Source organism: Paenibacillus sp. UMB7766-LJ446, from assembly GCF_030226665.1.
Taxonomy (GTDB): domain Bacteria; phylum Bacillota; class Bacilli; order Paenibacillales; family Paenibacillaceae; genus Paenibacillus; species Paenibacillus vandeheii.
Map to the genome: position 1 here is coordinate 576,715 of NZ_JASOYM010000004.1, position 57,671 is coordinate 634,385.

The 57,671-nt window shown below is 44.5% G+C and carries 50 protein-coding genes, 1 pseudogene and 1 riboswitch (2 of these 52 only partly in view); of the genes and pseudogenes, 39 read left to right on the forward strand and 12 right to left on the reverse strand.

All coding sequences use genetic code 11. The annotated features are described in order from the left end of the window. The 3 genes and pseudogenes from QP794_RS13540 to QP794_RS13550 all read left to right on the forward strand — a co-directional run. Positions 1-2,256, forward strand: partial view of an S-layer homology domain-containing protein gene (locus QP794_RS13540; protein ID WP_285077255.1) — the 3' portion only. The gene continues 1,257 nt to the left of window position 1, outside the view; the window shows 2,256 of its 3,513 coding nt (coding positions 1,258-3,513); the start codon falls outside the window, past its left edge; its stop codon occupies positions 2,254-2,256. A 190-nt stretch (positions 2,257-2,446) separates the two neighbouring features. Then, positions 2,447-3,519, forward strand: a pseudogene (locus tag QP794_RS13545) (helix-turn-helix domain-containing protein). A gap of 154 nt (positions 3,520-3,673) precedes the next feature. Next, the gene (locus tag QP794_RS13550; protein ID WP_285077257.1) at positions 3,674-4,468 is read left to right on the forward strand and encodes an SDR family NAD(P)-dependent oxidoreductase; all 795 of its coding nucleotides are present in this window, start codon (positions 3,674-3,676) and stop codon (positions 4,466-4,468) included. A gap of 91 nt (positions 4,469-4,559) precedes the next feature. Here QP794_RS13550 and QP794_RS13555 read toward each other — a convergent pair whose 3' ends face one another. Further along, a complete protein-coding gene (locus QP794_RS13555) occupies positions 4,560-5,456 on the reverse strand; it encodes a LysR family transcriptional regulator (RefSeq protein ID WP_285077259.1) in 897 nt (298 codons plus the stop codon). A 141-nt stretch (positions 5,457-5,597) separates the two neighbouring features. Here QP794_RS13555 and QP794_RS13560 point away from each other — a divergent pair, with 141 nt between their 5' ends. Then, positions 5,598-6,749: an epoxide hydrolase family protein gene (locus QP794_RS13560; protein WP_285077261.1), complete on the forward strand. Its 1,152-nt coding sequence runs from the start codon at positions 5,598-5,600 to the stop codon at positions 6,747-6,749. Between the two features lie 110 nt (positions 6,750-6,859). Here QP794_RS13560 and QP794_RS13565 read toward each other — a convergent pair whose 3' ends face one another. Continuing rightward, on the reverse strand, positions 6,860-7,516 hold the full coding sequence (locus QP794_RS13565; RefSeq protein ID WP_285077263.1) for a helix-turn-helix transcriptional regulator: 657 nt from the start codon (positions 7,514-7,516) through the stop codon (positions 6,860-6,862). A 271-nt stretch (positions 7,517-7,787) separates the two neighbouring features. Between QP794_RS13565 and QP794_RS13570 the strand changes: the two genes are divergently transcribed. The 7 genes from QP794_RS13570 to QP794_RS13600 all read left to right on the forward strand — a co-directional run bounded on the left by QP794_RS13570 (position 7,788) and on the right by QP794_RS13600 (position 14,341). Further along, entirely contained in the window at positions 7,788-8,126 is a 339-nt protein-coding gene (locus QP794_RS13570; protein WP_024631724.1) for a hypothetical protein, read from the forward strand. A gap of 45 nt (positions 8,127-8,171) precedes the next feature. Next, positions 8,172-8,528, forward strand: a complete 357-nt coding sequence (locus tag QP794_RS13575; protein ID WP_024631723.1) for a HesB/IscA family protein — start codon at positions 8,172-8,174, stop codon at positions 8,526-8,528. Positions 8,529-8,642: 114 nt separating this feature from the next. Then, positions 8,643-9,533 (forward strand): UDP-N-acetylmuramate dehydrogenase, encoded by an 891-nt coding sequence (gene murB, locus QP794_RS13580; RefSeq protein ID WP_285077267.1) that lies wholly within the window; start codon positions 8,643-8,645, stop codon positions 9,531-9,533. A gap of 44 nt (positions 9,534-9,577) precedes the next feature. Further along, positions 9,578-10,126, forward strand: coding sequence for an NADPH-dependent FMN reductase (locus QP794_RS13585; protein ID WP_285077269.1), 549 nt, complete (start codon positions 9,578-9,580; stop codon positions 10,124-10,126). Positions 10,127-10,302: 176 nt separating this feature from the next. Next, positions 10,303-11,709 (forward strand): outer membrane protein assembly factor BamB family protein, encoded by a 1,407-nt coding sequence (locus QP794_RS13590; RefSeq protein WP_285077271.1) that lies wholly within the window; start codon positions 10,303-10,305, stop codon positions 11,707-11,709. Positions 11,710-11,912: 203 nt separating this feature from the next. Then, positions 11,913-13,136, forward strand: coding sequence for an RNA polymerase sigma factor (locus QP794_RS13595; protein WP_285077273.1), 1,224 nt, complete (start codon positions 11,913-11,915; stop codon positions 13,134-13,136). A gap of 182 nt (positions 13,137-13,318) precedes the next feature. Beyond that, positions 13,319-14,341: a phosphotransferase enzyme family protein gene (locus QP794_RS13600; RefSeq protein WP_285077275.1), complete on the forward strand. Its 1,023-nt coding sequence runs from the start codon at positions 13,319-13,321 to the stop codon at positions 14,339-14,341. A gap of 144 nt (positions 14,342-14,485) precedes the next feature. Here the strand turns inward: QP794_RS13600 and QP794_RS13605 are convergent, their stop codons facing one another. Together QP794_RS13605 and QP794_RS13610 are read right to left on the reverse strand one after the other, a co-directional pair. Then, positions 14,486-15,112 (reverse strand): HXXEE domain-containing protein, encoded by a 627-nt coding sequence (locus QP794_RS13605; RefSeq protein WP_285077277.1) that lies wholly within the window; start codon positions 15,110-15,112, stop codon positions 14,486-14,488. Between the two features lie 24 nt (positions 15,113-15,136). Continuing rightward, positions 15,137-15,718 (reverse strand): TetR/AcrR family transcriptional regulator, encoded by a 582-nt coding sequence (locus tag QP794_RS13610; protein ID WP_285077279.1) that lies wholly within the window; start codon positions 15,716-15,718, stop codon positions 15,137-15,139. 245 nt (positions 15,719-15,963) lie between these two features. On the opposite strand from QP794_RS13610, the gene QP794_RS13615 reads away from it, so the two are divergent. Further along, positions 15,964-16,878: a poly(ethylene terephthalate) hydrolase family protein gene (locus QP794_RS13615; protein ID WP_285077281.1), complete on the forward strand. Its 915-nt coding sequence runs from the start codon at positions 15,964-15,966 to the stop codon at positions 16,876-16,878. Between the two features lie 191 nt (positions 16,879-17,069). Here QP794_RS13615 and QP794_RS13620 read toward each other — a convergent pair whose 3' ends face one another. After that, positions 17,070-18,185 carry a GntR family transcriptional regulator gene (locus QP794_RS13620; RefSeq protein ID WP_285077284.1) on the reverse strand — a complete coding sequence of 372 codons (1,116 nt, stop codon included), beginning with the start codon at positions 18,183-18,185 and terminating at the stop codon, positions 17,070-17,072. Positions 18,186-18,591: 406 nt separating this feature from the next. On the opposite strand from QP794_RS13620, the gene QP794_RS13625 reads away from it, so the two are divergent. The 15 genes from QP794_RS13625 to QP794_RS13695 all read left to right on the forward strand — a co-directional run bounded on the left by QP794_RS13625 (position 18,592) and on the right by QP794_RS13695 (position 42,220). Next, on the forward strand, positions 18,592-19,971 hold the full coding sequence (locus tag QP794_RS13625; RefSeq protein ID WP_285077286.1) for an ABC transporter substrate-binding protein: 1,380 nt from the start codon (positions 18,592-18,594) through the stop codon (positions 19,969-19,971). Positions 19,972-20,043: 72 nt separating this feature from the next. Then, entirely contained in the window at positions 20,044-20,937 is an 894-nt protein-coding gene (locus QP794_RS13630; protein WP_024631712.1) for a carbohydrate ABC transporter permease, read from the forward strand. 12 nt (positions 20,938-20,949) lie between these two features. Next, positions 20,950-21,768: a carbohydrate ABC transporter permease gene (locus tag QP794_RS13635; protein ID WP_024631711.1), complete on the forward strand. Its 819-nt coding sequence runs from the start codon at positions 20,950-20,952 to the stop codon at positions 21,766-21,768. A 64-nt stretch (positions 21,769-21,832) separates the two neighbouring features. After that, positions 21,833-24,592 carry an alpha-mannosidase gene (locus QP794_RS13640; RefSeq protein ID WP_285077291.1) on the forward strand — a complete coding sequence of 920 codons (2,760 nt, stop codon included), beginning with the start codon at positions 21,833-21,835 and terminating at the stop codon, positions 24,590-24,592. Positions 24,593-24,715: 123 nt separating this feature from the next. Further along, on the forward strand, positions 24,716-30,271 hold the full coding sequence (locus QP794_RS13645) for a glycosyl hydrolase family 28-related protein (RefSeq protein ID WP_285077292.1): 5,556 nt from the start codon (positions 24,716-24,718) through the stop codon (positions 30,269-30,271). A gap of 42 nt (positions 30,272-30,313) precedes the next feature. Further along, complete coding sequence (locus QP794_RS13650) at positions 30,314-31,537, forward strand: enolase C-terminal domain-like protein (protein ID WP_285077294.1); 1,224 nt, start codon at positions 30,314-30,316, stop codon at positions 31,535-31,537. Positions 31,538-31,571: 34 nt separating this feature from the next. Next, positions 31,572-32,414 carry an NAD-dependent epimerase/dehydratase family protein gene (locus QP794_RS13655; protein WP_285077296.1) on the forward strand — a complete coding sequence of 281 codons (843 nt, stop codon included), beginning with the start codon at positions 31,572-31,574 and terminating at the stop codon, positions 32,412-32,414. Between the two features lie 45 nt (positions 32,415-32,459). Continuing rightward, positions 32,460-34,139, forward strand: a complete 1,680-nt coding sequence (locus tag QP794_RS13660) for a carbohydrate-binding protein (protein ID WP_285077298.1) — start codon at positions 32,460-32,462, stop codon at positions 34,137-34,139. A gap of 52 nt (positions 34,140-34,191) precedes the next feature. Continuing rightward, positions 34,192-35,520 carry a family 43 glycosylhydrolase gene (locus QP794_RS13665; protein ID WP_285077300.1) on the forward strand — a complete coding sequence of 443 codons (1,329 nt, stop codon included), beginning with the start codon at positions 34,192-34,194 and terminating at the stop codon, positions 35,518-35,520. 336 nt (positions 35,521-35,856) lie between these two features. Further along, positions 35,857-38,325: a family 43 glycosylhydrolase gene (locus tag QP794_RS13670; RefSeq protein ID WP_285077302.1), complete on the forward strand. Its 2,469-nt coding sequence runs from the start codon at positions 35,857-35,859 to the stop codon at positions 38,323-38,325. Between the two features lie 181 nt (positions 38,326-38,506). Next, on the forward strand, positions 38,507-39,424 hold the full coding sequence (locus tag QP794_RS13675; protein ID WP_285077303.1) for a deoxyribonuclease IV: 918 nt from the start codon (positions 38,507-38,509) through the stop codon (positions 39,422-39,424). A gap of 101 nt (positions 39,425-39,525) precedes the next feature. Further along, positions 39,526-39,870: a YojF family protein gene (locus QP794_RS13680; RefSeq protein WP_024631702.1), complete on the forward strand. Its 345-nt coding sequence runs from the start codon at positions 39,526-39,528 to the stop codon at positions 39,868-39,870. 23 nt (positions 39,871-39,893) lie between these two features. Then, positions 39,894-40,568, forward strand: coding sequence for a bacillithiol biosynthesis deacetylase BshB2 (gene bshB2, locus QP794_RS13685; RefSeq protein WP_029881110.1), 675 nt, complete (start codon positions 39,894-39,896; stop codon positions 40,566-40,568). A 239-nt stretch (positions 40,569-40,807) separates the two neighbouring features. Further along, entirely contained in the window at positions 40,808-41,485 is a 678-nt protein-coding gene (locus tag QP794_RS13690) for a hypothetical protein (protein ID WP_285077308.1), read from the forward strand. A gap of 33 nt (positions 41,486-41,518) precedes the next feature. After that, complete coding sequence (locus QP794_RS13695; protein WP_285077310.1) at positions 41,519-42,220, forward strand: hypothetical protein; 702 nt, start codon at positions 41,519-41,521, stop codon at positions 42,218-42,220. 84 nt (positions 42,221-42,304) lie between these two features. Here QP794_RS13695 and QP794_RS13700 read toward each other — a convergent pair whose 3' ends face one another. From QP794_RS13700 to QP794_RS13710, 3 genes are all read right to left on the reverse strand, one after another. Beyond that, a complete protein-coding gene (locus tag QP794_RS13700) occupies positions 42,305-43,117 on the reverse strand; it encodes an undecaprenyl-diphosphate phosphatase (RefSeq protein WP_285077312.1) in 813 nt (270 codons plus the stop codon). Positions 43,118-43,133: 16 nt separating this feature from the next. After that, positions 43,134-43,931 carry a DUF817 domain-containing protein gene (locus QP794_RS13705; RefSeq protein WP_483311906.1) on the reverse strand — a complete coding sequence of 266 codons (798 nt, stop codon included), beginning with the start codon at positions 43,929-43,931 and terminating at the stop codon, positions 43,134-43,136. Positions 43,932-44,068: 137 nt separating this feature from the next. Further along, positions 44,069-44,920 carry a bifunctional 5,10-methylenetetrahydrofolate dehydrogenase/5,10-methenyltetrahydrofolate cyclohydrolase gene (locus QP794_RS13710; RefSeq protein ID WP_285077315.1) on the reverse strand — a complete coding sequence of 284 codons (852 nt, stop codon included), beginning with the start codon at positions 44,918-44,920 and terminating at the stop codon, positions 44,069-44,071. Positions 44,921-44,971: 51 nt separating this feature from the next. Then, a riboswitch (ZMP/ZTP riboswitch) is annotated at positions 44,972-45,052 on the reverse strand. Positions 45,053-45,275: 223 nt separating this feature from the next. Between QP794_RS13710 and QP794_RS13715 the strand changes: the two genes are divergently transcribed. The 3 genes from QP794_RS13715 to QP794_RS13725 are packed head-to-tail and all read left to right on the forward strand — an operon-like array spanning position 45,276 to position 46,857. Then, complete coding sequence (locus QP794_RS13715; RefSeq protein WP_285077318.1) at positions 45,276-45,758, forward strand: MarR family transcriptional regulator; 483 nt, start codon at positions 45,276-45,278, stop codon at positions 45,756-45,758. An 11-nt stretch (positions 45,759-45,769) separates the two neighbouring features. Further along, entirely contained in the window at positions 45,770-46,354 is a 585-nt protein-coding gene (locus tag QP794_RS13720) for a nitroreductase family protein (protein ID WP_285077321.1), read from the forward strand. Between the two features lie 17 nt (positions 46,355-46,371). Next, positions 46,372-46,857, forward strand: a complete 486-nt coding sequence (locus tag QP794_RS13725) for a nitroreductase family protein (RefSeq protein WP_285077323.1) — start codon at positions 46,372-46,374, stop codon at positions 46,855-46,857. A 148-nt stretch (positions 46,858-47,005) separates the two neighbouring features. On the opposite strand, the gene QP794_RS13730 is transcribed toward QP794_RS13725, so the two are convergent. After that, positions 47,006-47,668 (reverse strand): MBL fold metallo-hydrolase, encoded by a 663-nt coding sequence (locus tag QP794_RS13730; protein WP_285077324.1) that lies wholly within the window; start codon positions 47,666-47,668, stop codon positions 47,006-47,008. 188 nt (positions 47,669-47,856) lie between these two features. On the opposite strand from QP794_RS13730, the gene QP794_RS13735 reads away from it, so the two are divergent. From QP794_RS13735 to QP794_RS13760, 6 genes are all read left to right on the forward strand, one after another. After that, on the forward strand, positions 47,857-48,147 hold the full coding sequence (locus tag QP794_RS13735) for a sigma factor (protein WP_285077327.1): 291 nt from the start codon (positions 47,857-47,859) through the stop codon (positions 48,145-48,147). Positions 48,148-48,194: 47 nt separating this feature from the next. Beyond that, complete coding sequence (locus tag QP794_RS13740) at positions 48,195-48,386, forward strand: RNA polymerase sigma factor (RefSeq protein ID WP_285077329.1); 192 nt, start codon at positions 48,195-48,197, stop codon at positions 48,384-48,386. Continuing rightward, positions 48,373-49,845 carry a DUF4179 domain-containing protein gene (locus QP794_RS13745; protein WP_285077331.1) on the forward strand — a complete coding sequence of 491 codons (1,473 nt, stop codon included), beginning with the start codon at positions 48,373-48,375 and terminating at the stop codon, positions 49,843-49,845. The genes QP794_RS13740 and QP794_RS13745 overlap by 14 nt, the downstream gene beginning before the upstream one ends. Positions 49,846-50,154: 309 nt before the next feature. Continuing rightward, positions 50,155-50,790, forward strand: coding sequence for a glycoside hydrolase family 11 protein (locus tag QP794_RS13750; protein ID WP_285077333.1), 636 nt, complete (start codon positions 50,155-50,157; stop codon positions 50,788-50,790). Between the two features lie 198 nt (positions 50,791-50,988). Further along, on the forward strand, positions 50,989-51,828 hold the full coding sequence (locus QP794_RS13755) for a formylglycine-generating enzyme family protein (RefSeq protein WP_285077335.1): 840 nt from the start codon (positions 50,989-50,991) through the stop codon (positions 51,826-51,828). Positions 51,829-52,109: 281 nt separating this feature from the next. Further along, positions 52,110-53,537 carry a hypothetical protein gene (locus QP794_RS13760; protein ID WP_285077337.1) on the forward strand — a complete coding sequence of 476 codons (1,428 nt, stop codon included), beginning with the start codon at positions 52,110-52,112 and terminating at the stop codon, positions 53,535-53,537. 143 nt (positions 53,538-53,680) lie between these two features. On the opposite strand, the gene QP794_RS13765 is transcribed toward QP794_RS13760, so the two are convergent. Further along, entirely contained in the window at positions 53,681-54,064 is a 384-nt protein-coding gene (locus tag QP794_RS13765; RefSeq protein ID WP_285077339.1) for a winged helix-turn-helix transcriptional regulator, read from the reverse strand. After that, complete coding sequence (locus tag QP794_RS13770) at positions 54,057-54,419, reverse strand: winged helix-turn-helix transcriptional regulator (protein ID WP_285077341.1); 363 nt, start codon at positions 54,417-54,419, stop codon at positions 54,057-54,059. The genes QP794_RS13765 and QP794_RS13770 overlap by 8 nt, the downstream gene beginning before the upstream one ends. Positions 54,420-54,524: 105 nt before the next feature. Here QP794_RS13770 and QP794_RS13775 point away from each other — a divergent pair, with 105 nt between their 5' ends. Together QP794_RS13775 and QP794_RS13780 are read left to right on the forward strand one after the other, a co-directional pair. Further along, entirely contained in the window at positions 54,525-55,439 is a 915-nt protein-coding gene (locus QP794_RS13775) for an arginase family protein (protein ID WP_285077343.1), read from the forward strand. A gap of 118 nt (positions 55,440-55,557) precedes the next feature. Beyond that, positions 55,558-56,013 carry a hypothetical protein gene (locus QP794_RS13780; RefSeq protein WP_350338866.1) on the forward strand — a complete coding sequence of 152 codons (456 nt, stop codon included), beginning with the start codon at positions 55,558-55,560 and terminating at the stop codon, positions 56,011-56,013. A 146-nt stretch (positions 56,014-56,159) separates the two neighbouring features. Here the strand turns inward: QP794_RS13780 and QP794_RS13785 are convergent, their stop codons facing one another. Beyond that, on the reverse strand, positions 56,160-57,203 hold the full coding sequence (locus QP794_RS13785; RefSeq protein WP_285077345.1) for an SIS domain-containing protein: 1,044 nt from the start codon (positions 57,201-57,203) through the stop codon (positions 56,160-56,162). Positions 57,204-57,529: 326 nt separating this feature from the next. On the opposite strand from QP794_RS13785, the gene fba reads away from it, so the two are divergent. After that, on the forward strand, positions 57,530-57,671 hold the start of the coding sequence (gene fba / locus QP794_RS13790) for a class II fructose-1,6-bisphosphate aldolase (protein ID WP_094936618.1). The gene runs 725 nt beyond the window's last position; only the first 142 of its 867 coding nucleotides appear in the window; it begins with the start codon at positions 57,530-57,532; the stop codon falls past the right edge of the window.

Here is a 57,671-nt window from a genome sequence, read left to right on the forward strand (position 1 = left end):
GCACGGCAATATGGCGACACTACAAGTTTGGCCAGAGGTCATGTGCAGAACTTTGTCTCCTTGACCATTAATGGAGGCAAGCTGTCCGCCATAACATATGAGATTGACCAAAATAAATATAATGCAGAGCCATTTATCGTGGATACTTTCGGAATTATCAAGGAATCGGATACGGTACCTGTTCCTGAGAAAGTCAGCAAAGTAACGGTAACGTTCCATGGAGATCCGACCAATAGCAAGGGCTTTACGTGGTATACCTCTGATCAAGTGACAGAGAGCAACCTTCAAGTTGTGGAGAAAACAGCTGCAGCACCTGATTTTACACAAGCCAAATCGGTTCTAGGGCGCTCTGCCCAGCCTGCGAATGCTCCATCGGAGTTGATGCACAAATCGGAAGTGACCGGACTCAAAGCGAATACGACCTATTATTACCGGGTAGGGGATGCTTCCCGGCAAGTATGGAGCGAGACAGGAACCTTCCGCACGGCACCGGAAAAAGGCAAATTTACCTTCATCGATCTGGCCGATACACAAGCCAAGGAAGAAGATGAAGCCATCCTTTCCTCCGAGACACTGGCTAAAGCGCTCGCCACAGTACCGGATGCACAGTTCGTCGTACACAACGGTGACATCGTGGATAATGGTATCAAAGAGGAACAGTGGAATTGGCTGCTTGGGCATTCGCAGGAAAGCCTGTTGAACACAACCATCGTTCCATCCGCAGGAAACCATGAAGACAAGAACTATGCGTTTATTGATCATTTTAATATCCAGTCACCAGAGAATTCAGCAACGGAGACAGGAGCGTACTATTCATATGATTACAGCAATGCACATTTTGTTGTGTTGAATTCGAATGAGGATTCGGACGAGTATGACAACTTCTCAGTAGAGCAGGTCGAGTGGATGAAGAAAGATGTCCAGGCTGCCAAGAAAAATGGAGCCCAATGGATTATTGTGAACATTCACAAGGGTCCATACACGACCTCAAATCACGCAACGGATTCCGACATCATGGGAGCAAACGGTGTACGTACCAAGATTGCACCGATCATGGCGGAGCTGGGCATTGATTTTGTTCTCCAGGGACATGATCATATCTATGCCCGCACAAAACCGATCGATCAGAATGGAAAAGCACGTCAGCCAGAGATCATCACGGAGATGCAAAATGGAGAGAAAATCGAGTACTCTGTGAATCCGAATGGCTCAATCTATCTGATTCCGGCAACAGCGGGTCCAAAAGTGTATTACAAAAATCCGAGCCCAAGTCTCGGTGATGCCTATTATAGTCTCTTCGAACTGGCAGAGGAGAATCATGCAGCCAAATATGGCCCGGATCCGAACGACAACCGCCGTCCAATGCGCAGTCAGGTCCAGAATTTTGTGGGCATTACGATTGACGGCAGTAAACTGACAGCTATCACGTATGAAATTGACCAAAATCTAAACGGAGCAACCCCGTTCATTATTGATCAGTTCGGTATCGTGAAGAAAACGGAGACTACAAATCCTGGGACTGATCCATCCAATCCGGGAACATCCAATCCGGGTTCTGGCTCAGGCTCCGGTAACGGATCAGGCAGCGGTAATGGCTCCTCAGGCACCGGCGGCGACACAGGAACCGGTAACGGTTCTAACAACGGTACCGGCAACGGAACTGATTCTGGCAATGAGCCGGGTACTGGATCAGGCAATAACGGGAACGCAGGGACTACGCCAACGATAAAAGATACAGCCGGGCACTGGGCAAAATCTGCAATTGATAAAGCCTTGGCGGCTGGATTTGTAAATGGCTACGGCGATCAGACCTTCCGTCCGAATCAAAAAGTCACACGGGCCGAGTTCATAACGATGCTGGGTCGTGCCCTGAATATGAATACCGTAAGCGAGAGCATTCAATATACGGATGATAACAAGATTCCTTCATGGGCGAAGTCATATATTACAGCAGCGGCATCTGCTGGCATTATCAATGGTTACGCTAATGGTTCGTTCGGTCCTGGCAAGACGCTGAGCCGTGCGGAGATGGTGACCATGATTGCACGCGCTGGCGGGATCCCAACGGATTCCAATGCGAAGCTGGATTTCAAAGATGCAAAGGATGTTCCGGCATGGGCAGTATCCCATGTAGCTTCTGCCGTGGAGGCAGGTCTGGTAGGCGGTATTGGTGGCAATCGATTTGCCCCAATGCAGACAGCCACCCGGGGTGAGGCCGTTACGCTTATTATCGGTCTTCTTGAACAAACAAAATAATGCCAAAATAATGCCTCCTAGAAACCAATGTGGAACTTTCCGCATTGGTTTCTTGCTTATTTAGAAGACTTGGAGATAATAATGAAGACGTTGCAAAAGAATCAGAGTCCCTGTACAGTGGATGGATCGTTAATTGAACTTGTAAATCTGATTTCGAACTCAACAATAGTTAAGATAAGGAAGGACATAAATGAAATCTCAAACCTCTGCGCGCATCAAACTCCCGGCGGGATTTTGGACAGGTTTACATCAATTAGGGATTGTCGCCCACGATGTGGCTCGGAAAGCACAACTGCCGCTCACCATCATAACTGAACCAAGCGTCACCACCGCTCAATATTTTGCAATCTGGCAGGCTTATTCCGATCTGGTGGGTGACACTGCCGAAGGGATCATCAAGCTTGCGACTATCTTTGAAACGTCGAAATATCCGCCGAGCGTTTTAGCGACTTATCATGCTCGTGACTACCGGGACGCATTAAAGCGAATGGCTCGCTACAAGCAGCTTTGTCCTCCTGAAAGCCTTCGTATTATAGAGGAAGGAGAGGACTGTTCCATTGAACTGAATTGGTTGTCTGGTGAGCAAACAGGTCCACCTTTATTGGTTGGCGTCACACTGGCATTTCTTCTGGAACTTGGACGCCGGGGAACAGGTCAACCCTTAACAGCGCGGCTTGTTGAATTTTCGCTCCCTATGGGTGATGTAAAGGCCCTGGAGGATTATTTCGGTTGCCCGATTCGGATGGGTGCAGCATGTAATCGGCTTACGCTGGATCGTAAAGATTTGGACCGGCCTTTTCTTTCATATAACGAGGAATATTGGAGATCCTTACTCCCATTCTGGACCGATCGCTGGATGAACAGCAGGGCAGTCGCTCTATTTCCGAGATGGTCAAATGGATTATGAAACGCAGTCTCACAGGTGGTCGCCCCGACATTCAGATTGTAGCCAAGGAATTGGGTATGAGCGATCGTACCTTGCAGCGTCGGCTAACTGATGAAAACACAAGCTTCAAACATCTGTTGACGCAAGCCAGACATGAGCAGGCACGTGCTTACTTGGCGGACCCCACACTGGATATTAAAGAAGTAGCTTTCCTGATTGGATATGAAGACCAGAACTCGTTCTACCGAGCCTTTCGTTCATGGGAAGGGGATACGCCTACGAATTGGCGTACGGAATATTTGGGAACGAATTCCCTATCCGAAGGATCATCAGAATCATCAACGCTTCATGAATTGAATGAAATGAATGCTTTTTAACATTTGGCGTGTTATGCAAGAACTTTGGCGGAATACGCTAGTTACTGAACCATGCGGACCCTGTAATATAAACCTATCCGGAGCACAAGACTGTTTTTTAAATAACTACGAATCAGCTTGCCGCTACAAGTAAAAATAAAAGGAGTAGAGTGATATGGATATGGGCTTACACGGTAAAAAAGCATTGGTTACAGGATCGACGAAGGGGATAGGAAAAGCCATTGCGATTGAACTTGCCAAAGAAGGAGTAGATGTACTCATTAATGGACGAAATGATGAGGACGTAGAGCGCACGGTCAATGAAATCAAATCCGATTACCCGACTACCTCGCCCCAAAAGGCTACAGCTGATCTGGTAGATAAGGGGCAAAGAGAAGCATTATTTGAGAAATACCCCCAGATTGACATTTTAGTGAACAATATGGGGATCTATGAAATCATGTCATATGATGACGTAGATGATGAGGTATGGGAAAAATACTTCCGTACGAATGTGCTCGCAGCAAACGGATTATCCAAATTTTATCTCCCTAAAATGGTGAACAATGATTTTGGTCGCATTATCTTTATCGCGAGCGAAGAAGCGGTCATGCCTTCAGGACAAATGCCGCAGTATTGCATGACCAAATCTATGCTATTATCCTTGTCCAAAAGCTTGTCCAAGTTAACCATAGGAACAGAAGTGACCGTCAATACGATCATGCCCGGACCGACCCTCTCTGAAAATGTGCAACAAATTATTGAGAGCATCTACCTTGATGAATCGATGACTTTTTCAGAAAAAGAGAAGGATTTTATGAAGAAAAACCTTCCACAATCCGAAATACAGCGATTTATCAAACCTGTGGAGATAGGGAGATTGGCCGCGTTTGTGTGCAGTCCTTATGCATCCGCATTCAAAGGCTCTCCAATTCGCATGGATGGTGGAATGGTGCCAACCATTTTCTAGTATTACTTTCTGAACGCAAAGAACCTTGAGATTTATCTCAGGGTTCTTTTTTTGGTTTTTTTCATTGTATATGTTAATCATCTTAATGAATTCATTCCAAGTCGTTATCCGTTGAGGGGATCGACTTAATTACAAGCTCAGCAAAAGCTTTAACGGCAGGAGATAACCATTTTTTCTTTTTAATCAACATGTGGGAGTAAATGGGGTCAAACGTTTCGGAATGATTAACAATGTGAAGCTTTCCCCGTTCCACATCTTCTTTAACTGTAATGTAAGGCAAAAATGAAAAGCCAAGCCCGCTCATAACGGTTTGTTTGATGGCCTCAATACTCCATAACTGTGTGGTTTGAAAAGGAGGAATATCATGCTTTACAAGATATCTTTCAAACATCGTCCGATAACTGCAGCCTTCTTCGTTGGTGATAAAAATGGTTCGGTTGTTCTCCAGTTTATAATCATCAAAATGTTCCGGGCCATCTTTGCTGCATACCAGGACCATTTTTTCCTCAACCAGCTCGTAATGAATGCATTTTTCCGGGTGCAGCTCCGGATACACCATCAAAGCCACATCCACACGTCCGCTTATTAAGTCAACCTGGTTTTGCTCACAAGTACCGTTGGTAAGGATGAATCTGACTTGAGGATACTTCGACGAATATTCCCTTATGATGGGACTTAGTCTGGAAATGGTTATAGACTCTGGAGCAGCTACCCTTAATACACCTTTAACTTCCTGGTTGCTTTGTATGCTCTTAATTTGATCATGGGTTGCCAGCAAATCTTCTGCCAGCGGAATTAACTCCCTCCCAAGAGGAGTAAGCTTCAAATGTCTTTTTTCGTATGTGAAAAGCTCCCCGCCAATCTCTTCTTCCAGGGACTGTATATGAGTAGTGATAGTGGATTGCGTATAGCCCAATTGGGATGCAGCCCCGGTATAGCTTCCAATCTCAACAATCGTCTGAAATGTTACAAGATGTCTGATTTCCATCCGAGTTCTCCTTAAATTTTTTAGACATGTATCGATAAAATTGATAATGATTGTAATGATTTCAATTTTATTAATGGATTAAATCATCATACAATAGAGTCCATCACATCGTAAATGACTTTACTTGGGGGTATACCAGGAATGAAAACATTCAGAATCGCTATTCCAGAACAGCAATTGCATGATCTATCTAATAGGCTGAAACAGGTTCGATGGCCTACTCGGTTCAATGAAGAACCATGGGCTTTGGGGACAGATGCTTCCTTTTTGAAACGTTTAGTGGATTACTGGGGGTCGGAGTATAACTGGCGTGAACAGGAGGCGTGGTTGAATCGTTTCCCGCAATTTATTGAACACGTGGATGGGTTGGATATTCACTTTGTGCATGTTCGGGGCGAAGGAGTTTCATCCCGGCCGCTGCTGCTGACTCATGGCTGGCCAGGATCATTCGTAGAATTGTTAGAACTGATTCCTTATCTGACAACCCCATCATTATATGGTGGACAGCCTGAAGATGCATTTGATGTCATTATTCCTTCTTTGCCGGGGTTTGCATTTTCGAGTAAACCCACTCAGCGTGGAGTAGGGTCAAAATATGTAGCCACACTTTGGGCAGAACTGATGGTTCGTTTGGGTTATGACAGGTATTTTGTTCAGGGTGGGGATATCGGAGCAGGAGTCTCGACGTGGTTAGCGTTCTTGTACCCTGAACGGGTGAAAGGACTTCATCTCAATTATATTCCTGGAAGCTACAAGCCACCACTCACGCAGAATACACCTGAAATGAGCAAAGAAGAGCGCTCATACCTTGACACTGTAGCGGAGTGGTTAGAACGAGAAGGGGCTTATAGCTCCCTTCATCGAACGAAGCCGGAAACCTTGGCTTTTGCGTTAAGCGATTCCCCGACTGGTCTTGCCAGCTGGATGGTGGAGAAGTTTCAGAGTTGGAGTGATTGCAAGGGAGATATCGAAAGTTCTTTTTCACTTGATCATATCCTCACCAACATCTCGATATACTGGTTTACCAATACGATTGCTTCTTCCATTCGCATATATACGGAAGGGGCCCATATGCCACTGCATTTCGCAGAAGGTCAGCATATTACGGTGCCAACAGGAGTGTCCCTATTTCCCAAGGAGCTGCCCACGCCTCCCCGAAGCTGGGTAGAACGCGTATATAAGGTTACGTACTGGGAGAAAGCGAATAAAGGAGGTCATTTCGCTGCGATGGAGCATCCAAAATTATTTGCCGAACATCTCTATCATTTTTTTCGTTCCACTGATATTGGATAGATTGCTTTCCTGAGGTTAATGGAACAGAACATACACATTTAAAAAGTCGCCTGTTGGCGGCTTTTTTTTTATAATTATGAAATTTTATAGTATGAAGGATTTTTCTGTCACTACATATTTTCTCTTACGGTATATATACAGTTTCTTCCGCCTGCCATAATATACTCTCCCCGTTCAATATGAACATGATCTCCAAGCACCGTTTTAAATAAATGTAATTCGTTCTTACATAACCCGGTACATACGTTGGCGGCTTCACAGATGGGACAATGCTTCTCTATAAATAAGAGGCTACCATCACCTTGATCCCTGACCTCAGCCATATAACCTTCATTTGTTCGGATTTCAGCCAGTTTCTCCAGTCTTTCCTTCACGCCAGTTACATCCCCGATGTACTGAAGATATTGGTCTTGCATGTTCTTATTCCGAACACTCAGCAGTTTGTCCAGCCCTTCATTTCCGAAAGCTTCTTTCATGGAATTGATCAGACTGACGGATAACTCTGAATATCCACTAGGAAAAAAGCGATCAGCCGCGGGGGTTAGTCTCCATAGCTTGGTTGGTCGACCCATGGGACGAGCCTCTTCTTCGAAAGTAACCAATCCTTCTTCTTTCAGTGCATTTAAGTGCTGCCTGATAGCCATTCCAGATAACGCAAATTGGGAGGAGAGTGCCACAACATCCATTCCACCTTGCTGCTTAAGCAGGTTAATGATTGCTTTTCGGGTACTGGTTGAGGCAGCCTTTTTCGTTTGGTCCTGGCTCATGGTGAACCTCCTTTTTAAGCAACAGAATCTGCATGATTTCATACATTTTAAACAAAAATATTGACAAAGTCAAAGGCGAGCTGTAGCTTATACTTTATAAATAAAAATGTTTACTAAGTATCCGGTATCCTATACATCATGTATGAACTTACACCCAACGGAGCCGCTCTAGCCGCTCTCATACCCTGTTTGATGGGCTGGTGTACTAAAAACATGAATTTAGGAAGAGAAATATCCTGCGATTGCGATCATTTATCCGGAGGTTTTCTGAATGAACCATGTGTTAGTCTTGTCAAACACGCATCACATCGTTAAAAGTTTAAGTTTGTTGATTCGAACCGAGCCCTCCTTGCATGTCCTGGACGCTACGCGTGATGTGGTCTGTGACATTAACCATCTTCCGGATAATACTGTGATCATCGTAGATATGAATTTGGAGAATATTGAGCCGTTTATAGAACAATTTTCCGGGAAATATAGGATCGTTTTATATAGCGGATCTCTTGAAATCATGGATATTCCTAACCATCTGCAAGCAGCAGAATATCGATGTTTTAATGCTTATACGAGTCCAGAAGAAATCATTAGAATTTTAATGGGCAGCGTTTGAACAACACCGGTCTAACCCAAAATACGTTTCAAGGAGGTATAAACGATGATTCAGGTCAGTGAAACAGCATCCGAAAAGATCGTTGAAATTCTGGCAAGTGCGGATAGCCGAAATTCTTTTCTTCGAGTAGGGGTGGATGAAGGGGGCTGCAGTGGTCTGTCCTATACCCTTATCGTAGATGAACAGCAAGCAGAAGGGGATATTTTATTAGATAAAGGTGTATTTCGTATATTGGTCCACTCAAATACGGTTCAATATATTGAAGGACTTGAGATTGATTACGAAGAAAGCGGGATGTTGGGGGGATTCACCATGAATAATCCTAATGCAAAAGTGTCATGTGGCTGCGGAGCCAGTTTCAGAATGGCGAATTACCGTGGTGAGGTTAAAAAATGTGATTAAATGATATGATGTTCGGAATAATTCCAAGTAAAATCTCATATTAAACATACAATGAAGGAGTTTTCTGTTCGCCGATTGTGCAATCATGTCTTTTCAACTCAGGGAGAGAATGTCATGGATATTTTTGAGAATCACATACCTTTGGAAAAATTGAAATTGAATGAGCCATTAAAAGACCATACCTATATAAGACTTGGTGGTAAAGCAGACATACTTATTCATCCTACTACGAAAGAAGAAATTATTAACATAGTTAACATTGCAAAAGTACATCAAATACCTCTGACTGTCATTGGCAAAGGGTCAAACGTCATTATTAAAGATCAGGGGCTGCGTGGAATCACGCTCTCTCTGAGCCAATTCGATCAAATTGAGGTCTATGGTGACAAGATTGTCGCGCAAAGTGGTTCCAATATTATGGACGTCTCACGGATCGCTTTGGATAACAGTCTAACGGGTCTGGAGTTTGCATGTGGAATACCAGGGAGCACTGGTGGTGCTTTATATATGAATGCGGGAGCTTATGGCGGTCAGATGGAAGAGGTCGTCGAGCAAGCGCTTGTTGTTACTAAACATGGAGAACTGGTTAACATGGCCCGAGATGATATGCAGCTTGGTTATCGAAACAGTATCTTCCGAACAGATCAATACATCATACTTGAAGTCGAATTTAATCTCAAAAAAGGCAATAAGGATGTTATCTCCAGTGTCATGCAGGATTTAACGTTTAAACGGGAATCCAAACAACCGCTTGAGTACCCTTCTTGCGGAAGTGTTTTCAAACGTCCAGAGGGATATTATGTCGGGAAACTTATTCAAGAATGTAATCTACAAGGTACTCGCATTGGGGGAGCTGAAATTTCGAAGAAACATGCGGGTTTTATCATTAATGCAGATCACGCCACTGCTGAGGATTATTTGGAATTAATTAGATTAATTAAAAAAAGAGTACACGATCAATTTAATATTGAATTGGAGACGGAAGTCATTATTTTGGGAGAGTAAACAGGAAATTTAACAGATGACTACGACTTATTGGAGGTTATGTTGTGAAATTAATAGGATTGTCCGGGTCGTTGATTGGATCAAAGACACCAGTGGGTGTGGATACGGTACTCCAATTCGTGAAAAATAATCATCCAGAAATTGAAGTGGAACTCATAGATTTAAGAGATTATAAAGGGATCGAATTTTGCGATGGCCGCAAATTGGAGGATTATAATGAAGACACCCAGTCGGTGGTTCAAAAATTGATTGATGCCGACTTTTACGTAATCGGCACACCGATATATCAATCCTCTCTGACAGGTGTACTAAAGAATGTATTCGACCTGTTGCCAGTGCAGAGCATTTACAATAAAGTGATGGGTTTTATAGCAACCGGGGGCACCTATCAGCATTATTTGGTTGTGGAAAATCAATTAAAGCCCATTGCCGGCTTTTTCCGCTCCTATGTCGCCCCAAGCTATGTTTATTTGAATAGTGATCATTTTGATACTCAGAATAACATTAAAGATACGGAAGCACTAAGTCGGCTGGAAAAATTGGCTGAAGAACTGGTCTTCATGCAGACTCAATTAAAAGTGTCTTCCCACTGAACAAGGAGTCGCCAATTGGGCGGCTTTTTTGTTTTGAAATCAATTTGAGTCGTTTAACAAGAGTGTAACTATTAAGCAATTCAATGCGTTATATTCATAATGATTATAGGCGATAGCTCTCTAGAAATACACATCTAAAGGTAACTAATGTAGAAACCATTACAATGGAGGGTATTATGCTCAAAACGAAAAAGAATCAACAGTTTACGAATTTGAAAGGACAACTATTCCGCTGTATCGTCGCAAGCCTTACAGCTGTGGGGCTTCTTGCTCTGGGGGGGAACGCAGTAATTTTGTCTCAGGCACATGCAGACGCACCTGATGTTTCGGTACGCAACTGGTATTCCTATATGGGGATATCGGTACCCGAACTTAAGCCTACCTGGACTGCACAAGTGGACAATTATTTGAATATGAACGAACCTTATATTGGTCATCAGGCAGTAGCAGAAGAGGGTAAGGTATTCACTTTCGCCGATAGCAAACTGATTTCATTGGATGCAAAGACAGGCAAACGTCTATGGTCTTACGGAAAAGGATTAACACCCTATGTTGTTTATCATAATAATGTCATTTACGGTCTCACTGGGGATCATAAGCCTTATGCTTTGAACGCGAAGACAGGAAAAGCGATATGGCAATCAGGCTCATCCACCTGGATCGATACACTGAATCGTACAGAAATGTTAGTTCCAACTGGTGATACGCTTTATATTATCCAAGGTAGTACAACATTTGCATTTGATATGAAGACGGGAAAGCTGAAGTGGAGGGCTGACGAGCCGCTTGGTGAAGGAAACGGTACCGACTACCTGGAGGAATCAAATGGCGTCGTGCTTCGAACCTTTTATGTACAGGGGGCACTTACGTCCATCCAACTAAATGCATATGACAAGAAGACAGGCAAAAAGTTATGGGACGATTTCGGTCAAGGAGAAGCACTTCAAATTAAAGACGGTCTCGTGTATTCGGTTGATTATCATTCTTCCAGACTGACAGAATATCAATCAAAACCGGAACGTAAAGTGAGTGTAAATGCCTATAACCTCAACACTGGCGTACAAAAGGGGAGCCTTGAATATAACTGGAAAATGAACGGTGATCCACCATATGACTATGGGTATGGGAGTGTATTTGCAAGCAATGGAAAGTTATACATTGAACAAGGAGATCGGGTAGCGGAATACAACTTCGACAAATATACATCTAATGCGGATCCGCTTCGGACTTATCCTCGCCCTTTTTATAAAGAAAACGGGGTGTCGCTTGGTATCGTGCAGGAAAGGCTGATATACAAAAATGAAACAACGGGTGAACTAGCGGGCATCAAGCTGGTGAATGGACAGGAAATCAAGTGGTATGGCGACGCACCTGTTGCTCAGATTAGCGTGTACGGCAAAGGAATGTACCGGACGCAGCGTAACGGAACAATGTTCGGGATTAATATGTTGACTACTACACCGGTCTTTCGGGTAACCACCGGGGCAGATTTACACGAAGCGACACTGAAGATAGACGGTATGATCATAATACAGGCGGAGGGTAAACTCCTCGGTGTAAAGCTGCCCGCATCGCTGAGATAAGCAAAGACTAGTTGTGTTTCCATAAAAGAAAAGAATAAAGGTAGCCGGTCAGTGCGAACGGCTGCCTTTGTTTGTTTTTCATCTTCATAAAAGCAGCATTCATACTAAAGCGGCGAAGAAGCCAAAAAAAATTTTCCTCATGCGTGGCTTTTTCGCTTCCTCCGGTGTCTAATTAAATGTAAATCAAGAGGAGGTTCACCACCATGTCAGGAGCTCATGACACGAAACCTGTTTATCCGGATGAACAGGAAAGCATCACCATCTTTGAGAACACGTATGAACAATATCGTCAAAGAATCAGTAAATACTTCTCACTGAAATTGAATCCGTTGGTTGCAGATGATTTGACCCAACAGGTGTTTTTGAAAGCGGTCGAAAACATTCATAGCTTTAAAGGGTCCTCAAATTTATTCACCTGGATCTTTAAGATTGCTCAGAATACGGTGAAAAACGAATATCGCAGGTTATCGCGACAAAAAGAATCTCCTTATGACTTTACAGATTATGAATCGCAATCCATCTCCCTTGAATTTACGAAACATGTTGATATCCGAATTGATATTGGCTCCGCGTTACAAAAGCTGGATGAGATTGATCAAGAAATTATTGCTTTACGCTTTTTCGTTGACTGCACCTTGCCTGAAATATCCAAGATTGTTGGAAGGCGGGAGAGTGCAGTAAAGAACAGACTATACCGGGCTTTGGAGAAATTAAGAAAAGAACTGAAAGAGTGGGGGGACATTGCCATCATGTCTATTCAAGACCTGATTTCTATTGTAAATAAAGGTGTAAGCCACGAAACGAATGATCGTACGAAGAAAGTGCATCAAGATTTGTTCGATGAACTCAACAGTAGTGTTGAACGAGTGTCTACCAAATACAAACATCGTCCATCACAAAAAGTAGTCATTGAAATTTATCCCGATTTGCCAACGTTCCATCAAGCTGTCGGAGAAACTGATGCCCCCAATTGGTTTATGGGCACATATGAAGGGCGTACTCTGAAAATTGTCTCTCCATTGAACCCTGGACCGGAGCATACGTATCAATCCATTCTGAAAGGCACAGTCCACTTGTTCGCCATGTGGCTAATCAGCGATATTAATCCTGCAGCACCGAAATGGATCAGACAGGGCATTGGTGGATATGAAGCTAAGCAGATGTCCCAAGATTTTATTAAAGGTTCGACGGAAGATAGCATTCGCAACCAGACCATTCCATCTTTTGATGAATTAAATAACGATACGTGGGATTTTGAAACGATGAAGGGCTTTCAGTTTTCTTATATGATGGTGGAATTTGTGGTTGAGCGATACGGAATAGATGCATTAAACAAACTGATCCGTAATCCTCAAGATTTCGAAGGGATCTTTCAATGTAGCGAGACTGAGTTGCATGAGGAATGGGCGAAATATATACAAATATAACCTTATACTTTTAATTGTATGCCCGGTGATGAACCGGGCTTTTTTGTGTTGAGATGTCCTTTGAGAGCAAGCTTCTATGTAATAGATGTTTTATAATCGTTTGTTATATATGCCTCCAATGGTCTATTCCGTATAATTCGTTGTAGCTGGGATTCGCTTGCGGATATTTATGGAGGAGGCTTATGATGACATTTTTTCAAAATGGGACACATGAAGAACTTCAAAGTTTGCTCGTTCAGGCGAGAAGTGTTTGTCTAAGAGCATTAAATCAGTATGAATTAGCATGGGATTGTATACATTTCATTCAGTTGTCAGATACCATCACGTACAAAATCGATACAGCTCCATCGAAAAGCTATTTACTTCGCATTCATTCCAATCGGCTAAGTAAAGAGGCTATCCGTTCAGAACTTACTTTGCTTCAATCACTGGGCACATCCAATAATCTCCACGTACCTCAGGGTGTAGTGAGTCGCGATGGCTCGTATGTTTTGTTCATGGAGGCAGAAGAAGCGGGAATGTACTTTTATGTTACGATGATGAATTGGGTAGACGGAGAGCATATAGACGGAAATGAGGTTAATGAACGTTGTGCATACCGTATGGGCTCTATGGCCGCAAATCTCCATGAAGCAACAGCCCGTTTTGTACCATCTGTTGATTTTGCTCGGCCCACATGGGGCGAAGAAAGTTTTAAAGTTGATATGGCCAAGCTGAGACGTTATTACACAAGGTTTTTATCCGATCAGGCATGGAAGACGTATCAGAAAGCATCCCGTAAAATATTATCCCAACTTGCAGACCTGGATCAGAATCCACAGCATTACGGAATCATCCACGGAGATTTACATATTGGTAACATCGTGTTCAACGATGAACAACCTAATCCAATTGATTTTGGCCGATGTGGCTATGGATATTATCTTTACGATATAGCAAGCACGATTTTAGGGCTTTTCCCCGCACAACGTTGGGAGTTCATCAGAGGTTATGAAAGTGTAAGGTCACTCCCATCAAATTATGTTGAAGTTCTGGAAAGTTTCTTTATCATGTGCATGATTGAGAATTACAGCCATCATTCGTCCGACCCTAGAGAAACATCACGAATAATAGATGAGCAACCGTACGCACAAGCATGTATCAGAGAATATTTAATGAATGCTCCATTTCTCTTCAATGGGATAGAAGTGCAAGAAGTCACCTAAATGGTGGTTTTTTACATAAACAGATCGTTACGGAGCAATACAAGATACACACCTATCACCGGAATAAACATTCTGAAATCAGCGCATCATCTTATATTGCTCGATTATATCCATGTATTCATGAAGTTATAAGAAGTAACAGATTTAATTTTTAGTGTAAGGTCCTATTTGTTTCTGTGAAAATGGATGACTGGAGTTCTTGTTTTTAAGCCACATGTTACCTTTCACAATTAATACATACACAGCTACGACAAAATAAATGGTGCTCAAAATCCAATTTGTTGGTGTTAATATATTTTGTTCATAGACATATTTTATGTACCAGATCCCAATGGGCAAATGCAGAAATATCGCTGAAAACAATCCGGGATTGTACAGGCTTCTTGTTTTTATATTAGCGAAGATGCCATGCCAAATAATCTGGAAAAATCCCATTAATATAGGAGCCAGACCCAGCCATACAACGGAAGGGAAGAATACAGCCGGCAAATAAAATACATAGGCGATAATCAGATTAATAATCATAGCTGATTGCTGATTTAGCGGATATCTCTCAGGTGCATCACTATGGAACAGAACTTTATTAAATAAGCCTGCAAAATAACCCGGCCAACGGTATTCTTCGAATTGATGCAGGAGTATGGCAACAAAGCTTAACCATAAAATGCTGTTAACACGCGGCAACGTTCCCCAATTCATAGTGACATAAATGCATACAAGTAATGCAATGATCAAACCCAAGTCCTGCCAATGTTTTCGTAACATGTTCATCTGAATGACCTCCAAAAATGTTTTTTAATGAAAGTATTTTTCAAAGAGCAAGTCAATTTGTTCATCTAACGGTGCGATCTTCACAGAGGCTCCTTTTTCCAGAATAGGACTCATTAGTGCTGGGAGAAAAAGCGCCCCAAAAATTTGCGTCATCATTGTGGTCAGTCGCTCCGGTTGTTGTTCTCCGGTTAACTCTTTTAACGTATTTTGAACTTTGGGAAATCCCATTACATTTAAAAATGAACCATACTCCTGCTGAGAAGCGAGGTCTGCTGAACCCATGAGAATAATTCTGGATAACAATTCGGGATACTCCCGGATGACTTGTAAATAATTCACCAAAAACTGCTTTAGTCGTTCTCTGGCGGGTATGGAAAATTCATCAAGTATGGCAAAGGTATGCTGAAAGCTATTCAGAATCATTTTAATAGATTCGTTAATTAGATTTTCTTTGGAGCCGAAGTAATAATTAACAAGGGAGACATTTGTACTGGAGGCTTCAGCGATTTTTCGTATGGTGATGCTTTCAAAGCCATTTTGTTTGGTGAACTCCAGCGTAGCTTGCATGATCTTTTCTTTGGTTTCACTTTTTTTGTCTGGTTCCATAGTAACCCTCCTACAAGTAGTTTAAACAATGTTTTAAACGTTGTTTAAACTCATATTAGCACTTATTCTCAATATTGCAAGACACGTTTTTGGAAATTATTGACCATTAATGAAGAGACTTTATACCGGAATCTTATTGGAGTATTTTAGAACATGTTTAACTTTCTCGTTTGGTTGAACTAAAAGCGCTATACCTGTGGTATGTTTACCTAGGGATATCCCGCTTTAATGTGAGAGGAGATTGTATGCCACAAGTGAAAAAGGTAATCCGAAGCAAGTGGTTTCTATGGATAACAGGTGTTGTCGTTATTTTGATCGCTGCATTTTGTGCACTATCCTTCATCCTCGTAAATTCGGTATCAGCTACCTTCGAAACCGGAAGTGTAGAAGAGAGATATGCTCTACCCGGTACGTCCGAGGTAGATACAATGGAGATCAAGGACGATCATGGCGAGAAGCTGTACAGAATTTATTCTCCGCAATCAACGGATGTCTCGCACCCACTCATTGCTTGGGGCAACGGAACGGGAGCTTTGCCTGATAATTATGATGAGTTGTTAAGACACCTGGCCAGTTGGGGATTTATTGTCATCGATACATACAGCCAAACCACGGGCACAGGCAAAGAAATTATGGCTGCCATTGAATATATGCTCAGTGAAAATGAAGCGACGGTCAGTCCGTTCTATCACAGGATTCAAAAAGATCGGGTCGGTGCGGCAGGGCATTCGCAGGGATCAACGGGCGTCATTAATGCTCATACGAATTTTGAGAACGGTAATCTCATCAAAACGGTTGTATCCATTGCTCTGCCCGAGCTGAAATATTGTGATCCAGAGGACGTGTATAATACTTCAGCGCTGAAGGTTCCATTTTTTGTTATGGGAGGGACCCGAGATTTTATCATCTCCCCGTCAGATTCCAACCAATTGGCCTTACGTAATGCCAACCCGGATCTTCCGGCCTTAATGGCTATGGCTAAGGGCGCTGCGCATACAGCGATAGAGCAGGATGGCGGTCAACATCGAGGTTATTTGACAGCTTGGATGAGATATCAATTAATGGATGATTCGGAGGCAAGGGGTGCTTTTGTTGGCAATAATGCTGAAATAGAAACGAATGATCATTGGAAGGACGTTACTTCCGCAAATTTGCAATAGTTATCGTTCACATCATTCGAAGGACCCTTCCCGAAATGGGAAGGGTCCTTCTTCAATAAATGAACTGAACATCATGTAGAGGTAATAAATCGCAGTTTAATGCACACTGCAACTGTCAAAAAAGTAGATTTCATTCGTTTACTATAAACGTTTTCAGAAAATTGAGCTTGTTTAACTTCAGGCGAAGGTTTCTATGATTTCACCTTTGCTGTTGACTGTCTGGGAATAAGCATCGTGGGTAACTTAACCTGAAGGTACTCGCTGCTCGGATTCTCCACTTGTTTCAGGATGACTCTGCCCGCTTCACGTCCAAGCTCAAGTTCCTGCTGGACCACAGCCGTGGGTGGAATAATACAAAACTCCGGAAATTCCACATCATCGAAGAACACGACGGATAAATCTTCGGGTACAGAGATCCCCATCTGCATCGCCGCTTGAATAACATGAGGGCTGAAATTGGAGGAAAGAAGGGCTGTCATCTGCGGATTCGCCTGTAAAAACTTTTGAATCATCATGATAACCTCTTCATCACTGTCACTCATGGCCAGACGTGTCATCTGTATACTCCGATCAATCAGAATATGACGGTCCTCCAAGGCTTTCTCATATCCATGCAATCTATCCTCAATACTCGATGTGCCCTCAGCTAGAGTGGAAATAAAGCCAATTCGACTATGCCCAAGTTCATGAAGATGGTTAACTGCTTGAATAGCCGCCTCATGGTTGTCCGAGCTGATAGAGTTGGTCTCCACCCCTTTTAGATTGCGGTCCAACAGGACAAGGGGGAAGCGATTTAGCGTAAGCGCAAGAATCTCATTGTTATAGTGCTCACCCTCAACGGGATAGATAATTAGTCCTTTGACACCTGCCTGTTTCATTTCCTGGATTTTGATAATCTCCGTCTCTTGTGAATCATTTGTTTTGGCGAATAACAATTGATAGCCATTCTCTGAAAGGGTGTCCTCAATTCCGCTCAGCAGATTGGCGGTAAACCGATTGTCGAGACGGGGGAGAAGGAACCCGATTGTTGGCACTGTGAGCTGCTCTTTAACCGCTGAAGTGATGTTGCGAATTTCCTCCGGGCTGTGATCGTTAACAAAGGTGCCTTTACCTTGAAGTCGGTAGACCACCCCTTTATCGACTAGAGCGGTAAGCGCATTTTTCACCGTTATACGGCTCACACTGAATTGTTCAGCCAGTTCATTTTCGGAAGGAATTCTACTCCCTGGTTTCCAATTCCCGCTTCGAATCTGGTCAATGATATATGTCTCGATTTTCTTGTACATTGGCTTGAAGGTTCTCACCATCGCATTTTATCTCCATTCACTATTAGTTCGTTCTAAATATATTATATTAATACAACATATACAAGTGCTAAAAATCAATATCAAGTGAGTAAGACAAGAAGATTAAAATTATGAACAATTTTGATGAAAAAACCTTATAAATAAACAATTTATTAGAAATTGTCCCCCTTAGTTGTATCTAAAAATAAACATTTACAAGTAAAAGTATGTTGTTTATATTGTTTTTAAAGTTTGTTGGATAAAGCGTTTCCACCAAGCCTTCACAATCTTATCAATGCCGCGAATTTTATCTCACATGTTCCTGAATTCAAAAAGGGGGTGCAGCGTTTCTTAATGCCAATTGGTTGCCGTGAAATATTCATTAAGCTAGGAATGATCAAAATTCAAAGATAAGGGTGGTTGCAGGATGAAAAAAAGAGCAGGCATGATCGTTACTTTGTTAACTGTTTTCTCACTCATTGTAAGCGCTTGCGGTGATGCGCAATCCGGAGGAACAGAATCCAATTCGAGTAAGGAGATTACGATGTGGACGTGGAAGGTTGCTTACACGCCAGGAATTGAAGCTGCCGCAAAATTGTATGAAGAGAAAACGGGGATCAAAGTGAAGCTGGAGACCTTTACACCAGATGATACGTACCGCCAAAAGTTCCAGGCAGCAGCGAACTCCAAAAATTTGCCGGATATCGTCAACTGGTGGGCAACGGCGGGAGATTCCATTGAGAACTCGGTGCTTGAACTGTCTGGTGAAGTGGATGATGAGCTGTTGAACAGTTACTACAGTGCTGCAATGGACCCGATCATTGTTACGCAAAGTCAGGTTGACTCCTGGAAAGAAGACAAGAATGCCACTACGATTCAAAAGTCATTGAAAACTGGTCAGTTCTACGGACTGCCGCTCGATATCGGAGGATTCTTTACTTTCTATGGAAACAAGAAGCTGATCGAAGAAGCAGGGCTGACAGTGGAAGCACCAAAAACGTGGGAAGAATTCGTCACAATGATGGAGACCGTCAAAGAGAAAACAGGCACTCCTGGGCTTGTATTTGGTGCAAAGCTGCCTGACCTATGGGAAAACTGGGCCGGTTCGGCACTGTCCATCATGCTGAACGAACCTCAGGGTTATATTGATCTGCTCGAAAGAAAATCCAAACTGAGCGACCCTTCCAATCTGCCGGTTGTGAAAGCGATGGAGACATTGGCAAATAAGGATTTGCTTATGCCGGGAATTTTATCAACGGATATTGACGGAGCAGACCAGGCTTTTGCTGCTGGCAAAGCCGCTTTCGATCTTGGTGGTTCCTTCACGATGTCTACGTTACTCGCTATGGGAATGAGTCCTGACGATATTTTCACCTTCCCTGTACCACCGCTTGAAGGATCGAAAATGAACAGCTGGACAACTGATCCATTCACGTTAACGATGTTGTCGGTGAATAAGGATTCGCAGAACAAGGCTGAAGCGCTCGATTTCATTAAATTCCTGACGGGTGATCCGGATGCTGCCGTTGCTTTTGCCAATGCGGCATATACCGTACCTGCGCTGAACTTGGGTGATCGTGCCAAGGATCTGGATCCGAACCTGAAATCAATTTCAGATGCATTCGCTGCCGAGCCAGGTCCATACAGCCAAGCTTCACCGGCGATTAATACGTATCGTGGCAAGCATAAAGAGTGGGAAGTGTATGCCCAGTCCATGCAATCCATGATCGAGAAAAAGATGACTGCTGAACAAGTCGCCAAGAAGTTCGACGACACCATGGAAAGTTTGAAAGCGAGCGGGAACTAGGACAACCAAAGTAATTGGCGAGACCCGCAAGGGTCTCCCGATTGCCAAATTGAGAGCAAAAGGTGATTGATCATGATAAAAAGTCGAAATAAGTGGATGCCGTATCTTTTTTTACTGCCCGGTGTGCTTTTGTTTCTTGCCATCGGTGTGTATTCGGTCGGATTCTCGATCATGCTCAGTTTTTATAACTGGTCCGGGATCGATTTTTCCACCGCACGGTTTGAAGGTTTGGCGAATTTTCGTCAGTTCCTGCTGGGTGATGATCCGATTGTAACCCGAAATTTCTATAATGCCGTTCTGCACAATCTGATCATTGCGGTTTCACAGGTTGTGGTCGTCGTTCCGATCGCACTAGTGCTGGCATTTGTACTGCAAAATACGAAGGCAGCAACTTGGTACCGGACGATTTATTTTCTGCCGATGATCGCATCAGGCGTAGCTATCTTTTATGTATGGAAAGGCTTGTTTGAACCAAGTGGAGCATTCAACTCCCTCTTCCTATGGATGGGCTTGGATTTCCTAGCTGTACCTGGTGGGATGCTTGGGAGTTCGTCCACTTCCTTACTCGGTATTATTTTGACATCGATATGGGGTGGTCTGCCAGGAACACTGATTCTGTACTACGCTGGTCTGACTTCGATTGATCCAACACTCTATGAAGCGGCAAGTGTGGATGGTGCCAAGAAAACAACCATGATATTGAAAATTACCTGGCCGTTACTGAAGCCAATCACGCTGATTGCCGTCATTCAGATGGTGAACGGGGCATTCCAGGCCTTTGAGAATGTGTTCATCATGACAGGCGGCGGCCCGGCTGGCAGTTCGGAAGTTATTGGTACACTCGTGTACCGTACCGCTTTCCTCAACAATGATTATGGTCTGGCCAGCGCAATTGGGTGGGTTTCATTCCTGATTACAGGTGCCATCGCCATATTCAGTATTCGCTCATTCAAGGCAGACATCTAAAAGGAGGGGCACATGGTCAAATATATTAAGCATATCATTCTAATCTTGTACGGATTGACCTGCTTGTATCCTTTTGTCTGGATGATCGGCACTTCGCTGAAGACATCACAGGATGCATTAGCCAATCCACAGAGTCCGTTTCCACAAGCCGCACCGATGTGGTCCACATTCGGGGACGTATGGAATAAATTGAACTTCTATCAGTTTTTTATAAACAGCGTGATCGTAAGTGCAGTCGTAATTATAGGTGTCATTCTCATCTATACCATGATGGCTTATTCATTTGCCAAATTTGTCTATCGGGGCAAAAAATTTATCTACTACACGTTTATTGCATTACTGCTCGTTCCAGGTGTAACGACATTGATTCCGCTTTATATCAACATGACTAATCTGGGTTTGCAGAACACGTACATTGGTATGATCCTGCCCATGATTAACGGTGCTGCACCATTCGCCATTTTTCTATTCACCAGTTATTTCCGCACGATCTCACATGAGCTATACGAGAGTGCCGTACTGGATGGATGCAACAATTTTAAAATCTACTACAGAATCTATCTGCCATTGGCGTTGCCCGCGATCGGAACCATTGCCATTCTGAACTTTATCGGAAGCTGGAACAATATTTTGTGGCCTATGATCATCGTGGATAGCCGGGATATGTTTACGTTGCCGATGGGACTCATGTATCTGGATTCTTCTTCATTCAAGAAATGGAATGAACTCATGGCTGGGGCTTTAATTACAGTCATTCCAATCCTGCTAGCGTTCCCGTTCATGCAGAAGATGTATGTCAAGGGAATGACGGTGGGTTCCGTGAAAATGTAATTTTTTGATGGTGCGTTATAGCAAATACACAACAACTAAATCATACAAGATTGGAATGAAATGAATGACTACAAAAACCGCGCATATTGTCGCACATTCTCACTGGGACAGGGAGTGGTATCTATCCTTCGAGAAGCACCGAATGTTACTCGTTCGGCTTATGGAGGATCTAATTGAGACGTTTGAAAAAGACCCGGAATTTACGAGCTTTCACCTGGATGGGCAATTTATTGTGCTGGAGGATTACCTGGAAATTATGCCTCATCGGTCGAATCAGGTCCGCAAGTTAATTGAACAGGGCAAGCTGATCGTTGGTCCCTGGTACATCCTTCAAGATGAATTCCTCGTCAGCAGTGAAGCTAATGCGCGGAATCTGTTAATTGGTATTCAAGCCTCTGAACAAATGGGGGGATATGCCAAAATCGGATATTTCCCGGATTCCTTCGGCAACATGGGCCAGGCACCACAGCTCATTAGTCAGGCGGGTATTGAGGTAGCTGTATATGGACGGGGAGTAAAGCCGGTCGGGTTCAATAACGAGATTCAGTCTGGCAATGAACATACCTCCAAATACTCGGAGATGTATTGGGAATCACCCGACGGTACTCGTGTACTGGCGATCCTGTTCGCCAATTGGTACAACAATGGCATGGAGATCCCGGTGGAACCTGGGGAGGCGAAAGCTTACTGGGCCGAAAAGCTGGCTGCGACAGAAGAGTTTGCTTCAAGTTCGGAACTTTTGTTCATGAACGGATGTGACCATCAGCCGCTCCAAAAGGATCTGACACAAGCGTTAAAGACGGCCGCCGAGATTATGCCAGATGTGACGTTTCGTCAATCCAGCTTTCCTGAATACATTCAGGCTTTGCAAAAAGCGAAACCACAGTCGCTGGACGTCATTCGTGGTGAACTTCGAAGCCAATGGACCGACGGCTGGATCACACTTGTAAATACAGCTTCAGCAAGGGTATATATCAAGCAGCAAAATGTAAAAAGCCAGACGTTACTGGAGAAAGTGGCTGAGCCGCTGGCAGTCATGGCCTCTCTGTCCACAGGCACTTATCCGAAGCATGAGCTGTTATATGCCTGGAAAACGCTGCTGAAAAATCATCCTCATGACAGCATCTGCGGATGCAGTGTGGACGAAGTCCACAGGGAAATGATGACTCGATTTGCCAAGTCGCAAGAAGTGGCTGAAGCTATATCGGTTCAGAGTGCTCGTAGTATAGCTGAATCCGTGGATACCTCTGACTTTGACGCAGATGTTGCGCTACCTTTTGTAGTATTTAACACTTCGGGACATCTTCGATCCAATGTAATTGTAGCGAGGATGGACGTTGAGCGACGTTACTTCGATCACCAGCCTCCGCATGAAAAGTATCAGGAATTCAAGCATGAATATGAAGCCTTTAACCCGAACGAATGGGTGGTATTGAACGCGGAAGGCCAGCAAGTGGAAGCCGTAATCACATCTGTTGGACCGACATTTGGATATGATTTGCCGGATAACCGGTTCCGTCAACCATACTGGGCGTATCAAGTGGATGTGGAGCTTCACGTCCAGAACATCCCGGGTTTTGCATATCATACTTTTGCGCTTGTGCCTCAGAGTGCCATTGCAGATACTGTGGCAAATGAGTCAATAAGCCTTGAACTTGTTGCAGGAGATAAAGTGATGGAAAACGCTTATCTGCGTGTCGAGATTGCGGGGGATGGATCGTTTACTATGTTGGATAAAGTGAACGGTAGTAATTATACAGGGCTTGGCATTTATGAGGATACCGGGGATATCGGAAATGAGTACATGTACAGACAACCGGATCAGGAAGCACCGCTGACTACGAAGGGAATGCCTGCCCAAATTATGCTGGTGCATCATACACCTCTTAAAGCCGTTTATGAGATCGTGCATAATTGGAAGCTCCCGGTCGGCGCAGATGAACTGCTGGATGAAGAGATCCGCTCCATGGTTCCGTTTCGTTACCGGAAATCCCGGCGGCTTGATGATACTAGGGAAGTGACCATTCGTACAGAGCTGAGCCTTGAAAAAACGGGTCGTTCCGTTGGCATTAAAAGCTATATCGATAACACGGTTCAGGATCATCGTATTCGCATGCTGTTCCAAACCGGACTCGAAGCAAGTCACGTTACCGTTGACTCTATTTATGAACTGGCGCAGCGTCCGATACAGCCGGAAGCAGCATGGAGCAATCCTAGCAATGCACAGCATCAAAACGCGTTTGTCAGCATCAGTAATGGTCGTGAAGGGCTGACGATTGCGAATAAAGGTCTGAATGAATATGAAGTGTTGGCTAATCAGAGCACCATAGCTGTGACACTGCTGCGCGGTGTTCGTGAGCTTGGAGATTGGGGCGTATTTGCAACACCTGAGGCCCAATGTCTCGGACAGCACATCCTGGAAATGGAGCTCATCTCACATGATCTGGATATTATTCAGTCCGATGCTTATGTGCAAGCGTACCAATTCCCGGTACCCTGGACCGTTCAACAGACAGGTGTACACGGTGGCACGTTACCCGCTACCCACGAGTTTTTGCAATGGGAGGGCGATCATCTCGCATTTAGTGCACTTAAACGGGGCGAGGCCAATGATGACCTGCTGTTCAGGGTGTTCAATGTATCATCGGAGACCACTTCACTGAATGTAATGCCTACGTTTAAAGCTAAGGAAGTGTACGAAAGCACCATTGTTGAAGAGCAAGGTGAAGCCATAAAGGCAGCTGATAATGGACATTATGTTTTGGGAGTGGGATCAGCAAAAATTCAGACGATTGGCATTCAACCCACAACAAGTTTCATATAAGCAAGTCAGTTTAGAGAGTTCTCTCCACTGCTGCGGATTGAAAACGGATGCATCATGTTCCACATACGACAACCCTGTTTTCGTGCAGCTTGATTACATGATCAAGTTAATGGGAGGTATATTGTGAACAAACGATTAAGGTCAGGTGCCAGATGTATTATTTCAGTGCTGTTGACGATTGTCATGCTATGTTCGGGACTTTACATCACACCAGCAACCACACACGCGGCAGCAGAGAGGGAAGATCATATTGAACAAGCAGATGATCCTCTAAATGATGTGTCTTCTGACTCGGTAAGTATAACGCTCGGAGAAGCCCCTGTTCAGCAGGGTATAACTGCTCGTCCCGGCGATGGACCTCCAGCAGGTCTTCAAGTGGGGACGCTTGACGGCAAGGCGTATTGGAAAACCAATCAGACAGTGAATCCATCGAATCCGGCGGATAATATCCTGTATTTTTACTTCAATGTTGCGGATGAGTATCTGTTTGAAAATACCGATCAGGACGTATTCGTTACTGTTGAATATTACGATAACGGTAGTGGCTCAATGGTTCTCCAATACGATTCGAAGCAATCCAGTTTCAAGGATGCCCCTTTGTTTCGGTATGAAAACACGGGAACGTGGAAGACGCATACCTTCAAGCTGAGCGATGCCAATTTCGGTAACCGCACGCATGAAGCGGATTTTCGAATCGGGGTTAGCGGCGCAGGCGCACCAGCCAACAATCCGGAACTTCAACTGGCCAAAGTAACCGTCCATAAGCAACCTCAGCAGCAGGCGGGTGCTCAGACCAAGGTCTATGAAACGGAATTCCCTACATCAGATATCGTCATTGCAGATCGGAGCGTAACCGATTATGGAGCAATAGGGGACGGAGTTTCAGACGATACTCAAGCGTTCAAGGAAGCGCTGGCAATAGCGGGAAATCAAGGCGGCGGAGTTGTGTTCGTGCCATCCGGAACCTATAAATTAACGGGAGAGTTGGTTATTCCAACAGGCGTTACGCTTCGCGGAAATTGGGGGAATCCCGATGAGCATGACGGGTTAGTCAAAGGAACGATCCTTGCTGTATATGGTGGCAAAGGTCAATCTAACGGGAACAGCTTCATTAAGCTGGAGCCTTCAAGTGGGGTAACACATTTATCTATCTGGTATCCCGAGCAGAATATGAATAATCCAGTGGCCTATCCATGGACGATGGAGCAACTACCTGGTGACAGTGCCACGGTGAAAAATGTAACACTCGTCAATGCGTACCAGGGGATTAAGATTGGCCCGGAATGGAACGAACTTCATTATGTGAAGGATGTATACGGCACCACGTTGAAAACCGGTATTTTTCTGGATTTCACAACAGACATTGGGAGACTGGAGGAGCTTCACCTGTCCCCGGATGTATGGGCGAACTCAGGTTTGCCAGGAGCTCCTGAACGGACACAACTGCGTGAATATATGACACAGCAGTCAGAAGGCATCGTAATGGGACGCTCGGATTGGGAGTACATGTCGAATATTCATATTTCGGGTTATAAAACAGGAATACGAATTACGACGAGAACAGGCAGCCTTGAAACAGCCAATGCGCAGCTGTACAAGATCCAGATCGACGATTGCAATGTAGCGCTGAAGATAGAAGGTGTGAATGATTATGGATTGCTGGTGACGGACAGCCAATTCGAAGCTAGTGCTGGTCAGAATCCTATTGCCATTTATGCAACGGAAGGTTTTCACTCCATTGCCCAGTTTAACAGCGTTACGGTGGGCGGGGAGCCCAAACATGCGGTTGTGAATGAAGGGCGTGGAACGCTGTCTTTTGAGAGTAGTTCCTTCGAGAATTGGGGTGAAGGAAGCGGAGATTATGCCATCGTTGCCAAGAGTGGTTCGCTTATACTGGGCAGTTCTACCTTCGCCAAGCCAGATCGGCATCTGCTTCTTCAGGGAGATGTGGCAACAATTAATGCCATTCATTCCGGATATGAAGGCAATCTTGCGGTGAACGACCAAAGTACATCGGCGGAACTGAACATCCATCAGGAAGAAGGTTTGGTATTGGAAACCATCCCTGACGTTCCTTCTGTGGACATTGCTGTACAACCCAAGCCAGGTACTCGTGAATTGTTTAACGTGGTGAGCCAGCCCTATCTAGCTGATAACACAGGGAGTGCTGATTCCTCCCAAGCGATACAACAAGCTTTAAATGATGCAAAGGCGGCAGGTGGGGGAACGGTCTATATGCCGGCTGGAATATACCGCGTTGAGCATGCATTGGTGGTCCCAAGGGCTGTGGAACTGAGGGGTAATTATGATGTGCCCCATCATACCATCGGTAATGGAACGGTAATTTTCACGAATTATGGAGAAAACGACCCAGATGCCGATGCATTCATTCAACTGGAGGAGGCAGCAGGGTTACGCGGATTATCTGTTTATTACGATCAGCAAACATGGTCTGATGCCCATCCGGTGAAGCCTTATGCCTGGACTGTGCAAGGCCAAGGGAAGAACGTATATCTGATCGATACAACCTTGGTTAATCCCTATCAGGCTGTCGACTTCGGAACTTATGATACAAGCGGTCATTATATCGATTATGTAGCTGGTTCTCCGCTCAAGGAAGGCATATACCTTGGGGGTGGGTCTGACGGGGGATATATGCGGAATGTGCAGTTCAACCCGCACTATTATGGTCGGAACAATTATCCGAATCATCCATCCAATGATGAAGAATTTAATCGGATTTGGAATTATCAAAAAGAGAATCTGGATGCTTTCCGTATTGGTGATGTTACCAATCAGGTTATTTTCAATACATTTGTGTACGGTTCAAAGTACGGTATTCATTTTGAAGAACAGAACGGAAGAGGGCCCGAAGCTGTCGTTATTGGTCATGGCACCGATGGCAGCAAAAAGGGAGCCGTATTACAACATGCGGGATCAGCAGGTCTTTCGTTTATCAACACAGAGCTTGTTTCCATGAGTACAACAGACAAGGTTTACGTGGAGGTTGGGCCAGATTTTGGATCGAAAGCAGTGTTCTTCAATACGTCCATGTGGGGAGACACAACAAGGTCCTTTGATATTCACGGAGGAGATATCCGCATACAGCAGGGCAACTTCACGAACGTTGGTGAAATCGGCATTAATGCCATTGGTGGTGATATTACCCTCTACAATTCCTATTTTCAACAGCCTCGTACGAATCATGTAGTTGCAGGTCCAGATATAGAGAAGATGGTGATATCCAACAACCTGTTTAATGGCGGTTTTCAAATTGAGAATGAGGCACCTCCTGGAAAAGTGACGGGTACAAATCTGTTTCCTTTAGGGCTCAAGCTGAATCAGCTGGGGTATGATCCATCCAAACCTGGTGAACCTGGAAGCACGCTGACTTTGACGAATGTTGCAGGTGCGGCTTTGCTGAAAGGGCAGATCGAATTGATTGAGCCGAGTGTGTATCGTGGGATGTTTAAGCCAGTTCGTTTTGAAGGGCTGGGTATTGGAAAAAGCATGGATGTGGCGCTTCCTTATATATCAAGTGACTTGCTCAAATTCAGAGTAACGCTTGAGAACGGGTTCCGTTATGACACTTCAGTCAAGCTTTCACAATCCTTTGCTGCGAAGAAGGATGCTGTTGGAACATTGCCGTTTATTGAGGTGTCCAGTTCGGAGCATTACAACAGCGTTGGTGGAAGCTGGGGAGGACCGAATGATCTCAGTATTCAAGCTAAAGCAAGTTGGGATTCGGAAAATCTGGTACTCAAGGTAGACGTCAAGGACGATGTTCACCATCAATCCAATACTATTGGTGACATATGGCAGGGGGACAGCTTGCAGCTGGGTATTGATCTTGGTAAAGAAGATGGGGCCGCCAGCAAACAGGTGAATGAGCTTGGTTTTGCACTGAATCAGGAAGGTGTCATCACGAAATGGAGATGGAGAGCTCCGGAAGGTGTTGCTACAGGATTATTGGAATCCGCTTCAGCAAATATTACCCGGGACGAGACGACCCATATTACTCATTATCAAATTACGCTGCCTTTTGCAGCACTTCATCAGGAAGGATATTCATTCCAACCTGACAAACCTATCGGTTTTGCATTACTTGTCAACGAAAACGACGGCGAAGGACGATCAGGTTTTATGGAGTTTAATGGAGGGATCGGTACAAGTAAAGATGCACGATTATTCGGAAACTTGTATCTGCTTGCGGGTGATTACGTGACATTGTTGGAGCAATCGGCAAGGGCGAGTGTTCGTACTGCGGAGCAAAAGAAAGATGTTACCTCTATAGATACAGCAACCAACTTCGTCACTCTTCTACCGGGCGGCACGTTGAAGTCCTCATTACTCGCGAGACTCGCTGCTCTTACATCAGGTTCCAATCCAAACCCCGGGGGACCAAATCCACACCCTGGCTCGGGTTCGGGATCAGAACCAGGCGCTGGAGCAGGCTCTACGACTGGAGGGAAGAAAGAAGAAACACCTGCCACTCCTAAGGCTACATTGCAGCTCCAGCCCAAGCTGGATAAGTCTGCTACATTGGCAACAGCCGAGCTCACCAACAAGATGATGGAGGAAGCCTTCAAGCGCATTACTCCTGATCAGGACGGGAAAAAGAAGCTGATTGTGGATTTGGAATATGTGGATGGTGCTCAAGGTTATGCTCTGACACTTCCATCGAGCTTTTTGCAGGAAACATCGTCTACCCAGTGGTTGGAAATTCGAACAGCATTGGGAGGACTTCTGGTTCCGAGCAGTTTGCTCGTCAATACCAAAGAAAAGCTTGGCGAGAACATTACCTTGGAGCTAAGCAAGGCCGACCAAAGCCATTGGAGTGCCAAAATGAAATCAGACTTCGGAGAACGGCCTGCAATTACATTATCTGTGATATCGAATGGCAAATCTGTTGAATGGCAAAATTCCATGACGCCAATCACAGTACGTTTACCTTATCAGCCTAACGAAACTGAACTTCTGGACCCGGAAAAACTCGCAGTGCGACGTATAACGGAGGACGGACAAATGATCTCCATTCCGAATGGGAAGTTTGATGAAAAATCGGAACAAATTCTTTTCAAATCACGGCAAAATGGAGTTTACGCAATTACACATGATGATCAAACATTCCAGGATATACAGCAGCTATCATGGGCCCGCCATGCCATCGAAGTTCTGGTGTCCAAAGGGGTCATTCGTGGTATGTCAAAGGCAGAATATCAGCCTCAATCCATGATCCGCAGAGCGGATTTCGTAACGTTGCTCGCCAATGCCCTGGAATTACAGCCTGATCAGGGAACCAAAGTGGAACGCTTCGCGGATGTACCCGAGCATGTTTATTACGAACAGTCCGTGAATACCGCCAGAACGCTTGGCATCATTCAAGGCGCAGGCGCTGATCTGTTCTCGCCAGCATCTCCAATTACCCGGGAAGAAGCAGCGGTTATGATCTACCGAGCTATGCAAATTATCGGGATGCAGCCTCTTCCTGAAGGTGAATCCAGTCTGGATGATTATAAAGATAATCATTTGATCAAAAATTATGCCCGCGATGCCATTGATTCGTTAACCAGATCAACCATTATGGAAGGCAGTAATGGCTATTTCCATCCGGAAAATACACTGACTCGTGCTGAGACAGCAGTGCTACTGTATCGCTTGTACAACCGTTTGCCTTAAATCTTCCAGGAGGATCGAAATGGAGCAGAGGAGAGTGAACGCATGGCTAAAATTACACGGATAGAATGTATACGTACAAGGCACGACGGAAGCTGGACAATTGTGAAGATTTCGACAGATCAGGATGGTCTTTACGGACTGGGGTCTGCTTCTGATCTCTATAACCCGGAAGCGGTGGTACAGGTCATAGAACAATTGCTGGCACCATTACTCTTGGGGAGGGATGCATCTCAAATTGAAGATTTGTGGCATCTCATGCATATGAGCGGATATTGGAGAAACGGGGCAATCCTTCATACCGCCATTGGGGGAATTGACATGGCTCTATGGGATATCAAGGGTAAGGAAGCGAATCTGCCGGTATATCAATTGTTAGGAGGGGCCTGCCGTGCGGCAGTTCCCTGTTACGGCCATGCCGGAGGCGCTGATATCAGCGAGTTGAAAGAAGATGTATCTCGTTTTATGGAAGAAGGGTATACAGTCATTCGAGTGCAGATGGGAGGCTACGGTGGCGGGGGATTTATCAGCGGCAAGGAAGCGAATTTGCCACGCGAGCCATGGAGCAGCGGTCCTGTATTCGATGAACATGCGTATCTGCATGCCATCCCTGACATGTTCGAAAAGCTTCGTCTGGAATTTGGCAATGGAATTCAGTTTACCCATGATGTGCATGAACATCTGTCTCCCATTCATGCCATTCAGCTGTCGAAACAACTTGAGCCCTATCATCTTTTCTTTCTGGAAGATGCACTTGCTCCGGAACAGATCGGATGGTATCGACAGCTTCGTCAGCAGAGCGCGACGCCGCAGGCAGTAGGAGAATTGTTTGTTAATCCCCAAGAATGGACCGGTCTGATTCAGGAGAAGTTGATCGATTTCATTAGAGTTCGCGTATCCAAGGCAGGCGGAATCAGCGCTTGCCGCAAGATTGCCACGCTGGGCGAAGCCTACGGTGTAAGAACAGCCTGGCAGGAGGGCGGGGAGAATGATCCCGTTAACCAGGCGGCAGCTGTCCATCTGGATATGGCCCTGTGGAACTTTGGTATCCAGGAAATCAATCATTTTAAATCCCATGAGCTGGAAGCTTTCCCGGGACACGTCATTAGAGAAGGTGGATATCTCTATCCGTCCGACAAGCCGGGGCTGGGCATTGATCTGGATGAAGTGAAAGCCAAATCGCTGCTGAACGATTCGTGGGATCCAAACAAATACCATCGGCCGTATCCTCTGGACCGTAAAGCAGACGGGACATTGGTGCGACCATAACCAAGTGACAAGAACAGACAGGAGAGATATAGGAATGAAGACGATTGCAGTTACAGGCGGAGGCGGAAAGCTGGGTTCACAGGTCATTGAGAAGCTGCAATTACAGGGTCATGATGTCGTATCGCTGGATAATCATCTGTCTGATCGGGTTCGTTGCAGGCAGATCATTGTCGATCTGAACGATTATGGTCAAGTCGTGGGAGCGCTTGCCGGAGTGGATGCCATCATCCATCTGGCCGCGATTCCTGCGCCGCTTCACTACCCTCACACCTACATTTTCGCGAATAATACACTTTCCGGATATCATGTGCTGGAAGCAGCTTCTATGCTCGGTATACAAAAGGTGGTCATGGGCTCCAGTGAATCATCCTATGGATTTGCCTGGGCAAACAAACGTTTTTCGCCCGATTATTTCCCGGTGGATGAACAGCATCCGCAGCAGCCACAGGAATGTTACGGTCTGTCCAAAATCGTTAATGAGATCACTGCCGAAATGTATCATCGGAGAAGCGGGATGCAGGTGATTTCACTCCGTTTTTCGATGATTGTTGGACCTGGAGAGTACAGACATCTGGCTATTGCGAAGGCCGAAACGTTCAAGCATATATTGTGGAGCTACATTGATATCAGGGATGCGGTTGATGCTTGTCTGGCTGCTCTGCATGTCGATTATGATGGGGCTGTTCATGTTAATGTTACCGCTAATGATACGTTAAGCGATCGCCAAACTGTGGAACTGCTGGGCACCTTTTATCCCGATGTAAACGACCTGCGGACACAATTCCCTAATCGAGAAGCTATTGTCAGCAATGGACTGGCGAAAGAGATTCTATCTTGGAGTCCGAAGCATTCGTGGACAGATGATCAACAGGAGTAACTCGCACGCAACTAAAATGAATAGGGGGATATTATGCTAAATTTCATGCAAAAAAGCAAGAGAGTATTGGCTTTTGCAAGTGCGGCATTATTGATTCTTACGTTGTTTTTGTCTATTTCTCCTTCCATCGTGTCGGCAGCCTCCGCTTTTAATCAAACGCAGGCTTCCAGCTACAATAGCCAATCCGGAGTCCAGCTGGAAAGTTCCAGCGAAGGCGGGCAAAACGTCGCATTTATAGACAATGGCGATTACATCGTATTCAACAATGTGGATTTTGGCAGCGGTGCCAATTCGATTGACGTGAGAGTTGCCAGCAACAACAGTGGCGGTAGCATTGAGGTTCGTCTGGATAGCCTTAATGGAACACTCGCAGGAACTGTTGCTGTTCCGGGCACGGGCGGGTGGCAATCCTGGCAAACCAAGTCGGGGTCGATTAGTGGTGCCACTGGTGTCCACACGGTCTACCTTAAATTCACTGGTGGCACCGGGAATTTGTTTAATCTGCTCTGGTTCAAATTCAGTACATCCGCCGCTGGTGGCGGAGGAGATGTCGTAGGCAAATTGTATGCCGGGTATCAAGGCTGGTTCAACGCAGCGGGAGACGGTTCGCCGAACGGAGGCTGGGTGCATTGGTCCAAAAATAGCAGTGCTCCATCAGCAAATAACAATGTGAATTTCGAACTGTACCCGGATCTTCGGGAATATTCCAAGCTGTATCAGACAAGTTTGGCGAGCCTCGGCAATGGTTCTCCTGCCAAGCTGTTCTCCTCATATGATCAGGAGACGGTCAACAAGCACTTTGAATGGATGCAAACCTACAATATTGACGGTGCAGCATTACAACGGTTCGGCGCAGATGAGAGCGACACACCTAACAATTGGAAAAGCAACCGAGACAGCGTAGCCGTCAAGGTTAAGAATGCTGCAGAAGCTTACAATCGCAAGTTCTATGTCATGTACGACATTACAGGAATGAATGCGAGTAATTGGGTGCAGGCGGTCAAACACGACTGGACGACCAATGTCGTGAACTACATGCACCTTCCATCATCATCCGCCTATGCGAAGCAGAACGGCAAGATGGTTGTCTGTATTTGGGGTATTGGGTTTACGGATCGTCCTGGTAGTGCTGCAGAAGCAGCCGATTTGATCGGTTGGTTCAAAAATCAGGGAATCTATGTCATTGGCGGCGTGCCTACGTATTGGAGAACGGGCAATAACGACTCCCGATCCGACTTTATGAATGTCTACAAATCATTGGATATGATCTCCCCTTGGTCTGTTGCCCGCTTCGGCACGATTCAGCAAGCGGACAGCTTCAAAACCAATCAGCTTCAACCCGATCTGACCTTTACCCAGCAGAATGGAATTGACTATCAGCCAGTGATCTGGCCTGGCTCAGCTTGGTCAAACATGACTGGTGGCCCAAGAAATGAGAACCCACGTCTGCATGGAGACTTTATGTGGAGGCAGGCCTACAATCTGAAGAGCATCGGTATTAATACCGGATATATCGCAATGTTTGACGAGTACGATGAAGGTACAGCGATTGCGAAGATGGCGGAGAACAGCTCCATGATTCCAACCAATCAATATTTTCTGACACTGGATGCCGACGGGGTAGCTGTATCATCGGACTTTTATCTCCGACTTGCAGGGGATATCAACCGTATGTTCAAAAACCAGATTCCATTGACGGCAAATCATCCAACGAATCATCAATAGAGCAAAGTGTGCATGATTTTAACAAGGAAATATACGTTCAGGAGGATTTAAAATGACTACGAATCATACAGGCTTTGAAACCACACGCCAAAAGACGACATCCCTGAATCCAGTAATTACATCCATATATACAGCGGACCCGTCCGCTCATGTATGGAATGACGGTAAAATTTACATTTACGCATCTCATGATATGGACCCAGCCAGAGGATGCGATCTCATGGACAGATATCATGTATTCTCCTCGGAGGACATGGTTAACTGGGTAGACGAAGGGGAAATACTTCGTTCGGATGACGTTTCCTGGGGCAGACCAGAGGGAGGTTTCATGTGGGCGCCAGACTGTGCGTACAAGAATGGAACCTATTACTTCTATTATCCGCATCCGAGCGATTCGAACTGGAACGATTCCTGGAAAATCGGGGTTGCCACGAGCAGTTACCCCGCACATGGATTTACGGATCAGGGGTATATCGAAGGTCTTGGCGGGTTTGCATTGATTGACCCTTGTGTACTTGTAGATGATGACAACAGCGCTTATATCTATTATGGTGGCGGCTGTGTCTGTCTGGGAGGCAAGCTCAATGAAGATATGGTATCCCTGGAAGATGGCATGACAGAAATGCTAGGGCTCGAGGATTTTCATGAAGCGGCCTGGGTGTTCAAAAGAAACGATCTGTACTATCTAACCTATGCGGATAATTTGGAAGGTAACAACCGCATGAGATACGCAACAAGCGAGAATCCGCTTGGTCCATGGACGTACAGAGGCATTTTTCTGGAGCCGACCGGCTGTTCTACAACCCATGGCTCTGTAGTGGAATTCAAAGGACAATGGTATCTTTTTTATCACAATCAAGCTATCTCTGGTGAAGGCACACTTCGCAGCGTATGTATTGACTATCTGGAGTTCGATGAGGATGGTTCCATCAGACCTGTGGTTCAGACGAGGGAGGGTGTGTCCTCCGTCGGTCCAGCTCCGCTTCCTGCCCAGCAACGGAAGGTTTATGCAGGTGCAGCCAGTCAGGTTTTTGGAGGAGCTGAAATCAGGGAATTGCAATCCGGTCAAACTGTGGTTGGGAATCTTCAATCCGCAGAAGCGTATGCTTTATTTAAAAACGTGGATGGAGGCGAAGGCGGCAGAGCCTCCGTTGAGCTCCATTATGCAACAGGCGAGCGGCTGGCTAAATTGCATCTGACGATCAATGACCAGGACTATTCCTTGCTGAACGCGCTATCTACTGGCAGTTTGCAGGAATTTGGCGGGATTACGAATATTACCGTTCCTTTGGAGCCGGGAAACGTCAACACAATCAAAATATCAGGTGGACATGGGGAGATCAACCTTTTATGCCTCACTGTCAGCCCGCTCGTGGATTAATATGTAGGTAACTGGATAGACTTCAAACCCTCAGGAGAGTTCTCCTGGGGGTTTTTTTGTATGTATGAACGAGCGAGCTCTAAATTAAAGATCAGCACTTTTTTCCAACAAAATGCCAAATGAATGACAACGAAATGTTATTTCTATTTGTAACGGCTTACTTTATGCTAGATTTTAACACCGACTGAAGAGTCTGAATTCTCTTTGCGAATACTGCTATGACGGTTAATCAATGGCAGATGAGAACAAGACCTTCAGACGTAAGAATGCAAACGCACGTAGAGAGTTTTGATGTATTTGTAAGCGATAACAAAACACGGACTAGGAGGAAATAACGTGAGGAAGAGTCGATTCATGTTCACGCTGATGGTCATTTTATTAATGGTTTCTTCGGTGCCGATCACTGCCACAGCGTATCAAAATCCACAAACGTTACCGGATGAATGGGGACAATACGGATTGGGAGATCCCTATGTATTGAAATTTAATGGATACTATTATTTGTATGTAAGTACAAGAGATACGGACGATGGTGTCAAAGTATGGAGCTCCAAAGACTTGGTGAATTGGTCGTACCGCGGCTTGGCTGCAACAGACCCCATTACGCACGGAGCTTATGCTCCTGAAGTCGTTTACTGGAACGGAATGTTCTACATGTATACATCACCGGCCGGAAAGGGGCATTACGTACTCAGCAGCACGAGTCCTACCGGACCTTTCAATGTAGTGACTGGCAATCTTGGAAAGTCGATTGACGGTAATGTGTTCATTGACGATGATGGCTCGTTCAGCTTCTATCATGCCGCGCAAGGCCGCATCGATGCTGCACCGATGAGCAGCCCCACTCAGATCGGAACGAGTGCGTCAACAGGAGTGGGCATGGGAGGCTGGACGGAGGGTTCGACCGTTTTCAAACGGAATGGAAAATACTATATGACCTATACAGGCAACCACGTATTTAGCAAAGGATATCGAGTGGATGTGGCGGTTAGCACCACAGGTCCGAGATCCGGATATGTAACTGATAGCACCAACCCGGTATTAATTCGTACGGAGGGCCCAACCGTGGGATTGGGACACAACACCGTAGTAACGGGACCCAATCTGGACACTCACTATATGATGTATCATAATTTGGAAGGTAACGGAATAATTGGACCGCTCCGGCATCTGAACATGGACCGAATTGTATGGAACAACGATAAGATGATCGTGCTTGGTCCAACTTCAACGGATCAACCCAATCCGGAAATGCCTGTTTTCTACGACTACTTCGATCGTTCTGCCATCGGGAGCAATTGGAACAACGTGAACGGTGGTAATTGGGGCATCTTCAATCAAGAGCTCATGTGGCAAAATTCATTGGGCAGCTCAACTTGGTACAAACAAGTGACTGCTTCCACCAGTGCGTCCGATTATACGGCAGAATTTAACATGAAGGAAATGAATCGGGGAACTTCCACCAATCCGAGATATGGCGCTACATTCTCCTATACGGATGAAAACAATTATGGTGTTGCACTGATCAGTTCAAAGAACAAGAGACTGGAAACATTTTTCCGGGTTAACGGTGTGGATCAGGCTTGGCAAACATTCAATTTGCCCGCGGACTTCAATTATTCGAAATGGCATAACATACGCATAGAGAAGTCGGGATCAACGTTTAAATACTATGTAGACGGCATGTTCAAAGCTACGCGTTCCGCCAATGTAGGAGCAGGCAAAATCGGTGTGCTAACAGAGGATACGCATGCGGATTTCGGCTACACTGCCTTTAATAACGATGTGAATGGAAGCAGTGCATGGAACGCTTCCAAGCCGATTCCGGGCACGATCGAGGCTGTTCATTATATGAAAGGTGGCGAAGGTGTCGCTTATCACGATACAACGCCTGCTAATCTTGGTGGGGCTTATCGGACCGATTCCGGTGATATTCGTCTAAATAGTGAAGCACTGTTCAACTTAGGCTGGAACCAGACCGGAGAATGGTATAAATACAAAGTAAACGTAGAGACAAGCGGATATTATGATATTGATTTTCGCATGGCTACCGCGTTGGACGGGGCTCAAATTCGGCTGTGGGATGGTGCGACCGACTTGACAGGTATCGTCAATGTACCTAATACGGGTGACTGGGAGAACTGGAGAAACATATCCAAGAAAAAGGTCTATTTAAATGCAGGGCAGCGGGAATTAAAGGTTGAATTCGTAACAGGTGAGGCCGATTTCTCAAGAATGACGTTTCATAAAAATGTCGATGTGACCAGCGTAAGCGATAATTTTAACGACGGGGACGATAATGGATGGACCCGGTTTGAAGGAACCTGGGCGGTAGAGAACGGTGAATACAGTGCAGCGAGCACTGGGCCTGCCAAATCTACAATCGGGGATTCGCAATGGGCAGATTATACGGTGGAGTCCGATATCAAGATGATCGATACAGGCGGTGACGGGGGCTTGCTCGTCAGAGTGTCCAATGCATCCCACGGTACGGAGCGAGGGCAGAACAATTATGATGCTTTACAAGGATATTACGCCTATCTGACTACAAGCGGAGTCAGTCTGGGCAAGATGAATTATAATTGGGCGCTGCTCAAGAGCAATGCGCAATCGTATTCAACCAATACCTGGTATCATATGAAAGTTGTCGTTAAGGGCACCAATATCAAGGTGTTTGTCGAGGATATGGTCAATCCGAAGATCGACTATACCGACAACAGCTTGAATCCGTTCACACATGGCAAAATCGGTGTCAGAACCGCAAATAAGCACACGCATTTCGATAACGTATCCGTTTCTCCTTGAGAAAGCAGCATGAAAATCAAGAATGAAACGGTTGTTACGAGAATTGAGGTGTATAAAAGAGTCGCCAATCGGCGGCTTTTTTGCCTTCCTCTGATCTCCTTCACCACCGCCATTTCCCATTAGCCAGTTCATCAAATTTCACTGATAATGAAATGAGGAATCCAAAGAGGAAGTGGTTGTAATGAAAAAGTGTGATCTGCTCATTGGATCTCATGTATCCTTTGGCGGGAAAGAGATGTTTCTGCAGGCGAGTAAGGAAGCCGCTTCTTATGGGGCATCTACTTTTCTGATGTACACCGGGGCACCGCAGAATTCGAAACGAAAACCTATTTCGCAATATAATATAGAAGCAGGCCATATGCACATGAAGCAGCAGGGCATTTCCAACATTGTTGTGCATGCTCCGTTCCTGATAAATTTGGCTAATAGCTACAAACGAGAGGTATTTGATTTTAGCGTACAATTCCTGCGGGATGAGATTGAGAGAACGGCTTCGCTTGGGTCAAATCAGCTTGTTCTTCATCCCGGGGCTCATGTTAACGCTGGGGTAGACATCGGCATTCGGCAAATTATCCAGGGATTAAACGAAGTATTACAGGACGACAATTACCCTGAGGTCCAGATTTCGTTGGAGACGATGGCCGGAAAAGGAACAGAATGCGGAACAAGCTTTGAAGAACTGGCACAGATTGTCGATGGCGTGCAACGGAATGAACGACTTTCCATATGTCTGGATACTTGTCATGTTCATGATGCAGGATACGACATCGTCCATCATTTTGACGGGGTACTGGAGCAGTTTGATAAGGTCATTGGCCTTGAGCGATTGAAAGTACTGCACATCAATGATTCCAAAAATGTGCGGGGATCGAGGAAAGATCGCCATGAGAACATCGGGCACGGTCATATCGGGCTTCAGGCTTTGGATTATATCGTGCACCATCCCCAGCTCATGTCACTTCCAAAACTGCTTGAGACGCCGTCGATTGGTAAAATAAAATATAAAAATGCTCCTTATCGACATGAAATCGCCCTTTTAAGAAGAGAATGCTCCGAACCTGTGCAAAAAGAAGAGGACTCTATAGAAAGCACCAAGTAGGGAGTCCTAAAAACAATCGCTTAATCATTCGATGTTTATTCTCACGGGACATATGTTAAAATGGTTGTAGCACGTTACTTTTTACTCAAAAGGAGGCCGCCATGCAGCCAATAGAGCCTCAAGACATCCAACACCGGATCAATCAACTTCTCGATCAGGACCTATATTTACACCTCGAACTCACGTCAGGTGCTTACGCCAGTCACTTTGATAGCACCAGGCACCCGGGGTCGGCATTCATTTCCAATGCGGTCATACGATATACGCAAGGATCTATCTCGGGCACGGGCCCATACCGAGTTGGCTTAAAGACTACTCACGGCTGGATATACGCTGAGGGACTTACACACATTGACGAGCTGGAACAAGAACGACTCATTCTGGCTGGTCACGATAGTCAAGGAAAGCTGGTTGTAGCCTTACAACTTAGTCGGGAATTGTTCTGATGAAAGCGGAGGATCAAATAAGCATGAATAACAAACAGATTGAACATCAACGCATTTTAGTTGTGTTTCCCCATCCTGACGATGAAGCGTTCACTGCTTCGGGAACGTTGGCGAAATACATAAAAGGCGGTGCTCAAGTCACTTATGCTTGCCTGACTCTAGGGGAGATGGGACGTAATATGGGCATCCCTCCATTTGCCAACCGGGTCACCTTGCCAATAATCCGTAAGGATGAACTTATTGAGTCCTCCAACGCAATTGGCATTCAAGATTTAAGGATGCTCGGTTTTCACGATAAAATGATCGAGTTTGAAGACCCTGAGCTGCTAGATGGCCATATCTTGGCGCTGATCAAAGAGCTTAATCCGTCACTGGTCATTACTTTCTATCCGGGGTATAGTGTGCATCCCGATCATGATGCAACCGGAGCTGCGGTTACGAGAACGATTGGTCGACTGCCCGCTGAAGAAAGACCCATTGTCTACTGCTGTGCATTCTCCAACAATCATGAGGAGAGCATCGGGAAAGCGGATGTGATTGAAGATGTGAGCGGATTCCTTGCCGAGAAAATGGCGTCGATTCGAGCTCACCGTTCACAATTCCAGGCGCCGGAACTTGTCGGCAAGCGGGAATTGGATGATGAACAAATCCGGAATCGATTTGGAAGAGAAGCATTCTGGACGTATAAATTCAATTAATTTTACTACAGTTTGCCAACATCTAATTTGCCTAAAAGTCGCCATTATGGCGGCTTTTTTTGTTATAAGGAGGTCTTGTTCTCCCAATAGAGTCTTTCCGCAAGTGGTGAATGGAGAAGGAGGGGAGAGTCATATCATGAGAATAGGGAGATGTTTGCAATATTCTATAAGTAAGTTAAAGGGATTTACAGTATGTGTATAAATCTATAAAGTATAAATACGGGTTTCCAGCCGCTTCCATGGGTAATAACGTATTAACAATTAACTTGGAAGGAGTACTACAAATGAATGAATTTCGTTCTGTTTATATGAAGATCCCGATGTTTGTCATGTTACTTGCACTTACAGCTTGCTCTGGGGAAACAGAGCCGTCGGCAAACCCTGAACCATCCGCAGTAACCAATGAGTCAGTTTCAACTCCCACGACAAAAAATGAGGTAACCTCTGAAACGCCGCGACCGGAGACAGAACGTTTTGATTTGATGACAGGGGAGGGCAATACATCACAAACGGCAACGTTGCATCAAGGAGAAGGTTTTTCACTGTACGTGTTCGAGAAATTTTCTTTTGACGCTGCCAAAGGCCGCTTGTCGCTGACAAGCAATTCGGACTACTATGTGGATATTGAACCACTACCCTCTGATTATGATCTGAAAAAACTTGAGACAACAGGGCGAGAGGATTTGGAAAAAGCGGGCAAGGTGTCTGATTATAGTGGCGAACTGATCGAGCATCCGCTTGGTTTCGCTGAGCTTTATCTTCAAACCTCGGGTGAAAGCGGGATAAACGATTATATGGTCTGGAAATCTGAAAAAGGTGATGCTTTTTTATTCCGTCTTCACAATCCAAAAGGGGAAGAAGCCTCCGATTTCGCTGGTCCAGTGCTTGTTTCCTTATCTACTGTTCAGGGAGAGTAGTAATGAGCGTTATCTGAAGGAGTGGACGTAGTAATGCAAACAATGCGAAGCAAACGAAGCAAACGACGAATTACAGTGATAGCTCTCTTACTTTTCCTATTGTGCATCGCATTTATTTATGTTAATGACAAGGCTGGTGGATTGTCCGATTGGCGCATGTCGAAGGCAATGGGAATGAGTGGAACCATCCATATTCCTATAGGAAAAACTCCTGAAGAAGCGATTGAGAGGTTTAGAGGTCATAATGATTCATTACAGATCATTCATCAAGAACCGGTAGACGGGGGAATGGTTTTGTTTAAACAAAAAACGAGTCAGGCAAATAGCAGCAATCTTCAGATGGAGTATGCGCGTAAAATAGTATTCGGCTGGAAGTGGGTGTGGGGTGGCGGATATTCCATAGGTGAATCATCTCAATTCACGTCAGCGCTGGATTATATGAGCATACCTGAATTAAGTCATATATCGAAACCTTTTCCTATGCTGTTCGGACATATATTAGACCCCGCTATTAAGCGTGTTGCCGTCGAGTTCAAAGAAAATGATAAACCAGTGGCTACCGAAGCTAAGTTGGTGGAGGTGGGCCCTGACAGCATAATCTGGTTTGTATTCCTGCCCTCGTCTGCAACTATTCCGTATGAAATCAAGGGATTCAACGACAGAGGAGAGCTTATAATCCATAAACAAATTGAAGATTCGAATGATATGGGTTCCATGGTTCTTGGAGAGAGTTAAGAAATAAACGTGTGGAGGATAATACAAAGGGAACAACCTCTTGATTAGAGGTTGTTCCCTTTTACGTTAAATGGATCTCCTGTTTTACAAAAAAATAAGTAAAAGAATTCCGACTACGAAGCAATAGTATGAAAAATAAATCAGGTTCCCTCTAGCCATAATTCCCATAAACCATCTCATTGAGAAGTAGGTAACGATAAGCGTAGTGATGAATGCTAAAATGTAAGGTATAGCTAGCTGTGTACGCTGCGGATCGGTTACGATGTCAGATGCACCTAATATTACCCCTCCAATGCTAATCGGAATATAGAGCATAAAGGAAAATTTCAAAGCCGTTTCCTGTTTCATCCCGACAGCGATAGATGCAATGACTGTTGCACCAGAGCGGCTTATCCCCGGAATAAGAGCCACGGCCTGAGCCAGACCTACCAGTACTGCGTCTTTCACCGACAAATCGCCATCTCTTTTCCGCCCGCGAAGGTTTCGAATGAGCCACAGAGCAACCCCGGTGATCAGTAAACTAATCGCAACCGTATAAACAGAAGTGAAAATTTCTTCAATTTTATCCTTGAATAGCACAGCTCCGATCGCAGCAGGGAGAGTACCAATGATTATGTATAGACAAAACATGAAATCTGCTCTGTACGCTGCATTGCGAGAGATTAGGAATCGCCAGCCTCCGACTATAAGTTTTTTGATATCTTCCCGAAAGATAAACATAATGGCAATCAGTGAGGCTGTGTTTGTCAAAATTTCAAAGGATAATCCATTCTGCTTCATGCCAAGCAATCGTTGAGCAATAATTAAATGTCCGCTTGAAGAAACCGGAATAGGCTCAGTAGCCCCTTGTACGATACCTAATAATACATATTTCAACCACAAAATAATGTCTTCCATTGTATCCTCCTACTTATTATTTTCGATGGGCTTTGACATATTTAAGCTGAGCAACAATGATGACACTAATGATAACCAAAAGGAACCACGAACTGATCTTGCTAAAACTAACCAGCTGCCAGGAGTCGTGTTGGTCAGGATATTTCCACCCATTAAAAAAGGTAGCTATATTTTCAGCCGTCCAGATGAAGAAACCTACGATGATGAAAGCGAGTGTAAGCGGCATACGATAGGTCGTTAATCGTACCTGATAGATGATCCACGTTTTTCGAAAAACAATAAACACAAGAGCGGTCAACCACCAACGAAAATCGGGAATAAAATGATGTGTGAAAAAGTTGATATAGATGGATCCACCTAACAGAACCGAAGATACAAACCCGGGCCATCCAGTCATGTCCATACGCAATCTGCGCCATATTTGACACATAAAGCTTGCTACACTTGCATACATAAATCCACTATAAAGGGGAACACCAAAGAGCTTGGTATATCCAGGCTCAGGGTATGACCAGGATCCCATCCACACTTTATACATCTCCAGCACCAAACCAATCACGTGAAATATACATATGACTTTGATTTCATCACGTGTTTCCAATCCGCTCCGGTACATAAGGTATTGCACTGCTAATAAAATCAGCAGAATGGCATCATAGCGATAAAGAAAGGGGATCTGAATTACGCTAGAGAGGGCCAACGTTCCAAAGATCGCCACAGGAAAAATGCAACTCATCGCTTGATGATAACCAAAATGCAGCAGCTGTACTAAAGGTTTCAAGTTATGTTTATCTCCTTCCCAAGCCTTGTTCATAATAATATAGATATGATCCGTTTGTAAAAAGAGAAAAAATGCTATATATATGTTCTTATTTTCAATTATAGCCGTATTCAAAGACAAACAAGGCCCCTCGTCAATCGGAGGGACCTTGTTTTTTTGCGCTATTTCATTTATGCATTTTCAGATAGCTTATAGGCAGATTTAATCGTATGTTCGATGAGCGTTGCGATTGTTACAGGCCCAACGCCGCCCGGTACAGGTGTAATGGCTGAAGAAGGAACAAAGCAAGCTTCATAGTCCACATCTCCGACATTCCCTTTGTTATAACCTGCGTCAATAACGACAGCACCCGGTTTAATCCAGTCTCCTTTGACAAACAGAGGTTTACCCACGGCTGCAATGACGATATCACCAAGCTTCACGATCTCTTCCAGGTTCACAGTTTTGGAGTGGCAGGTCGTCACCGTTGCATTCCGGTTTAGCAGCATGGCTGACACAGGCTTGCCCAGGATGGGACTTCTTCCGATGACCACCGCGTGTTTGCCCTCAATTTGAATATTGTAGAAATCCAGAATACGCATGATAGCCTGTGGTGTACAGGAAGGGAATTCGGCTTCTCCAAAAGCATTAAGTGCAAAACCGAGGGTCGTTACACCATCAACGTCTTTTTCGATACGAATGGCGTCAAAAGCTGCTCTTTCATCGATATGATTCGGGACAGGGTGCTGCAGCAAAATACCGTGTACGGAAGGGTCATCATTTAGTTTGTTAATTTCTTGAATCAATTCATCCGTGGTGGTATCCGCAGAAAGAACGATCTTTATGGAATGCACGCCTAAGCGAGCACAAGCATTTCCTTTCATACGCACATAGGTCGCTGAGGAAGGATCATCTCCGACGAGAATTGTAGCGAGACAAGGCTGAATGCCTTTTTCCTTAAGGATGCCAACCTTTGTGGCCATGTCTTCCTTCATAAAATCTGCTACCGTTTGTCCATTCAAGATCAGTGTGTCTGTACTCATTTTCACATCGCCCTTTCAACATAAAAAAGAGGCAAGGAAATAAATATTCCTTACCTCTGCCCAGGCGTACGGCTTATTACAAACCATATGCTCCCTCACGGTTCACCGTGTTCGCCAGTCACATATGGTCGTTTGAATTGTTTAAATTGATAGTACTTGAAAAAGAGCAAATGTTCAATAGGTAATGGATCTCTCTAAGATTCCAAATTTACTGGCCAGAGTTTATTGTTGATAACCGTTATCAATCATGATATATTGTTGTTAACGAGTAAACTATTTAAGATTGAATTAGTGAATAATATAGATTATTTAAGGTTTTATTATTGTTTACAAGTAAATAAGGAGCGATAGCAGAATGGATTCAAAAGATCAAACAAAACAGTTACTGTATGACCAATTTATCCGATTTTTACATGTATATGAGAATCACAAGGATACGGAAATCGAACATTTTCTAAGTATCGCCCAGCGGGAAAGCATCGACAAAATCCCTCAGCATTTGACTGCAGTTCATATGATAGATTGCATTGGCAGGCATGAACCCATTAACAATACGGGCATTGCCGAGGCGATGAATTTGTCCAAAGCAAGTATTACCAAGATCGGCAACAAACTGCTGGAGGAAGGATTCGTCAAACGCACGAAAATGAATGATAACAAGAAAGAGAGCTATTTCAGGTTGTCACCAGAAGGGAAAAAGATTTTTGAACTGCATGAACGTCTGCATGTACTTGAGGCCGAACGTTTCTATCGTTCCATGGACAAATATTCGGAACCAGAGCTGAAAATAATACATCAATTTCTTCAAGACAGCAGCATGGATATGGAATCCAGATAAACCAAAGGAGAGTGAAGCGCTTGAGTCTGGCCGAATTGATCAGGGAACGCAGAAGTATTCGTAAATGTAATGCAACCCCTGTGGAACAGGAGCTGGTTGTTGAATTGCTGCACAGGGCCACACGGCTTCAACCAATCGTTGACGCTGGTTCGTGGCGTGTTGTATATGCCGGAACTCCAGAAGCACGCAAACGGCTGGTGGACTGTATGCTGGAACAGATGTCGCAGAGCAAGCTCGGTAAGCTGATTCCGGGAAAACTGCTGGATGTGTTTAAAAAGAGATTCACCGATATTCCTGCCCATGTCATTGTTATGTCTGCTGTAGGGCCGGATCGTCTGACCGATGACCGCAATTTTGCGGTTGCCTGCGAAATGATGCAGAGCTTTCAACTGCTGGGATGGGAACGAGGGTTAGGCATGCTGTGGGATACAGAGTCCATGATTCAGCACGAAGGATTTTTCAAAGGAATTGGACTGCGTGAGAATGAAAGATTTGTTGGCATTCTTCATATAGGATACTTTGACAGAGCGCCAAGAAGCCGAAAAAGAACACCAGCTGAGCAAAAGTGGACTGTTTTACAGGGCCAGATTACGTAAAAGGGGAAGGTGTAAAAATGAAATTGTCCGATCTGGAAGGAGACATGCACAGTCCGCAAGATTTGTTGGATCGACCAGTATCGCAGGAGCTAATCCTTGAATTGCTTAATCACGCCGTATGGGCGCCAAATGATGGACTCCGTGAGCCGTGGCGATTTATTTTTGCCGATAACCGTAATGGGAAACTCATGCAGGGATTGCAGGAGCACGCGCCAGCGTATCTTCTGGTATTGGTGAAGGAAGAGGCCGATCACCATAAGCGGGAAGAGGACTTTGCAGCCGTATACTGCCTAATCCAAAATTTTCGCTTGCTTGCCTATGAACAGGGACTTGGTGTACGTAGCACGCTGCATGACTGGATGTACGACCGGAGCCGTGCTGAAACATTTGGCGTACTTGGCAACGAGCGTATTGCTGCGGTTCTGGAATTGGGATACGCTGCTGAACAGCCCAAAGGGAAAGCTCAGGTACCTGAACCTCAGCTTCAGTTCGAACTGCTGTAGTGTGAAGACATAGGGAAGAGAATTCAAATGAGTGAGGAAAGACCATGCCTTGAAAGGGATTGTCTTTCCTTTTTTTGTGTGTTTGTCAAAAATAATCATACATCTCCGAGCTATCATAAGCGCAGAACAACATTGATTCTCCAAAAGATCAAGCTTGGATGAGGTTTGATATCTGATCTTTCACATTTACATCACTTAATCCCCCGTGGTAACAAATCACGGATGTGATGTCTAGATCTAAGTACCTTTTCAACGAGAGCTTTGCTGAATTCATGTCCGGTGTGGTCGGTGCATGAATTCCCCCAAGCATTCCGTCTACACTATAAATCGAATCCCCGGCAATAAGCGTTTTACTTTCCTTCAAATAAAGACTGATATGGCCTGGCGTATGCCCAGGTGTGTGAATAACACGAATCCCGCTACAAAACGATAGTTCCTGACCATCTATTAGAGTATCACTCACGTTGCCCTTCGGGGGATTTTCCAGGTGGCCATCTTTTAAAAGAGGCAGCTCTCCCTGGATGTACGGCTTATCCAGTTCGTGTGCATATACTTTAATTTCGTTTCCACACGTTTGCAAAATCTCCGGAAGATTCCCTATATGATCGACATCCTGATGGGTCAAAATTACTGCATTTAGTTTGTCTAACGAGACACCAGCCATTTCTATCGCCGCACGTAAATCCTCGAATTGACCTGGAAAACCAGTGTCTATTAGAATAGTCATTTCTTGATCCTTTAAAAGAATGGGGTGGATGACATTCCCGTGATAATCCAGATGAAGCATTTCGACTCCCTTTGAAATTTCCATATTATTAGTCCTCCATAGAAAGAAATATATAAATAAGTTATCTCTTTGTAAACGAACCAAATACGTAGAAAGATACGGGGGTAGAAATTTTGCGAACGGTTTGTTAAATTTTGTGTTTTCTTGTGAACCAAACCAAGTATAGGATGATCTAATGGATAGAAGGAATGAGAAGAAAGGGGGAACCACTAGTGGATTTATCGGAAAAAGCAGAACTTGCAAGACATGGGGATAAGGAAGCTTTTGTTTATTTAATACGTGCTGTCCAGCAAAGCCTATTTGTTATAGGAAGATCAATCGTTAAAACAGATGAAGATTGTGCAGATGCGATACAGGAGACCATTGCCAAAGCTTTTTCTAATGTACATACACTGAAAGAGCCCGCTTATTTTAAAACTTGGATTATTCGGATTTTAATTAATGAGTGTAATCAAATTATTAAGAAAAAGAAGCGAGTATCCCCCTTGTCCCTTATGATCTGAGAAAGACATCATATAAGGGGGATTTTGAACAAATCGAGCTGTTTGAGGTGATTGACGAATTGGATGAACAGCTTCAAACTATCGTAACACTTTTTTATATCGAGGATTTATCGGTCAAAGAAATAGCAAGAGTGCTTGAAGTTTCCGAAGGAACAGTAAAATCACGGTTATTCAGGGCCAGACGGCAATTATCCGAGCTCGTTCTAAAGGAAGGAGAGGGCAAATATGAATTTTCATGATCCGGTTGACCGTGAGCTCAAGCAATTATTTAATGCCAAAAGAAAAGACATGATCATTCCTGATAGAGTACAACTTGCTATGGAGAACGCACTTTCTTCCCTTTCTGAGCAGAATACAAAAAAGAGATATCCCCATAAACGATGGAGGTGGGTAGCAGCTGTCGTAGCCCTCTTTTTCATCCTAGGAACAGTTTCGGTTTATTCAGTGCCCACATTTGGTGAAATGATCCGGTCTTTATTTGCCAAGGATAACCCAGATATTGGACTTATGCGGGCACAAGAATTGGGACTAGTTCATAATCCTCATATCAAAGTAAGGGACAAAGGTTATACGCTGGTAATTGATGAAGCTGTTGCAGATCCTACCCGAGTGACGCTGGCTCTTCAACTCTTTGATAAAAAGGGGAAGCACAATCGTGATAAGTTACTTCTTGGAGATCTGAACAACATTACGATTAAAGATGATAAAGGTAACGAATTGGATACCATGTACGATATGGGGTACACAAATGATTTTTATTATATGGTTGCTTTCTTTAATGAGCCATTACAAACAGACAAGATTACAATAGAAGGAAATATTGGCACGCTTGGTAACAGGAACGAGCCTTTCATTGAAGGAGATTGGGACTTTAGCTTTGATATAGATATGAGAGAGGCTAACCAGCAAACAAAAATAGAGGAACTGACCGGTAGCTATTCTACGCCACACGGAATGACTGTCACTTTAAAAAGGTTAACGAGAATGGTACAAGGAGTCCGTTTTGAACTGGAGACTGAACTTGATGCTGCTGCAATGGCAAGATCTCCCGGTGATTTATGGAAAAAGCAGATGTTGAGCTTTCACTTTGAAACTATAGAGAATGAAGAGATTCATTCGGTTAACCCGAGGAAAATGGGTTACATGGATAGCTTGATGTCAACTGATCATGCAGTGACTGAAGAAGGAAAGATTCGTTGGAGTTATATTTTCAAGTACCTGCCGGAACATGAACCGTATCGTTTTATTTTGGATGGATATTCGATCGCGGAAACAGACGGCAGCAGAATTTCCTTTAAGCCTTCAGAGCTGATAGAACCCAAATCTTTTCAAATATTAACAGATCGCATAGAGGTGGTTGGGACTACGCTTAAGGACTCACAAAACCGCGATGGCACATATGAAACGGCCGTATCGTTCTATGGGGAAATGGATAATGAAATACGAAATGAAGAATGGAAAGCATACGATTCAGAAGGCAAGCAGTATGAAGTTAGTAAGAGAGGAGCATCATCCTTAGAGGGTGCGCTTACAGATAATTGGAGAGAAGGAGTTATTAGCATGGGGGATCGCAGTATGCGGCAGCCTTATGAATACCGGATCACGGGATTAGACTACATCCCGGACGAACTTATCCTGATAAGACAAGTAGTCGATAAATGGTACAAAGACCCTGACTGGTCTGTATTGTTAAAATAACTTATTAATATGTAGTCTAAAGATCACCAATACCCTCATTATAATTTCCATGCCGCCCGAATGGGCGGCTTTTTGCATATTTGTTTCTTGTAGATACAAGTCGATTTTTAGAATACAAGCAGAACATATATAAACATATTAGAGATTATTCTATAGTTTGTCAGGTTTTTATGTAAACGCTATCATTCTATAATTTAGTCAGAAAGGAGGTAAAAGTAAAAAAAGTCCAATGGGTAAACCGGACACATCCCAGAGAATCAAACTAAACGAGTTTTATAGTGAAAATACAATCATATCGGGAGGTAGAGTATGTTTAAATTCAGTAAAAAATTGTTGACGGTCGTTCTTGCGGCTTCTATGAGTTTTGGTGTGTTTGCAGCAACTTCAAGTGCGGCAACAGATTATTGGCAAAATTGGACCGATGGCGGTGGAACAGTCAATGCTGTTAATGGATCAGGCGGTAATTACAGTGTAACGTGGCAGAATACAGGGAATTTTGTAGTTGGTAAAGGTTGGAATGTCGGATCTCCAAACCGGACAATTAATTATAATGCAGGTGTCTTTGCACCATCTGGCAATGGGTATTTGACCCTTTACGGATGGACGAGAAATGCACTTATCGAATATTACGTTGTGGATAACTGGGGTACGTATCGTCCAACCGGAACGTTTAAAGGTACCGTAACCAGTGACGGGGGTACCTATGACATCTATACAACCATGCGATACAACGCACCTTCCATTGACGGGACACAAACCTTTGCCCAGTACTGGAGTGTAAGACAGTCGAAGAGAGCGACCGGGGTGAACTCCGCTATTACATTCAGCAACCATGTGAACGCATGGGCAAGCAAAGGCATGAATCTGGGTAGCAATTGGTCTTATCAGGTGTTAGCGACAGAAGGATATCAGAGCAGCGGAAGTTCCAACGTAACGGTGTGGTAACCAATCCACGGTAAGCCTTTCTATGAAAGTAAAACAGATTTTTATACATTAGGGCAGGCCCATGGCCTTCCCTCAGATCCAACCAGTCCGTCCTAATTCGTTGAAGGCCGTTTCTTATCGAGCAAATGGCCTTCAACGTTAACGGATGGCAGACATCATAACCTGTTATTTTCCCATTAGCTTAAAGGAGATCGTTCAATGAGAAAGCTATTAATGTTCTTTTTAATAGCAACAATGGTAGTAATCAGCGCTTGTTCGCAGGATAAACCCGAACCGAAGGATAACCTTGTATTCGTGCAAGGCGGGACGTTTAAGAACAACAAGACCAATTTTGCTGGAAGAAATGTGACCCTGTCGAACTTTTATATCGGGAAATATGAGGTAACTCAAAAAGAGTGGGAGGATATCATGGGAAATAATCCTTCCGGATTCAAAGGAGATGAATTGCCAGTAGAAATGGTGAGTTGGTATGACGCGGTAGAGTATTGTAACAAAAGAAGTATACAAGAGGGCTTGAAACCGCATTACAATATCGATAAGGATAACCAAGACCTGAATAATAAGAATGATAACGATAATTTAAAGTGGACAGTAACCATTAATGAGGGAACTAACGGTTACCGACTGCCTACAGAAGCGGAGTGGGAGTATGCCGCAGCCGGAGGTCAGGAGAGCAAGAATTACACATACAGCGGCAGCAATAACGCCGACGAAGTAGCATGGTATTGGAAGAACGCCGGGGACAAAATCTTAACTGGAGATTGGAACTGGCCTGCCATAGAGAGCAACAAAAACAAAACCAAATCGATTGGTACACAAAAGCCAAACGAGCTTGGAATCTACGATATGTCTGGTAATGTAAGAGAATGGTGCTGGGACTGGTACATCGACGCGGAGAGTCAAATTGCTTCCTTCCGGGTTGTGAAGGGCGGAGGCTGGATCGGTGGGATCAACAATAACGAGATCGCTTTTCGAGGAAAATTTGATGCCAATGGGTTTGGTCCCGATCAAGGTTTTCGTGTTGTTCGCGGGGAATAGCTAAGGAACAGGGGAAACTGCCTAAAACAATTGCAAGCCCTATCAAAAGAAACAGGTTAAGCACCAAACGTTAACACAAGAACGGTCATTCAGAAAGTCGCCTAATAGCGGCTTTTTTCTTCGTTTTATAGCAGGATCAAAAAGTATCCTACGATACAAAAATGATCTGATCATACAAAAAAGTGCGTACTACTCAACCATCAGAGAACCTGATAATCTAGCAATCGAACGGTAAGTTGAATTGTCGTTCACAATAAAATCGTACTGATGGGGTGGAAAAAATGGCAGAGTATCAACTTCATTTGAAAGATAAACGTATCGTATGGGGAAAAGCAATAGATGTAGAGTCTCTCATTGGGACATATGCACAGGACTCAATTAGACCAGGCGAGAATGCGGCTTGGGATTGGAAATTGCCTGATGGCATATATAGAGCAAAAGAGGTCGTCATTGAGCTGGATAAACTGCTTGAGGGGATACTTGTTCAGCTGGGAGAACCGATAGACGGTAATCCTTCGGTGTTGTTGGACAGTCTTCAGGCCAATTTGGCGATCTCTGGCGATGTGTCATCGCTACCACTTGGACCGTTGGCTTTGAAGGATAATGCAGGTGTCGAACTTACAGCACAGGCGGCACGCATTGGTGAACAATTGGTTCTCTGGGCACGAGAGGTTAATTCTGATAAGAGGGCACTTGCGCAATATGGACCAGAAACTCTTGGAGAACTGGAATTTAGAAGTCATTGCTACGGTCATACCCTTATACCGGAAGCTATTGCTCAAGTTTGGGGACCTGTTGGGGGACCAAGGGTCATGCAGTTGTATAATGAATACCTGCACCAATTTGTATTGCTGCGAGATGCATTACTTCCCTTTGCCAATTGGGAACAAGTACCGTTTGAAGTCAAGGAACTCACGCAATTCAAAGGACTGCGTTTTCTGGAGCCTGCCCGTAAGGTATTTCTAACTCAGTTGATAGGGAAGGAATTAACTCACAAAGCGATTGTTCAGTATGCACAGAGTGTGCTTAGCTCGGGTTTGACCTCTGCGGGTTACGGTTTTCAATATCCTTTGGGGACCGTGTTGCCGGCTGGATTGGGAGAGTCGGCCGGTTCAGCCGCGCGCTATCTATTGAAGTGGCATTCGGTACAGACCATTCAGGTAGGAGAACCACAAGATACAGTTGCAGTCTCGTTCGAATATGAATATGACGATTATTATGCTGCACCACGTAGCGAAGCAGGAGCGGGTATACCGGGTAGCAAGGATCATCTTCAATTTTCAGGAGAGCATACGGATTTTCCATCCAGCGCAAGGTTGGTGCCGAATACAGGTACTGATCGAACAACCGTGCTATTCTGTCTGGAGAGAGAAGGTCATGCATTTACTGTAGATCTTGGTCAGCTCTTTAGGGGACATCGATTTTCATATCGGCCTAAGGGGGAAAACCATTCCAACGGTGCAATGGTGAATCGCACAGCTATTAGCTTGCACCGGGTAACAGACATTCTGTCCCATACCGGATTGGTAACGAACACGGATGATGGAATTCACTTCATTCCAACCGGAGGCAATGGGCTTGTACAATGGGCTTTGTTAGGGAGGTTGTATCCCGAAAATGTGGTTTTACTGGAGAAGGGAAATGAAGAGGAGCTGGAATTAGCTTTTCGTTCTGGAAAGGGCTTTGGTACGCAATTTTTAGTGCTATAATTCTTTAAACCTTCCATGTCACAATATTTGACGGCAGGGCTTTGGGTGTAGGGCTGCTGCCGTCAAATCATGCCAACATTGCTTGATTAATTTTATTGCGATAAAACGGTTTCTCAAAGAGAAGAGAGCTAGGGGCATCGGGTTTACCGCACGTTAACGGTGTCACGGCGAGAGTCATCATTGTCGCATGATACTTCGTCGGGAAATTTCTCGATATAGGTCGATCCAAACTTGCACAGCATCTGGAGCATGGGAGCCAGTTCCTCCCCCAGATCGGACAAATAATATTCTACTTTTGGCGGGGCAACCGGATAAACTTTGCGAATAATAAGACCGTCGCTTTCAAGCATTCTAAGCTGCATCGTAATCATGCGTTGGGTTGCGTCAGGCAGAAGTCGCTGCAGCTCATTAAACCGAACCGGACCTTTAGTTAAGTGATTCAGTATAGATATTTTCCATTTACCACTCAGTAAGCTCATAACAATTTCGGAGGTGCAGCGATACGTTTTATTTCTAAAGTTAATCATCCTCGAGTACACCTCTTTCACTTTGATTTTTAACTCCCCATTCACATAAGCCTTCCAAAACGGGGAGTAACGTTTCCGCTTTATCGGTCAGACTGTACTCCACTTTAGGAGGAACTTGAGGATACTCTTTCCGTTCGACCATCCCATCCGCTTCCAATTCTTTGAGTTGTGAACTCAAAGTTTTAAACGTAATCGCTCCAATTTGTCTTTTCAGTTCATTAAAGCGCACCGTTTGGTTTTCTGCCAAAAGATAAATAATGACCATCTTCCACTTGCCGCCAATGACAGACAATGTGTAGCCAAAAGGCGTATCTTGAATATGTTTAACCTTACCTTGATATTCAGCCATGCTCATATTTATGCTATCCTTTCGGGTAGTACCTGTCATAATAGTGCGTACTACTTTTTGATTTGGGTTCAGTTTATACTAACCTTACTTTGAAGTAAAGGAGAGAAAAACATGAATCAAAAAACAATACGTCTGTTAATGCCACAATGGCAGGGGGGAAACAATCCTAATTACTCTTTTGGGGCGGAACTGCTTGCCTGGCTGGCTCCTGATAATGATCAACCACTGATTCAAGTGCCTGTACAAACATATGATGGAACTCCACTGGAAAACGAGAATGGTGTAAATGGGAGAAAACAGCTCATTGAACAACTGGAAGCAGCCCAGCATATTATTCATGCTCACAAGCCGGACCGCATCGTCATGTTTGGTGGGGACTGCTTGGTTGAACAAGCCCCGTTTGCCTATTTAAACGAACGGTATGATGGAGAATTAGGCTTGATCTGGATTGATGCGCACAGTGATTTGGTTGGATATAAGGGGTATGATAACGGACATACGCTACCCCTGGGGAACCTTTTGGGAGAAGGGGATGAGGAGTTTGCAAAACATGTGAAAATCCCTCTCAAACCTGAAAATATCTTTATCGCGGGGTTGGCAACGCCTACGGAGCAAGAAAGCGAAGTCATCTCAGAAGCATTAGAAAGATTAGGTATAACTACTGCAGAGTCAGATGCAGAAATGATCCAAAGACTCGGCATCAGAACAGCCGGAGCCGAAGAATTAATGAGGAGTACACAATCCATAAAAGAGTGGATCAAAGAAAGCAATATCAAGCATTTGGCAATTCACCTTGACTTGGATGTGCTGGATCCTAAAGCTTTTCGTTCTTTATTATTTGCGAATCCTGAAGGACCCTACACCTTTTCTCCTGCGGGAGCCTTGCAAATTCCTCAGCTTCTTCATCTGCTCAAAGAGCTATCGGAAGAAACAGATGTGGTTGGTTTGGGTATAACCGAGCATATGCCATGGGATTCGATTAACTTGAAGAATTTGCTTGGAGAGATACCCATTTTAAATAATTAATAATGTCACTTGCGTTCCCGGAAAATGAGTTGGCGGGTTTCAAAACACCAATAGTCATTCACCTACATACATTATTTCAGGACAAATGACTATTGAAGTCAGCCATGGAGGGAATCTAATGTCAGTTAATAATCATTCCAATACAATACATCCTTATTGGATCGAGAACATGGGGGGAAGAGAAAGGGAAGCCATGATGCCTCATCCTGTTGTAGTGGAGGTTAGGCAAGTTGCATCCAATCAAATTGTAGTGACGTATGATCAGCCAGCGGATTTAGCATCAGCAACAAACATTTCGAATTATTGGATAAGAAGTAATATGTCTAGTCCATCAGACATAGCCAGTGTAGGAATGGGAGAGGCCATTTCTAAAGAAAATACGATTCGTGCTGATCGGGGAATGATAACTCCAATCAATAATTCCAAAACGAGATTTGTTATAACCTTCAATGTTAACGCGACGATGGGTGTTCTTTATATTTTGCTTCCATGCTTTGTGAACTTGGAAGGGAGATCCGGATACACAGGTGGAAATTGGGGACCCTTAAGCAGAAATATGTTTATTGGATTGTAGTAAACAGTTTATCTAACGTCTTGAGTATCCCCTGACGTTATACTGGATAAAAGGGCATAAACATGAAAAAAAAGTCGCCAGAAATGGCGACTTTTTTATATAAATAGCCAACCGTTAAAGCGGATCGAAAGAAATAAACTTGCTTCTTACAGCTTGACCCAGGCCACCAGCCCATCGGGTTGATCCGGGTTAATACCATGGCGTTCAGCATTGGCAAGAGCAGTGATTTGCGAGATGAAAATGAAAGGGATACCCCGCACCGCTGTATCAAGTGGGCGATCTGTCGTGATCTCAAGGTCAAAGAACTCCTGCGGAATGTCCTTCGCCCGATCGGCAAACGTAATAATGGTGGCTCCGCGCTCCTTAATATCCCTCAACAGATTGCGCTGATGCTCAATACCGCTATCCGACAAGGCTGCGATCACTAACGTATCCGAATCCACTGTGACCATCGGCCCGTGCCGTACGTCAAGAAGATGGTATGCGTGTGCTTGTGTCTTCGCAATTTCGGTCAAAGCGATGGCGCCCTCGGCTGCCATTCCTTGTAGTTCACCGTCTGCAAGCAGTACCACGTTTGTCCAGTTGAAGTCGGAGACTCGGCGGATGCTGTCCTCTATACGTTCCATGTAGGCTTCGCCTTGATGAATCGCCTCCTGCATGTCGATAATCAGGTCCTCATCTCCAGCAAGAAAAGCGGCAAGAAGGAGATTGGCTGCATACAGATTGGTTACTGTCCGGGTCTGGCAAACGCTATGATCGAAAGCCCAGGGCAGTTCCAAAGGGAAATCGGCGCTTTTAGATAACGGCGAGTCCGTTACACAAGAAATTGTTAATAATGGAATACGTTGATCGGACTGGAGTAAACGCAGCGCTTCAACCACTTCACTGGTGCTGCCAGATCGAGACGGCGCTATGATCAGGCTGCGCTTCAACATGGGACGGTACCGATCTGCATGGAGCATGAGATCACCAGCGGCAAGTGACATTGAGGGTAGGCCAGCACGCAAACGGAAGGAAAAAGCGGCCGCTTCGCTCAAGCAATAGCTGGACCCGGCGCCAACAAAGGTTACGGAGGTAATTGCTTGAGCTTGGACAAAGGCAGTAAATTCCGTGCGTTTGGCAAGTAAATAGTTGTAAGTCTGCTGCAAGGCCTTATATTGTTCTTTTACTTCACGATACGTCAAACTCATAAAAATACCTCCCGGGAATGTTTTAGATTGATAACATCAGTTTGTGATCTTTTTGATCAAATATATAGTTGTATGATTGTGTTAATCATAATTATGCCGTTATAACCTTCTAAATTGCAATAGTTTTCCAAAATAATGATTGATTTAATCAAATAAAAAGATTATTATGATCACAAGCAAGAAAAGTTCAAAAGTTTTCCAATCTCATCTGACCCGTGAAGGGAGGTGCAGGATCGTTCTAATCGTCGCTATGTAGCCTGCTGATAAAGGGTAACCATTGAATCCTAGAAGCAGGGAGCGGCGCAACCTTTTAAGGGGGAATGGATATGCCACTGATCTCGTCCACTGAACTGCTGCAAACAGCTCGCAGGGACCATTACGCCATTGCTGCATTTAACGTACACACTCTTGAGATGCTTCAGGCTGTCGTTGAAGCAGCAGTAGAAACCGAATCACCGCTGATTATTC

Bases quoted from the DNA above. Each gene is read 5' to 3' on its own strand.
- QP794_RS13550 (WP_285077257.1), top strand. From the start codon at position 3,674: ATGGATATGGGCTTACACGGTAAAAAAGCATTGGTTACAGGATCGACG.
- QP794_RS13555 (WP_285077259.1), bottom strand. From the start codon at position 5,456: ATGGAAATCAGACATCTTGTAACATTTCAGACGATTGTTGAGATTGGA.
- QP794_RS13560 (WP_285077261.1), top strand. From the start codon at position 5,598: ATGAAAACATTCAGAATCGCTATTCCAGAACAGCAATTGCATGATCTA.
- QP794_RS13565 (WP_285077263.1), bottom strand. From the start codon at position 7,516: ATGAGCCAGGACCAAACGAAAAAGGCTGCCTCAACCAGTACCCGAAAA.
- QP794_RS13570 (WP_024631724.1), top strand. From the start codon at position 7,788: ATGAACCATGTGTTAGTCTTGTCAAACACGCATCACATCGTTAAAAGT.
- QP794_RS13575 (WP_024631723.1), top strand. From the start codon at position 8,172: ATGATTCAGGTCAGTGAAACAGCATCCGAAAAGATCGTTGAAATTCTG.
- murB (WP_285077267.1), top strand. From the start codon at position 8,643: ATGGATATTTTTGAGAATCACATACCTTTGGAAAAATTGAAATTGAAT.
- QP794_RS13590 (WP_285077271.1), top strand. From the start codon at position 10,303: ATGCTCAAAACGAAAAAGAATCAACAGTTTACGAATTTGAAAGGACAA.
- QP794_RS13595 (WP_285077273.1), top strand. From the start codon at position 11,913: ATGTCAGGAGCTCATGACACGAAACCTGTTTATCCGGATGAACAGGAA.
- QP794_RS13600 (WP_285077275.1), top strand. From the start codon at position 13,319: ATGATGACATTTTTTCAAAATGGGACACATGAAGAACTTCAAAGTTTG.
- QP794_RS13605 (WP_285077277.1), bottom strand. From the start codon at position 15,112: ATGAACATGTTACGAAAACATTGGCAGGACTTGGGTTTGATCATTGCA.
- QP794_RS13610 (WP_285077279.1), bottom strand. From the start codon at position 15,718: ATGGAACCAGACAAAAAAAGTGAAACCAAAGAAAAGATCATGCAAGCT.
- QP794_RS13615 (WP_285077281.1), top strand. From the start codon at position 15,964: ATGCCACAAGTGAAAAAGGTAATCCGAAGCAAGTGGTTTCTATGGATA.
- QP794_RS13620 (WP_285077284.1), bottom strand. From the start codon at position 18,185: ATGGTGAGAACCTTCAAGCCAATGTACAAGAAAATCGAGACATATATC.
- QP794_RS13625 (WP_285077286.1), top strand. From the start codon at position 18,592: ATGAAAAAAAGAGCAGGCATGATCGTTACTTTGTTAACTGTTTTCTCA.
- QP794_RS13630 (WP_024631712.1), top strand. From the start codon at position 20,044: ATGATAAAAAGTCGAAATAAGTGGATGCCGTATCTTTTTTTACTGCCC.
- QP794_RS13635 (WP_024631711.1), top strand. From the start codon at position 20,950: ATGGTCAAATATATTAAGCATATCATTCTAATCTTGTACGGATTGACC.
- QP794_RS13640 (WP_285077291.1), top strand. From the start codon at position 21,833: ATGACTACAAAAACCGCGCATATTGTCGCACATTCTCACTGGGACAGG.
- QP794_RS13650 (WP_285077294.1), top strand. From the start codon at position 30,314: ATGGCTAAAATTACACGGATAGAATGTATACGTACAAGGCACGACGGA.
- QP794_RS13655 (WP_285077296.1), top strand. From the start codon at position 31,572: ATGAAGACGATTGCAGTTACAGGCGGAGGCGGAAAGCTGGGTTCACAG.
- QP794_RS13660 (WP_285077298.1), top strand. From the start codon at position 32,460: ATGCAAAAAAGCAAGAGAGTATTGGCTTTTGCAAGTGCGGCATTATTG.
- QP794_RS13665 (WP_285077300.1), top strand. From the start codon at position 34,192: ATGACTACGAATCATACAGGCTTTGAAACCACACGCCAAAAGACGACA.
- QP794_RS13675 (WP_285077303.1), top strand. From the start codon at position 38,507: ATGAAAAAGTGTGATCTGCTCATTGGATCTCATGTATCCTTTGGCGGG.
- QP794_RS13680 (WP_024631702.1), top strand. From the start codon at position 39,526: ATGCAGCCAATAGAGCCTCAAGACATCCAACACCGGATCAATCAACTT.
- bshB2 (WP_029881110.1), top strand. From the start codon at position 39,894: ATGAATAACAAACAGATTGAACATCAACGCATTTTAGTTGTGTTTCCC.
- QP794_RS13690 (WP_285077308.1), top strand. From the start codon at position 40,808: ATGGGTAATAACGTATTAACAATTAACTTGGAAGGAGTACTACAAATG.
- QP794_RS13695 (WP_285077310.1), top strand. From the start codon at position 41,519: ATGCAAACAATGCGAAGCAAACGAAGCAAACGACGAATTACAGTGATA.
- QP794_RS13700 (WP_285077312.1), bottom strand. From the start codon at position 43,117: ATGGAAGACATTATTTTGTGGTTGAAATATGTATTATTAGGTATCGTA.
- QP794_RS13705 (WP_483311906.1), bottom strand. From the start codon at position 43,931: ATGAACAAGGCTTGGGAAGGAGATAAACATAACTTGAAACCTTTAGTA.
- QP794_RS13710 (WP_285077315.1), bottom strand. From the start codon at position 44,920: ATGAGTACAGACACACTGATCTTGAATGGACAAACGGTAGCAGATTTT.
- QP794_RS13715 (WP_285077318.1), top strand. From the start codon at position 45,276: ATGGATTCAAAAGATCAAACAAAACAGTTACTGTATGACCAATTTATC.
- QP794_RS13725 (WP_285077323.1), top strand. From the start codon at position 46,372: ATGAAATTGTCCGATCTGGAAGGAGACATGCACAGTCCGCAAGATTTG.
- QP794_RS13730 (WP_285077324.1), bottom strand. From the start codon at position 47,668: ATGGAAATTTCAAAGGGAGTCGAAATGCTTCATCTGGATTATCACGGG.
- QP794_RS13745 (WP_285077331.1), top strand. From the start codon at position 48,373: ATGAATTTTCATGATCCGGTTGACCGTGAGCTCAAGCAATTATTTAAT.
- QP794_RS13750 (WP_285077333.1), top strand. From the start codon at position 50,155: ATGTTTAAATTCAGTAAAAAATTGTTGACGGTCGTTCTTGCGGCTTCT.
- QP794_RS13755 (WP_285077335.1), top strand. From the start codon at position 50,989: ATGAGAAAGCTATTAATGTTCTTTTTAATAGCAACAATGGTAGTAATC.
- QP794_RS13760 (WP_285077337.1), top strand. From the start codon at position 52,110: ATGGCAGAGTATCAACTTCATTTGAAAGATAAACGTATCGTATGGGGA.
- QP794_RS13765 (WP_285077339.1), bottom strand. From the start codon at position 54,064: ATGATTAACTTTAGAAATAAAACGTATCGCTGCACCTCCGAAATTGTT.
- QP794_RS13770 (WP_285077341.1), bottom strand. From the start codon at position 54,419: ATGAGCATGGCTGAATATCAAGGTAAGGTTAAACATATTCAAGATACG.
- QP794_RS13775 (WP_285077343.1), top strand. From the start codon at position 54,525: ATGAATCAAAAAACAATACGTCTGTTAATGCCACAATGGCAGGGGGGA.
- QP794_RS13780 (WP_350338866.1), top strand. From the start codon at position 55,558: ATGTCAGTTAATAATCATTCCAATACAATACATCCTTATTGGATCGAG.
- QP794_RS13785 (WP_285077345.1), bottom strand. From the start codon at position 57,203: ATGAGTTTGACGTATCGTGAAGTAAAAGAACAATATAAGGCCTTGCAG.